This window comes from Mesorhizobium sp. M1312 (assembly GCF_040318115.1).
In the GTDB taxonomy this organism is placed as follows: domain Bacteria; phylum Pseudomonadota; class Alphaproteobacteria; order Rhizobiales; family Rhizobiaceae; genus Mesorhizobium.
The window spans coordinates 1-56,539 of sequence record NZ_JAMYLQ010000019.1 but is presented as its reverse complement, the minus strand read 5'-3'; the positions used below and the strand labels follow the sequence as shown (position 1 = coordinate 56,539).

The following is a 56,539-nucleotide window of genomic DNA, read 5'->3' as shown; positions in this document are numbered from 1 at the left end:
TTCCGAAAAGCCGCCGACCACCGTCACGATCTCCCGTTTCAACCCTAACGGCTCAAGGGCATCGTCGATCGGTCCCCTGTCAAACCCGCGACGGGAGATGAGGATGTGCCGGCCGGCTGCATAGCGGGCAGGGGTGATCGTCAGCTCGCACAATGGATGCCCCATCCGCACGACACCGACGAAACGATCACGGAACAGCGCTTGCGCGCGTACCTCCGGTCCTGCGGCCTTTCCGACGACGCCTGTTTCCAGGTCTACACTGCCGTCACGCAGGGGCGTGCTGTCCTTGTCCGGCTTCAGCACAAAACGCAGCCGCACGCCCGGTGCCTGTTGGCCGACGCGCGCAATGAGATCCGGTCCGAAATTCTCGACAAAGCCATCCTGGTTTCTGAGCGTGAAGGTTCGCACGAGCCGTTTCAGGTCGAGCGTTTCAACAGGACGCAGAACGGATTCGGCGTCCTGCACAAGCTGACCGACGCGTTCGCGGAGCTCGATGGCTCGGGGTGTGGGAACGAGGCGGCGTCCAGCCCTGACCAGCAGCGGATCGCCCGTCGTCTCGCGCAATCGCGCCAGCGCCCGGCTCATCGCCGAAGGGCTCAACCGCAACCTTGTGGCGGCGCGTGCCACGCTGCCTTCCGTCAGCAGCACATCAAGGGTCACAAGCAGATTGAGATCGGGACGCGCCATATGCTGATCGTAGCATGGTCGGCACGATCTGACATAGCGCCAAACGCAATGATTAAGTGCAAATTATGCGTCTTCCGCCATATCAAGCAAAGGACTACCTGTCTGCCAGCTCCGTTTCGGGAGTCGCCAGAAAACGGAGTTCACGTTGAAGCCGATCGATGCAGGGCGGGCAGTCGCTGGAAATCCAGAACGAGCAACTTCGGTTCGGTGGGCGCTCGCCAGCCTTTCGTTGTCGATGTTGCTGTCCTCGCTCGGTATCAGCATCGCCAACGTCGCCTTGCCGACCTTGGCGCAGGCGTTCGACGCCTCGTTCCAGGAGGTCCAGTGGATCGTGCTGGCTTATCTCCTCGCCATCACCACCCTGATCGTCAGCGTCGGACGGGTCGGGGACTTCATCGGTCGCCGGCGGCTGCTGCTGGCCGGCCTCTTCCTGTTCACGGTTGCCTCGGTCCTATCTGGTGTCGCGCCGACGCTGTGGCTGCTGATTGCCGCCCGGGCGGCCCAGGGCTTGGGGGCGGCCATCATGATGGCCGTCACCATGGCGTTTGTCGGTGAGACGGTGCCGAAGGCAAGGACCGGCAGCGCCATGGGGCTGCTCGGAACGATGTCGGCGATCGGCACTGCTCTCGGTCCATCGCTCGGCGGGCTTCTGATTGCCGGAGCCGGTTGGCGGGCGATCTTCCTCGTCAACGTGCCGCTGGGTTTGCTGGCCCTTGTTCTCGCCTATCGCTATTTGCCGGCTGATCACCGGGGGCTGAAGACGGATCGGGCCGGCTTCGACGTTGTCGGCACGCTGCTGCTTGCCTTGGCACTTGGCGCCTATGCACTCGCGATGACGATCGGGCGTGGCAGTTTTGGTCCGCTCAACATGGCTCTGTTGGTGGCAGCCGTTTTCGGAGCCGGCTCGTTTGTGCTTTTGGAGGCGAGAGTGGCGTCGCCTTTGATCCGATTGGCCGCGTTTCGCAACGCGATGCTGAGTGCCAGCCTCGCCATGAGCGGGCTCGTTGCGACGGTGATGATGGCGACACTGGTGGTCGGGCCGTTCTATCTGTCTCGTGCGCTCGGGCTCGACGCGGCTCTTGTTGGCATCGTCATGTCGGTCGGTCCGCTTGTCGCCGCGCTGACCGGTGTGCCGGCTGGTCGCATAGCCGACCGTTTTGGCGCTGGACGCATGACCATCATTGGGCTCATCGCGATAGCCGCCGGTTGCTTCACTTTATCCGTGATGCCGGCAATATCGGGCATCCCCGGCTACATCGCCCCGATCGCCGTCATCACATCAGGCTATGCGCTGTTCCAAACCGCCAACAACACCGCCGTCATGTCGGATATCCGCCCGGACCAGCGGGGCGTCATTTCCGGCTTGCTCAATTTGTCGCGCAATCTCGGGCTCATCACTGGCGCATCCGTTATGGGTGCAGTGTTCGCATTCGCCTCAGAGGCGATCGACATCACAACGGCGCGCCCCGAGGCCGTTGTCGCCGGTATGCGGATCACGTTTGCGGTCGCGGCTATACTGATCGTCGTCGCGCTCGCCATCGCGGTTGGAAGTCGTGCGCTTGCAACGCGCCCTTCGCTGCCTGGAGGCGTGTCATGACACGAAACCGGACTCTTTCGGCGAGATGCCGGTGCATGTTCAAAACAAGCTTTAGATCAGCAGCAAGCCCTTCATGCTGGCATGACCCTTCTTGCCGATGATGATGTGATCGTGGACAGCGATGCCGAGCGGCCGGGCCGTCTCGATGACCAGCTTGGTCATCTCGATGTCGGCGCGCGACGGCGTGGGATCCCCTGACGGATGATTATGCGCCAGAATGATTGCCGTGGCGGAGAGTTCGAGCGCGCGTTTGACCACTTCACGCGGATAGACCGGCGTGTGGTCGACGGTACCGACCTGCTGCACCTCGTCGGCGATCAGCGCGTTCTTCTTGTCGAGAAACAGGATTCGGAACTGCGGTCTTATGTAGCAACAGCACCAAACCCCGACGACCGGAGGAGACCGTGAGCTAGGCGGCGCGCCGTGTGGGCGCGAGCGGCGTGGGCCGCGATACTAACTGCTTTCGTTTGGTCCGGATCGGCTAATGCGCAGCTGGGTATCATCCTCTTCGCCCCTTATCCAATATCGGACGTCCAAGACCTTTTCTTCTGCACTCACGACCGGTCGATACGAAACCCGGCAGGCCAGACCACAGTTGAGCACTCCGTGCTGAAGCACGCTTTCAAAAAAGAGATAAGGGATTCTCTGAGAGACGACCGTCAATTCGTCGCCCGGAGCAAGGTCTTGGAGGCGATGCCGGGTCGCATCCATCATGATTACAGCGCGGTTCCCAATACGCGGACCACGGTTATCTCCACGATTTTCTGTGATGGAAAAATCATGGGCGATCTTGATGGCTGGGGTTGCCCCGCCATTTTTGATGACAAGCGTAAATTGAACCAAGTCAATTTGGTCGGCTTGGTCGCTGCCCTCAATGAGTTCTGCCGAAACTTCTTTCACGATGAGGTAGGCGCGAAGCTGCGCTTCGGTAGCTTGCTTCGCGATGTCATTGGCGGCTTTCGCTTGGGCAACGGCATCGGTGTTGGCATCAAGAGTGCGCCAAACAAAATAGATACCGATGCCTGTGACGGCAATGGATGCGACCGTGGCCCAGAGCATACCAAGCGCCCAGAGCGCCATGCTTCTCTGGGCGGAAAGATCACGCTCGGCGGTTTTGGCCTCTTCGGTGGCCTTTACTATTTCCTCTATGCATTTCGCGAAGGCCGGAACATCTCTGTCGCGGCAGGTGCTGGCTATGCTCTCTTGGGTGCGGTCGGCATACTCTTTGGTGGCTTGCTCTGCCTCACGGCTATATTCGGCATTTAAAGCGGCAATATCCCAAGTCGCCTTCAGAACCAATACAACGAGGATTATGGCAAAAGCCGCCGTTACAATCGTATGGAATCGGCCCCGATGGCTGAAAAACATTGAAGCAAGAACGCTGCTGTAAACTTGCCCCTCGCAAGTTTGTTGCGAATGTTTACCTCTTTTTCCTCGACTCCAATAGCGTCCAATTTTTCGACCAATTGGGCGTAGGTCACACCTTTCCGCTTCAATTCGGCTTTCAGGAGGTTCGCCGCTAGGGCTTCATAGTCTGTCTTTTCTGCCATACGTATCGCCTTTGCACAAAAAGGTATCGTTTTCGATACATATGCCCTTGTATGGGATACGTCAACGTACTACATTCGTTACATTGGTAACGGAAACAGTACGTCATGGCCCAACACTTCCTCCTTTCCGCCGAAAGCCGCACCCTCTCCCTCAAGGAGATTTACAAGGGCGGCGAGGAAAAGGCTTACGACACGTTCAAGCGCCTTCGCTGGGCTTCGACGCAAGGCGAGCCTGTTTGCCCGAAATGCGGATGCCTGGATCATTACGACATTCCGACCCGTCGCAAGTTCAAGTGCGCCGCGTGCGGTGCGCAGTTCTCGGTTACGAGCGGCACGATCTTCGCCTCGCGCAAGCTGTCGTTTGTCGATCTGCTCGCCGCGATCTGCCTGTTCGTCAATGGCGCGAAGGGCATGTCGGCGGTCCAGTTCTCTCGCGATCTGGACGTTCAATACAAGACTGCCTTCGTGCTGGCTCACAAGATCCGCGAAGCCCTCTCGGCTGAAACCAAGAACGAAACCCTTGAAGGCGAGGTCGAGATTGACGGCGCTTACTTCGGCGGCGTGGTGCGCCCTGAGAACCGCATAGAGGACCGCAAGGACCGCCGCATGAAGCAGAACCAGTCAGACCGTCGCCGCGTTGTCATCGCCCTGCGCGAGCGCGCTGGCCGCACCCTGACGTTCGTCCGCAATCGCGAAGCCGAAGGCGTCGACATTGCCCGGGCTCGTATGCTGGCCGGCTCGAAGCTGTTTGCTGATGAGGCAAGCCATTGGGACGTGCTGGAAGCCGATTACGCTTCGACCCGCATCAACCACTCGGAAAGCTACAGCGACGGCCACGGCAAGCACACCAACATGGTGGAGAGCTATTTCAGCCGCCTGCGTCGCATGGTCGCCGGGCAGCACCACCACGTCTCGCACCGCTACCTCTACCAGTACGCCAATCACGCCGCTTGGCTGGAGGATCACCGTCGCCGGTCGAATGGCGGCAACGCCTATGCCCTGCTTGGCGGCGCGCTCAATCATTCGGTGAGCCGGGTTTGGGCTGGCTATTGGCAGCGAGCGGCATAAGGCTCATTCGGCTAGGTTTTCACCGTCCACGTTAACGTGATATGATTCGTTAGATGCTTAGTATCCCTTGGGGCAGGGGTGGAGAACGCTATGACCAGACAAGATTTGCTGCTTGCGATGTTGGCGTGCGCCAATGGACAGCCATTCACGCCTGTTCAAATTCAAAAAGCAATGTTTCTGGTGTCCAGAAATATTCCAGGAGCCGTGAATGAAGGCCCGGGGTTTAATTTTGTGCCCTATGACTATGGTCCATTCGACACTGCGGTGTACAACGAAGCCAACGCTTTGAGCAGTTCCGGGTTCGCAATCATCACTCCCTCTGGTTCTGGGCGCTGGAGCAATTATTCGGTTTCAGGCACCGGGCAAGCAAGGGGCCAAGAACTCTTGCAGCAGCTAGCGCCACCAATTCGTGACTATATTCAGCAGGTAGCTGTTTGGGTTCGCTCGCAGTCTTTCGGCAGCCTTGTTAAGTCAATTTACAACGCTTATCCTGATACCAAGGTAAATAGCATATTTAGAGACTAATATGACCGTTTTGGTGGGCGTGCTTTGTTCTGACGGCGTGGTAATCGGGGCGGATAGCATAGCTACATCAGCCAATGGAATGAATCCCCTCGTTCAATTGCAAACTAACGGCAAAATTCAGATATTATCCGATCAAGTTATTGTAGCCGCGACTGGAGCGATAGGCTTTTCTCAACGCTTAAGTTTTCACGTTGAACAGGCTATTAGAGGGGACGTATTCAAGAACTTAAAAATAAACGAATGTACGACTAACATTTCGAAACGATTCTTGACCGACTGCGCCAATAGCATGGTTCAAAATAGCTCGCGAGGATTAGGATTTGGCGCACTGGTGGCCGCCTTCATTCAAGGTGAACCGCGCTTAATCGAATATGGCACCCAAGATTTTCAGCCTGAGATAAAAAAGGACGCGCTGTTTTTTGTTTCAATGGGGTCAGGGCAAATGCTTGCAGACCCTTTCTTGGCATTTATTAGCCGCGTTCTCTGGAAGGACGCCCCTCCTACAGTCGAGCAAGGCAAGTTCGGAGTTTACTGGGCTCTCGACCACGCGATTAAGCTAGCACCCGGTGGGGTAGGCGCTCCCATCAAGCTCTCTGTGTTGTCTCAGATAAACGGCGCATGGGTGGCAAGTCTCCTACCCGATACCCAAGAGCAAGCTCAATACATAGTCGAGTTGGAGGGTCACATTGGCAGTTTTGCAAGGGCCACAATCGAAGACGCTGAGGCTTCGCCCCCGCCCGTAGCGCCAGCGATGCCTGCCTAGCAGCTAAAGGCCGGAAGTACGCCGCCTAGCCAATTTCTTCGCGCCCTTGACGCTCTCCGCTGTCTTTGGCCTTCCGCCTTCGCCGGACCTTCGCGGTATTGACGCACTGCCTGATCCGCTCGACAAGCGACGGTTCCCAGCCTTTCATTTTGACAATGCGCTGGGCCGTCTCTTTGTTGGCCTTGCTGCCTTCCGCCTCGCACTTCAGGATCAGTCGATAAAGCTCGCCCTTGCGGAATCGGTTGGGCTTGCGCCGTAGCGGCACGATCTGCGACGGGTCGCCCTTGTAGCCGAGGATCAACAGCACCGCGTCTATGTGGTGAAGCTGGTGAGCCAGGTCGGCCCCGTTGTACAGAATCGCGCCGGATATCTCCGACCGCTTCGCCACCAGCGTATTGATGGCGTGTTCGTATCTGGTGGAGCGGACAATGGGAGCGACTCTTGGCATCCCCGGATTTTATGGGAACCCACCCTTTAGGTCGTGCGGGAAGTTGGTGCTTTTGCTACATAAGGCCGCGGAACTGCTCGCGCTCCTCGAAGGCCATGACCGACCGGCAGTATCCGAGAACCTGCGTCCAGGACGACAAGACCTCGCGGCCTTTGATCTCGCTACGTGCCGCGCGTTGAGCGGTCGCAGCAACGATCTTCAGATCGAGCGCCACCGCCGGACCGATGCCGTTGACCTCTTCAAGTCGCGCGACCGGCGCGCCAAGCACCTCGGCCAGCGTGCCGAAGCGCGCAAGCAGCGCCTTGGCGACGGGCTTGGTGTCGGCGCGGGGGATCAGGCGAAAGAGCAAGAGCTCCAGCAACTCGTAGTCGGGAAGGGCGTCGGAACCCGCGGCCGCGAACCGTTGGCGCAAGCGGTCGCGATGACCGAGATAATGCGGCTTTTCGACTGACGTGTGGACCGACGTGGCTTTCGCGAGCGATTTTATCGGTCTCTCGGGAAAGAAGATCCGTTCGTCTTCGTCGCTGGTTTTCCCCATAGGCCGCCCGCATTTTCTTGACCCGGAAAGATCCGGCCCTCGCACAAACACTAGGCCGGCAGGCCGGGGCGGTCGAGGTTTTTTGGCGACAGCGTGAAAATCTCGCAGCCGGTCTCGGTGACGCCGATCGTGTGCTCGTACTGCGCCGATAGCGAGCGGTCGCGTGTCACCGCCGTCCAGCCGTCCGACAGCACTTTTACGTGCGGCCGGCCGAGATTGATCATCGGCTCGACGGTGAAGATCATGCCCGGCCGCATCTCGACCCCCTCGCTGGCGCTGCCATAGTGCAGGATGTTCGGCGCATCGTGAAAGAGCTGGCCGACGCCGTGGCCGCAGAAATCGCGGACCACCGAGCAGCGCTCGCCTTCGGCATAGGTCTGGATGGCGGCGCCGATGGCGCCGGTGCGGGCGCCGGGCTTGATCGCGGCGATGCCGCGCATCAGGCATTCATGCGTGACCTCGAGCAGGCGCTCGGCGGCGCGCTTGATCGTGCCAACCGGATACATGCGCGACGAATCGCCATGCCAGCCATCGAGAATGTAGGTGACGTCGATGTTGACGATGTCGCCATCCTTCAACGGCTTGCTGTCGGGAATGCCATGGCAGACGACGTGGTTGATCGAGGTGCAGGATGACTTCGTGTAGCCGCGATAGTTGAGCGTCGCCGGCAATGCGCCGTGATCCATGCCGAATTCGAAGACGAAGCGGTCGATGGTTTCGGTGGTCACGCCCGGCGCGACGATCGACGCCAGTTCGTCGAGGCAGCGCGCGGTGAGGTCGCAGGCCCTGCGCATGCCGGCAAAGCCTTCTTCGCCATAGAGGCGGATCTGGCCGGTGTTTCTGAGTGGTGCCGTGGCGGCGTCGAGATAGGTGACCATTGTGCCCGTCTTGCCGGAAAAAAAGGGCTTCTGATGAGCCCGCGCGAAAAGTCTCTCAGATTTGGCACCGTACGGCGCCAGGTTCAAGGACGAACTGCCGGCGATGGGCTCAAGCCGGCGATATTCATGTCTTGCGGCTTCATCTTGTGCCTGTCCGGCCGTGCCGAGGTGTTCGTCCGCACTGACGACATATTTCTGAGAAAGAAGTGGGGAACGCATTCTGGAGAGACACGAATGGACAGATTGCAATTCGAGGTGCCGGTGCGCATCACGACCGCGCCTGGCCTGCCGGTCGAGGAGATCTACAGCGTCGAACAGGCGCTGGATTTCCTGCAAGGCTGGCCGGTTCGCCGGCAGGGCCCGGTCTATCAGGCCGCGTTCAATGCCTGCTTTGGCGCCACGGTCGACCTGGTCGAGACCGAGGATGCTTGCCGGGCGTTCATGGCGTTCTGCCGGGTAAGCCGCCTCCTGGCCAGGGACATGCTGGTTCCGCGCAAGCGGAGGCGAGGCGAGGGGACTGCGGGCTTAGCGGCCGAGCAGGCAGTGCCAGCGAACTGCTTAATGCATCCCACACTTCCATGCGTTCGACGAGCGGCAAATCTGCCCCAAAGCGGCATGCCCTTCGGTGATGCTGTGCCAGCCAGTTACGAATCGGCTATGGCTCCGGCATGCAGGAAACGTCTCTCTACATCCCGGTGAAGCAGTTTCTTGAAAGCCTGGAATTCACCGTCAAAGGCGAAGTTGGCGGCTGCGATGTCGTGGGACTGCGTGACGGCGAGCCGCCCGTGGTCGTCATCTGCGAACTGAAATTGCAGTTCAACCTCGAGCTCATACTTCAAGGTGTCGATCGTGCTGCGTCATGCGACGAGGTCTGGCTCGCGGCGCGGATGTCGGCCCGCGGCAAAGGCCGCGAGCATGATCGCCGGTTCCGCGCGCTCTGCCGGCGGCTCGGTTTCGGCCTTCTGGGGGTTGGTTCCGCCGGCAACATCGAATTGCTGCTCAGCCCGGCCGCCTTGCCGCCCCGGCGCGACCCGAGACGAAGATCGCGCCTGGTGGACGAGCATCGTCGCCGGCGCGGCGACCCTGTCGTCGGCGGCGGCTCGCGTACGCCGATAATGACCGCTTACCGGCAGGATGCGCTGGCCTGCGCCGCTGCGATGGTCGACGGGCCGAAGCGCCCGCGCGACTTGAAAACCATTTCACCACGCGCCGCCAAGATCCTGCTTCACAACGTCTATGGCTGGTTCGCCAGGGCCGAGCGCGGCGTCTATGCGCTTACGGAGGTTGGCCGTGCTGCGTTGCAGCGCTGGCCCCAACCGGCTCCATGACGAGGCGGCGCCGAGTCGTTTGAGCGACTTGCCGCGGGCAGGGGAGACAACGAACCTCTCCCGGACTTGGCGACGATCAGAGTCGGCGTGGGCTGTATTGGTTTTCGGTTTGTCGCTGGCCGTGGAAGGCATTGTTGCCAACGCGAAACATGACAGCCTCTTCCGAGTTGCGCATCGCCCTTGTGCACACCCGTTGATGCCGCGAAATACGACAAGATGAGTTTGCGTCGAACTCAAACGCGCAATGGGCACCGTCGCCAGCGAGATATCGCAAACTGCGATCGTCCGGGGCAAGATTGTTCAAACAAATAGTCCAAACTGGTTATGAGGCGGCCAGCGCGTCGCCTCCTTTGTCTCCGCCCGCCAGAGCACAAAAATCGAGCAGATGCGACAGCAGGAGACAGTTATTGCAGCAGCTAGAAACAACAAATGTTGATATTTTCGTTACCAAGCGCGTCGAACGGATTGGTGCGCCTAGGAACAAAAAAGGAATATTTTGGTAGTTCATCAAGACTGTCTACGGATTTTTTCCACGAATTCGACATTGGCAGGAGCGCGCACTTTGTGCGGTCAAATCCGGCCTGCGGCACTCGATGCAATACCAGAAATCTCAAAAATTCTATCAGAGGGGTGTGGGTATGTGATTTGAAGCTAATATACGCCGTCGAGTAGGCAGGCACCGCGGGGCGCTAAGAAAAAAAGGATTATTAATGGCACTTCATTTCGCAGCAGGTGGGTCCGCCACCGAAGTCGCAAGCGCCGGCTTCAATCTGATCGACGTCCAATACATTGATCAGGTCAACGAGCTGCCCGATGGCACGAAGGCTATGGTCTGGCTCAACGAGGGCGAGGGCGTGACCCAGTCCTTTATCGACAAAGTCACCCCCTTCCTTGGCAATCCGAAGGTGTATGGGTTTTTTCTCGTCGACGAGCCGGATCCCACCGGCCAATACCATACCCAGGTAGACGCTGAGGATCTGAAAGCCGAATCCGACTGGATCCACGCTCGGATGCCAGACGCCAAGACCTTCATCACCGCGATGGACATGGGGTCAGCCGAAAACTCGGATTTTTCCAACACCTACAACTATGACAACACGCATATCGATCTGTTTGGAATAAGCGCTTATCCGGTGCGCACCGGCACAGACACGGTCGACTACGACATGATCGACAGAACCGTGGCTGCGGCGGTGGAGTCGGGCATCCCGACCAGCCAGATCGTTCCGATCCATCAGACCTTTGGCGGCGGCAATTGGACGACCAACACGGGCGGCAAATACGTCATGCCAACGGCGGATCAGCTGCAGACGATGATGGACCGATGGGACGCACTGGTTCCGTCGCCCGAATTCGACTTTGCCTATGCCTGGGGTTCGCAGGAAGGCGACGTCGCACTTGAAAGCTCGCCGGAACTGCAGGCCGTCTTCCGCGAGCACAATCTCAGCACCGCTGGGACCGCCGCTTCCGACGTCACCGATGACAGCTCTACCGTAACTCTCCCTGCCGACGCCACCATCAGCGACGACAGCTCTACTGCGGCCGCCGCTTCCGACACCACCAGCGACGACAGCTCTACTGCGACCGCCGCTTCCGACGCCACCACCAGCGACGACAGCGCTACTGCGGCCGCCGCTTCCGACACCACCACGAGCGACGACAGCGCTACTGCGGCCGCCGCTTCCGACACCACCACCAGCGACGACAGCGTTACTGCGACCGCCGCTTCCGACACCACCACGAGCGACGACAGCTCTATTGCGGCCGCCGCTTCCGACATCACCACCAGCGACGGCAGTTCCACTGAGGCCGCCGCTTCCCGCCCCACGACCAGCAATGGCGGTGTTCATGCTGTCCGTGGTGCCGATGCAACCCATGCAGCCACCGGCGCCGACTGGGCGGCGGACCACGACGACACCGACACCTCCCCAGTCGATAATGCCGGCGAAAAGGCAGACAGCAGTGTCGACCGGGTGCTGGCCGCCCTTTCTGGGGGCTCTGAGTCTCTCGCCGGTTCACACGACAAGACGGCCGGCAACGGGTTCGCCCATACCGTCGAGGATAATGAAAATGTCGGCGCCAATGCCAGCAGGGGCGGCGCCGCCGAGATCATGTCCGGCCGCGGAGGCCACGACGCCTTCGACTTCAGCTGGCTCCAGGAAAAGCTGCAGGACAAGCCTCACTTCGACCAGGCCTTCTTTGACGGGCTCAAGTCGGGAGGGCTTTCCGACGCTCCGTCTGCCGGTACGGCTGCGCATGATCGTTCCGACCATGTCAGTTACGACAGTTCAACGGGGTCGCTCTCCGTGGACAGCGACGGAACGGGAGATGCAGCTCAAACGCAGCTCGCCAGCCATTTCCCATGGCAGCACCATTCGCTGTGACCTGAAGGAGCTACGGGCGGGAAACTAGATCAGGCCCGGCCTTTGTTCACCTCGAAGAACATTGGCCGGGTCGTTCCCGTGCCGGCCATCAATCAACTTCCCAGAAATCCCGCGGCGAAATACTGGCGTCGCGGGATCGGGCAAAGTCCGACAGGCCCGTCTGATCGAGGACGACGGCTTCGCCGTAGATGATGGTGTTTCGTCCATCCAGCCCTTTGGCTGTCCCACCCGGCGCGGTCGCGATGATGAAGGAATCAGTTCGGTAGACCACATCCATGGAACCGGGGACGACGCCCAGGTCATCTTACAGACCTGCTGCGAGATCGGATTGCACCCTCCGATCGGCCCGCGTCCTCTCCCGGTGGCGCGGGCTTTCATTTTTCGGCCTAGCCCTAAGTACGACTGCGGCTAGGTCCTGGTACCTCGTCGAGGAGATCTGGACCATTGCTCACAGGCATCTGGCCGTCGGGAGTAAGCTTGTCCACCGCGTCGGGCAGTTCTCTTATGAGCCGGTCGAGAAGTTCGTCGCGGGACAATCCGGTTTGCTCGGCGAGATCGCTCAACGTTTGCGGGTCGATCGCCTTCTCGACTTGGTCGGGCTGAACGGGGCGATTGGATCCTTTGCCGACCCAAGAATCTACTTGATCACCCGCCCCCGCATTCCGGAGGCGGTCCAGGATATCGCCGAGCCCGCCGGGGGAGCCAGCGCTTTTGGGATCTGTCGAGTTCCTACCGGCGATTAACTCGCCGATCTTGTCCCTGTTCTTGTAGGCAAGCAGGCCAAGCAAGGCTATGGCGACTTTTCCTATGTCAAGGCTCATTTCGCATCTCCTTCCATGAAGAACAGACAAGGCATGCGGCTTTGAAAGGTTCCACGGAATGCTGCCGGGCTGGTTTTCCGTTCGGTTAGGGCGATTGGGCGCCCCGGTCGGCTCTTGGCGAGACTTCAGCACGCGCGCGTCGCGCAGGAATGACGCGCGATCGTCCCATTTGGGGCGCCCCAACAGAAAGGAACGTGACGGGCTTCTGACCGTTGCCTGCTTTTGATCGAGCCGCCACGATGCCATCCACCTCGATACGCAAAACGGAATACGATCCGGTGCGAAAAGTCCTTTCGGTGTGGTTCGTCGCCAGCGGCAAACGGTATGAGTTTGAGGACGTGCCGCCGGAGACCTTCGCCGAGTTCCGAGCCGCCTTCGCCAAGGGCCGCTTCTTCAACGACCACATCCGCAATCACTTCCGCTACCGTCTGGTTGGACCCGCGGTCGACTGAGCAGCATCAGCGGACGATCTCTCTTTTGGCAGGGATGCGGCTCTTTCGTCGCGGCCCTCCGGCCGGCGCTTTGCGAGGGCAAGGTCGGACATCGGAACGAAAGGCGGATTCGCGAATTCTATTGCCAGATAATCGGAATCGTCGCCTATGAGGCTCGCGACCCTTCACCTTGAAACTGCGAAATACGGCGACGTATATCGCGCCGCAAGGCTCGCTCGGCTGAGGCAACAAATGATCCGGCACATCAAGCGCACTGACACCTCGGCTCAAAAAGTCGAGCAAGCGCTGGCCGAAGCAAACGCACCCATGGACCGGCTCGCGCGGCATCAGTAGGGCCGCGCTCATGCGCAGGGTGCCGCACACTCTATTCACAGGCTCGAACGGTGGGTGCTCCGGCTCCGCATGATGAAGCACCTGGCCGAGATCGCGCATGTCGAAATCTTGCCCGCACCCTGGACAATGCTCGAAATGCTCCGCTCGGCTTGATGGGCCGGTCGTGATCTTTCCCTAGAAAACCCGTGCGTTCGTTGTTGGTCCGATATCGCAGCCGGTCTGGAAGGGATGGTATCAAAGCGCCCCCGCAAGGGCGTTCTTGACGCCGATTGAGAAGGCAGTCGTGAATTTATAAGTTTCTCGGCAGAGCGCCACAGTGGACACGGTCGCGGGCCTTTTTTGTTGATGAGGAACCTTTACGCTGCGGCGGCCGTTGAGCCCACCCAAAAGGGAGATCACAATGGCCGACGACCCAAACGAAGACGCAACGCCGACGGAGACGCAGCGCGAAGCTCAGGAAGCCTTGGAGAAGCAGGTTGCGCAACTGAAACGCGAGATCAACAAGATCAATCGGACGCTCGCGGAGCGCGCTGAAGAGGTGGTCGAGGAAGCCACTGGTTGGTATGACGGCGCGGCCGACAGCGTGTCTCGGACAACGCAAGCACTTCGCAAAAGGGCGTCGACTGCTTCCGGTGTCGTTCAAGAAAATCCTGGCACGACGTCGGCCGCCTTCATGCTGGGCGCGGCTGTAGGCTTGCTGTTGGGCCTTGTTCTTGTGGCTGGCGACCAGCGCGGGGACCGCTGGATCTAACACGCCCAAATGAGGGCCAGAGCCCGCTGCCTAACGGTAGGCGGGCTCGTTTGCTTGATGGCCTGTTGTTGCTTGCGCAAAGCAAGATCGAGGCAGAGCGCGAGAAGCACGATGCGGGATGAGGGCGGTGGGAGCGTAGGGAGATTTGCCATAGCCCGTATAACATATGTTAAGCCCGAATGTTCCTCGTTCCGGTCCGCTGCCTCACCGTGGCGGGCTTTTCAGTGGGCGATCCACTCGGCTGCGCGTCCGACCTCAATGCAGGCAATAACAAAGGTGGCGATCGTCACGACTAGCGCCATGCCTCGCTCAAAATTGGCAAGACGCTTTTCAATCGCAAGCTCCTGTCCATCCCAGTGAAGTGTGTTGGTCTTCGGGTTTATCCCCAAGAGCGCGAGACCTTGCTGACTGATGCCGCTTATGCCCTCAGGCCACTCCGCCGGTGGCGCGTCTTCCATATAGCGAAATTTTCGGATGTGATCCCAGTCTGTCATTTTCGCCCTCCGGTGCTGACGAGAGGAGTGTGACAGGAATCGCCTGACTCGACAAAGCCAAGAGGAATTGGCCAAACGTTGGACAGGGTAGGGAAAGATTCAGCTAAGCGCCTGAAAATCTCTGGTACGCCCAAGGGGAATCGAACCCCTGTTACCGCCGTGAAAGGGCGGTGTCCTGACCGCTAGACGATGGGCGCGCTCAGATGTGAGCGCTTATAGTTGCGTTGCACCAAACCGGCAACCCGTCTGTCGCCGCCTGCGACAACTTTTTTCAGTGGCCGCAAAACCGCGCATTTCCGGTGATTTAGCCCGGTTCGACGCGGCACCGCATGCCGTCGTGAGACGGCGCGTTGCGGACGTTGCATGAACGAGGGAAGAACCAGCCGTTACCGCCGCCGGCGGCAGCGCCAGTTCCAGTCGCGCTCGGGACCGACGTCGATGTGAACGGATTCGGTATGGCAGTAGGTGCCGACGCCGCCTCGCCCGGGCATGCTGCGGATGTAGCTTGCCAGTTGCGCTTTCGAGACGCCTGGAACCTGGATGTCGGCAGCGGCGCAATACATGTGCAGCGAATTCTTGGCGCCGTTGGCGCGGCGGTTGCGGGCCGGGTCACGATAGCCGGAGGTGACGATCATCTTCTTGCCGTAGTGGCCCTCGATCGTCTTCAGCACGCGGACCAGCGACGGCTTCAGGCAGGCAACGTCGACATTCTCGGTCTGCTTCAAAAGACCGTTGGGCGCCAGCCGGGCAAGCCCGGCAGCGGATGCCACCTGATAGGCGCCACCTTCATCCTCGTTGAGATCGACGTCGCTGTCGTCATCGAGGCCGGATTTGCGCTTGATCTCGAAGAGTGCGGTCTTGCGTACGCCAGGCAGCGCGTCATCGGTGAAATGGCTGGTATCGCCGATCGAAGCCAGTTGCACCGGCTTTTCAGCTGATTTGGCCGAGGCCAAGGTGATGGTCGGCTTTGCCGCCGTCTTGGGCTGCGCCGTCGTCGGTTGCTCGCCCGACCTGTTGTTGGCCTGCGGGGCAGGGGCGGCCGAGGCCGGCGTGGCGCTGAATAAAGAGGCGAGGAACCCCTTCTTCTTCGGCGCATAGGCCTGCGGCTGCGGCTCTCCGGCGGTCACATAGACGGGGTTGTTCATCGCCGGCGCGGCGGCCTCGGCCTTGGATTTCGGTGCGGCTGTGCCGGCATCGGCGGTTTCAGTCTTCTGCGTAGCAGCGTCGGCCTGTTCAACCGTCTGCGCGGACTGTTCCTGTGGCTGCGGCGTCTGGCCCGCAGTCGCGTCTGCGCGCGCAGGAGCCGTGACGGGGAAGCCGGCATCGGACCTGGCGCCTTCCTGGGGGGCTCCTGGCTTGGCCATTGGCACATAAGCGACCTGCGCGGGAAGGCTTGCGTCGCCCTCGGCGGTCATCGTCATCTGTGAAGTCGTGATCTGCGACGACGAATCAACGGCGACCTGCTGGGTATCCGAGGCCGTGCTGATATCCGTAGCAGAGGCGTTATAACCGGGCATGCCGACTGACAGGGACGGGTCGCCGGCCGAGGTGCAGGAAGCCAGGAGCACGGAGAAAAGCGCGGCCGCAATGGCGCGGCTTTCTCCCTTCGCGAGTCGCGATCCTGCTGATTTCAAAACCAAATTCCCCCTCGATGTCCGGCCGGTAAATCATTGGCGCGGCGTCGCAACGTCTCGCCGAAATAAATCCTTGTCCCCGAACGGAAACGAGACCTGTGTCAAATCCGCAAGCCCCAGAGTAATTCGACGGCTAGAGAGGAATCGAGGCTGCTTAAGGGTTGACGACACCATTTCCTCCTCTTTTGGCGGCGCGTCAACTCACCACACATTACAGAAGGTTACACACGCACCTTGACATAGGTGCCCGGCGCGTCGCCCAGGGTTTTCATGTGCTTGCCGGGTTTGCGGGCTGGCACGCGGGTGTTGTCCTTGGCCTCGATCCAGCGTTGCCAGTGCGGCCACCAGGAGCCGGGATGGTTGGTGGCCTCGGCGACCCACTGGTCGAAGTCGCCCGCCGGCTTGCCGCCGGTCCAGTAGTGATACTTCTGCGCCGCCGGCGGATTGACGACGCCGGCGATGTGGCCGGAGCCGGCCATGACGTATTCGACCTCGCCGCCGAAATATTTGGAGCCGAGGAAAACCGAAAGCGCCGGTGCGATATGGTCTTCCTTCGAGGCGAGGTTGTAGACCGGGATGGTGATATCCTTCAGCGATACCACGCGGCCCGCTAGCTCCATCATGCCTTGCGAAAGTCTGTTCTCGAGATAGCAATTGCGCAGGTAGAAGGAATGATTGGCCGCGCCCATGCGGGTCGAATCGGCATTCCAGTAGAGCAGGTCGAAGGGCAGGGGATCCTTGCCGCGCATGTAGTTGTTGACGACATAGGGCCAGATCAGGTCGCCGGAGCGCAGCATGTTGAAGGCGGTCGCCATCTTGGTGCCGTCGAGATAGCCTTTCTCGTTCATCGCCTTTTCGACGGCCGCGACCTGCTCCTCGTCGACGAACACTTTCAGGTCGCCGGCATAGGTGAAATCGACCTGCGTGGTGAAGAAGGTGGCCGATTTGATGCGGTGGTCGCCTTCCTGCGCCATCAGCGCCAGGGCCGCGGCCAGAAGCGTGCCGCCGACGCAATAGCCGACGGCGTTGACGTCCTTTTCGCCGGTGGCCCTTTCGATCGTGTCCAGGCCGTATTGCAGGCCCTCTCTGATATAGGCCTCCCAGCTCTTGGTGCCGTGGCGCTCGTCCGGGTTGATCCAGGAGATAACGAAGACCGTGTGACCCTGCTCGACCGCCCAGCGGATGAAGGATTTTTGCGGGTTAAGATCGAGAATGTAAAATTTGTTGATCCATGGCGGGCAGATCAGCAGCGGCCGCTTGAGCACGGTCTCGGTCGTCGGATCGTATTGCAAGATCTCGGCGACATCGCTGCGGCCCACCACCTTGCCGGGTGTCGTGGCCAGGTTCTTGCCGATCTCGAAGGACGAGTAATCTGCCTGCCTCAGTTTCAGGTCACCCTTGCCGGCGGCGATGTCCTCGGCCAGCATCTTCATGCCGCGCACCAGGTTTTCACCATTCGAGGCTATGGTCTCGCGAAACAGTTCCGGGTTCGTCAGGATGAAATTCGACGGCGAGATGGCGTTGGACACCTGCTTGACGTAGAAACTGGCCTTGTGGCGGGTGTGCTCGTCCAGGCCATCGGCGTGCTCGACCAGTTCGGCCGCCCAGCGCGAGGTGACGAGATAGGCCTGCTTGAGGAAATCGAAGAAAGCGTTGCGGCCCCATTCCGGGTCCTGGAAACGCTTATCGCCGCGCTCGGGCTTGACCGCGTCTTCGGCGTCTTCGCCGCCGGCGCTGAGCCGCTGGATCGAGTTGGCCCAGACGGTCATGTAGCCGGAGAACAGCCGCGTCTGCGCCTCCAGCGCGCGCTGCGGATCGGAAAGCCAGTATTCGCTGAGCTTGGAGAAGGTTTTCACCATGTCGACGACCGGCTCGGCGACGTGATCGCGCACCTCGCCTTTTTCCCGCGGCTCGGCCCATGCGGAGGCCGCCTTGCCAGCCTGCTCGATCATGCGCGCCATGTTCAAGGCGAAGCGTTCCGGGTCCTTCACCAGATATTGCTCGACGGTCGAAGGCTGCTCACCTTCCGTTTTGCCCGAATCGGGTGTCTTGGACATGGTTCGCGGGGTTCCTCCCGAAGCGTTTTCTTGACATATTATCATGGGACATCCGACAGGGTCCAACGCGCTCTACCTCGGCTGCCTAAGGAAACAATATGACGATTAATATTGGCGAAACTGTTTTTTCTGGCACTGGTCGTTTTTGCCGCATGGGAGCGGCGATGGTCCTGCTGGCGATCGCCGGCTGTTCGAGCACCAACATCGAGGGCGCCACGCCTGTCGCGGCTGCCGACGGGCCAAAGAACACCGGCACCTATCCGAACCTGAATATCCCTCCGCAGGCGGCGGCCGAGCAATTCACCGAGGCGGAAAAGAGCGCCAAGCTCGCCCAGTTGAAGGCGGAAGCGCAGGCGCAGGGCTCAAAAGGCGGCGCGGTAAAGGTCGCGAACCCGGCGGCGCTGAACACATTGGCAAAGAAGCACGGCACCGATGCGCTGAAACAGATCAAAGCCAAATGCGATCCCGCCCTCGACCCTACCTGCAAATAGGGTTATATCGCGCGACCGACAAGCACCTTTGCCAAAAACCACTTTGACCGTCTGGAATTGACCCACCACTGGAAATGATATGGAAGAATTTCACAAGGTCCGCCGGCTTCCGCCCTACGTCTTCGAGCAGGTCAACCGGCTGAAGGCCAGTGCCCGCTCGCGCGGCGCCGACATTATTGACCTTGGCATGGGCAATCCGGACCTGCCGACGTCCAAGGCCATCGTCGACAAATTGTGCGAGGTCGTGCGCGATCCGCGCACGCACCGCTATTCGTCGTCGCGCGGCATTCCGGGCCTGCGCCGCGCCCAAGCCAATTACTATGCCCGCCGTTTCGGCGTGAAACTCGACCCGGACACGCAAGTGGTGGCGACGCTGGGCTCGAAGGAAGGCTTTGCCAATATGGCGCAGGCGATCACCGCGCCCGGCGACGTGATCCTGTGCCCCAACCCGACCTATCCGATCCACGCTTTCGGCTTCATCATGTCGGGCGGAGTCATCCGCTCGTTGCAAGTGGAGCCGGACGACGGCTTCATTCCGGCGCTGGAGCGCGGCATCCGCCATTCGATCCCGAAGCCGCTGGCGTTGATCCTCAATTACCCGTCGAACCCGACGGCGCAGGTCGCCTCGCTCGATTTCTACAAGGACGTGGTTGCCTTCGCCAAGAAGAACGATGTCATCATCCTGTCGGACCTTGCCTATTCGGAAATCTATTTCGACGGCAATCCGCCGCCTTCGGTGCTGCAGGTGCCGGGCGCGATCGACGTTGCGGTCGAGTTCACCTCGATGTCGAAGACGTTTTCCATGCCCGGCTGGCGCATGGGTTTTGCCGTCGGCAACGAGCGGCTGATCTCTGCGCTGACCAGGGTGAAATCCTATCTCGACTACGGAGCCTTCACGCCGATCCAGGTGGCGGCCGCGCACGCGCTTAACGGCGACGGCGCCGATATCGCTGAAGTGCGCGACATCTACCACAAGCGCCGCGACGTCATGGTCGACGCCTTCAGCCGCGCCGGCTGGACTGTTCCCGCACCGGCGGCGTCGATGTTCGCCTGGGCGCCGATCCCGGAGCCGTTCAAGCATCTCGGTTCGCTCGAATTCTCCAAGCTTCTGATCGAGCACGCCGATGTGGCGGTGGCGCCGGGCGTCGGCTTCGGCGAGCATGGCGACGACCATGTGCGCATCGCGCTGGTCGAGAACGAGCACCGGATCCGGCAGGCGGCGCGAAACATCAAGCGCTTCCTGGCGTCCAGCGCCAAACAGCCCAACAATGTGGTGCCGCTCGCCGCGCATCGTTGAGTGGCCACAGATCACATCGACCAAATCCTTGAGGGGCGTCGCCGGACATGGCTGAAGCGTTGCGTGTTGGAATCGCCGGTCTCGGCACCGTCGGCGCGTCGGTGGCGCGCGTGCTGCGCGACAAGGCGGCGGAACTGACGCGGCAATGCGGCCGCGAGGTCGTCGTGGCAGCCGTTTCGGCCCGCGATCGCAAACGCGACCGCGGCGTCGACCTCGGCGCGGCCAAGTGGTTCGACGATCCGGTAGGAATGGCGCAGACCGCCGAGATCGACGTCTTCGTCGAGTTGATCGGCGGCGACGAGGGGCCGTCGCGATCATCCGTGAAAGCAGCGCTTGAAACCGGCCGCCACGTCGTCACCGCCAACAAGGCGCTGCTCGCCAAGCACGGCGTGGCGCTGGCCGAGATCGCCGAGAGGAAGGGCGTGCTGCTCAATTACGAGGCGGCGGTGGCGGGCGGCATTCCGGTCATCAAGACGATGCGCGAGGCGATGGCCGGCAATTCGGTGACCCGTGTCTTCGGCATTCTCAACGGTACCTGCAACTATATCCTGACCCGCATGGAAGCCGAGGGCCTGTCGTTCGACGCCTGCCTGAAAGACGCGCAGCGGCTGGGCTATGCCGAGGCTGACCCGACCTTCGACATCGAGGGTCACGACACCGCGCATAAGCTGTCGATCCTGACCAGCCTTGCCTTCGGCACGAGGATCGCCGCCAACGACATCTACATGGAAGGGATTTCCAACATCAGCCAGGCAGACATCCGCGCGGCCGGCGATCTCGGCTACCGGATAAAGCTGCTCGGCGTCGCCCAACGCACGGAAAGCGGTATCGAACAGCGCGTGCACCCGACCATGGTGCCGACGGCCTCGGTCATCGCGCAGGTGCACGGCGTCACCAATGCGGTGGCCATCGAAACCGATATTCTGGGCGAACTCCTGTTATCCGGCCCGGGTGCCGGCGGCAACGCCACCGCATCGGCGGTGGTCGGCGACATTGCCGACATCGCCAAGAGCCGGCCCGGTTTCCAGCATGGTCCGGTCTTCGGCCTGCCGGCGAAGGAATTGCGGCCGTACAAGAAGGCGCAGATGCGCAGCCATGCCGGCGGCTATTTCATCCGGCTGACCGTGCATGACCGCATCGGCGTCTTTGCCGCCATCGCCAAGCGCATGGCCGACAACGACATTTCGCTGGAATCGATCGTGCAGCACGCCGCCGGGCCGGATACCGCCCTGCAGAAGACGGTGATCCTCGTCACCCACGAGACGACAGAAGCGGCGGTCCGCAAGGCCGTCGACGGCATCACCAAGGACGACCATCTGACCGACAAGCCACAGGTCATCCGCATCGAGCGGGCGGAATAGGAATTTCTCTTTCTCCTTCAATCTATTGATACCGTTGTGTTTTCAAAAAAGGCCCGCCCAGGTCTTGCTGTTGTCATGGAGCTTTGACACAACCGGCGCGCCTCTGGTGCGTGTCACCGAACGCGCCGCCCTCGCGGCGGCAAGGTTGCGCGGCCGCGGCGACGAAAAGGCCGCCGACCAGGTTGCTGTCGACGCATGCGCGAGGAGCTCAACCGCCTCGCCATCAACGGCACGGTGGTGATCGGCGAGGGCGAGCGCGACGAGGCGCCGATGCTCTATATCGGTGAGGAGGTCGGTTCCGGCAAAGGCCCTGCAGTCGACATCGCGCTCGATCCGCTCGAAGGCACGACGATCTGCGCCAAGAACCTGCCCAATGCGCTGGCGGTCATCGCCATTGCGGAAAAGAGCAGCCTCCTGTTTGCGCCCGACGTTTATATGGACAAGATCGCCGTCGGCCCAGGCTATGCAGACGGCGTTATCGACATCGATGCCTCACCGGCCGAAAACATCGCCAGCCTAGCCAGGGCCAAGGGCGTGACGGTATCGGAGATCACCGCCTGCATCCTCGATCGGCCGCGCCATGGCGCGCTGATCGAGGCGGTGCGCGCCACGGGCGCTGCGATCCGGCTGATCGGCGATGGTGACGTCGCCGGCGTCATACACACCACCGATCCGGACGAAACCGGCATCGACATCTATCTCGGCACCGGCGGCGCCCCGGAGGGTGTGCTGGCGGCGGCAGCGTTGCGCTGCACCGGCGGCCAGATGCAGGGAAGGCTGATCCTCGACACGCCGCAAAAGCTGGCGCGCGCGGCGAAGATGGGCATCTTGGACCGAAGCGGGTCTACCGCGCGCAAGACATGGCGCGCGGCGACGTGCTGTTCGCGGCAACCGGCGTGACCGACGGCGACATGCTGGCCGGCGTCAAGTTCGGCCGCAATTCCATCACCACGCATACGATCGTGCTGCGCTCGTCCTCGCGCACCGTTCGCGAGATCAAGGCAAGTCACCAGGATCTGGAAAAGTTTTGATTCCCGACTCGGCTAGCCGTCGCATATTGTGAGAAATGACAATCCGCAGACGGCGCGTCGCATGACGGGCGAAAACCGTATCTTCCTCGATGTCAGGCAGTCGGCATCAGGTGTTTCCTGGGAACACCGGCTGACCGAGCGGCAGGACATGACTGCGCTTGCGATAGCGCAAGGCTTTGGCGTGCCGGACATCGTCGCGCGCGTCCTTGCCGGGCGCGGCGTGACCGCCGAGCAGACTGAGCGGTTCCTTGAGCCGACCATCCGCGATCTTTTGCCGGACCCGGCTTCGCTGACCGACATGGACAAGGCCGCCGCCCGCATCGCTGAAGCGATCGTGACCGGGGAAAGAGTGGCGATCTTCGGCGACTACGACGTCGACGGCGCGGCCTCATCGGCGCTGCTCAAGCGGTTTCTCACGCATTTCTCCGTGCCAGCGGAGATCTACATACCGGACCGCATCTTCGAGGGGTACGGACCCAATCCGGAAGCCATGCGCGAACTTGTCTCGCGTGGCGCGACGCTGATCGTCACCGTCGACTGCGGCACCAACAGCGCTGTCTCCATCGACGCGGCGAAGGCTGCCGGCGCCGATGTCGTGGTGCTCGATCACCACCAGCTCGGCGGTCCGTTGCCGGCGGCGGAGGCGGTCGTCAATCCCAATCGCGAGGACGACCTTTCGGGGCAGGGCCATCTTTGTGCAGCCGGCGTCGTCTTCCTGGCTCTGGTGCAGACGGCGAAGGTCCTGCGCGGCCGGTTGCCGGATGCCGCACCGCCGGACCTGCTTGGTCTGCTGGACCTCGTGGCCCTAGCGACCGTTTGCGACGTTGTGCCGCTGACCGGCGTCAACCGCGCCTTCGTGGTCAAGGGGCTGCAGATAGCGCGCCAACAGAGGAACGAGGGGTTGGCGGCGTTGGCACGGGTCTCGCGCATCGGCGAGCCGGTCAGCACCTTCCATCTGGCCTATCTGATCGGCCCGCGCATCAATGCCGGGGGGCGCATCGGCGACGCAGCACTCGGCAGCCGCCTGCTCGCCACCGACGATCCCGTCGAGGCCCGCACCATCGCCGAGACGCTGGACCGGCTCAATCAGGAGCGGCAGCAGATGGAATTGGAAATGCTGGCCGCGGCACGAGTCGAGGCCGATGCCGAGCTTGCCGGCGGCAATGGGCCGGCCATCGTCGTCACCGCCAGCTCCAATTGGCATCCGGGCATCGTCGGCCTGCTGGCCTCGCGGCTCAAGGACCATGCGCGCCGGCCCGCCTTTGCCATTGCCTTCAACGCCAATGGCATCGGCACGGGTTCAGGCCGTTCGGTGTCGGGCTTCGATCTCGGCCGGCTGGTGCGCGAGGCGGCCATTGCCGGGCTGATCGTCAAGGGCGGCGGCCATGGCATGGCGGCCGGCATTACGGTGGAGCGGGCGAAACTTGGCGCGCTCCGCGCCTTCTTCGAGGAACGGGCGGCGGCCGACGTGTTCCGGCTGCAGGGCGAGGAAAGCCTGGCCATCGACGGTGCGCTGGCCGCCGAGGGTGCGACGCTCGGCCTGCTCGATGCACTGGAGAAAGCCGGCCCGTTCGGCGCCGGGCATGTCGCGCCAGTCTTTGCGCTGCCGCGCCATCGTCTTGCCGATGCGAGGCCGGTCGGCACCAATCACATCCGCGCCGAGTTGCAGTCGGAAAGCGGCGGCCGGATCCAGGCGATCGCCTTTCGCGCGGTCGATACGGCGCTCGGCGAATTCCTGTTCACGAACAGGGGCAAGCCGGTGCATGTCGCCGGTTCGCTGTCGGGCAATCACTGGAATGGCAGCCGCACGGTGCAGTTCCGCATCGTCGATGCCGCACGCGCCTGAGAGCCGGGTTTTCGCTTCTGCGCGAGCTTCGATGATTTAAGCCAGAACCGTCTGCAGTCGGGTCAATTCGCCGATCTGGGCCATCGTCGCCTGATAGCCGAGGCGGATCGCTTCGTCGGCGCGGTGGAATTCGGTCAGACCGATATGGCTGAGTTTCGGCTGCAGCGACATGTCGGGCGGATCGCCAGCAAGTCGCGCACGCGAAATGCGGTCCTGGATGATGTTGAAGGCTTCGACCATAACCCCGGTGATGCCGAGCCGTGTTTGGTACTGGTGCCCTGCATCGATCTGGCCGGACCTTAGTGCATCCTTTTCAATGACCAGTTCGCCGGCGCTGTGCTTGATGACGGCGGCGCGGCCGAACAGATCGTAGTGAAGGTTCACCGCGACCACCAGCGGCTGCTCGTAGGCACGGCAGACCGAGACCGGCACCGGATTGACCAGCGCGCCGTCGACCAGTACGCGTCCGTTGCAAGTGACCGGTTCGAACACGCCGGGCAGCGCATAAGAGGCGCGCATGGCGGTGGTCAGCGAGCCGCTCGACAGCCAGATTTCATGGCCAGTGTGGATTTCCGCAGCAACGCAAACGAACGGTTTCGAGAGATCCTCGAAGCGAATGCCGGCCATATGCTCGCGCAGCCGGGCGTCGAGCTTCATGCCGCCGAACAACCCGCTGCCGCGCAGATTGAGGTCCAGAAGGCCGAAAATGCGCCGTTTGGTCAGGCTTCTGGCAAATTCTTCTAGCTCATCCAGCTTGCCGGCGAGATAACAGCCGCCAACCAGCGCGCCGATCGAGGTGCCAGCAATCATCGATACTTCGATGCCGGCTTCGTCGAGTGCGCGCAGCACGCCTATATGGCCCCAGCCGCGAGCGCAACCGCCCCCCAACGCCAGTGAAATGGCTGTTTTTTTGGGAGCTTCTGCGCCTGCGGGTGAAGAGAGGCCGTTCGCCTCCCGAACGTCAGGTCTGTTGCGCAATGACGCCCACTCGAGCATCACAATCTCCCTTGTCCCGCGGCTAATGTATAGGCAGGCCGTATCGAAATCATGAATATACGTGATTGCAGTCCGGTGAATGGTTCAAATGGATGGTTCATGGGGCTTTCGATACGTTTCTTCCGCATCGAACAGCGGCCCGCTGCCATCGCTGGCAAGCATCCTCTTGCCATCGATCAGCCCCACCGTCCGATAAAAGCAGGAACGCCGGCCGGTGTGGCAGGTTGCGTCGTGGCCCATCACTTTGACGCGCAACCATATTGCGTCCTGGTCACAATCCGTGAGCATCTCGACGACATTCTGCACATTTCCGGACGTTTCGCCCTTCTTCCACAGAGCGCTGCGCGAGCGCGACCAGTAGTGGGCGATGCCGGTTTCCAGCGTCAGCGACAGCGCTTCGGCGTTCATATGCGCGACCATCAGCAACATGCCGTCTTCGGCATCGGTGACGACGACGGTGACGAGGCCGCTGGCATCGAAGCGCGGCGAAAAGGCCGTGCCTTCTTCCAGTGCTTTCTTGTCTGATGGAGCTTTCGGAAATTCCACTGCCGACATCGCCGGTCCTTGTTCAGAGCCTCACCCAATTCTCGGGATCATTGGCTAGCGACCGGCGACGATCGTTCAGCCCCTGCCGCCGCGCACCATGGTGACGAAACGGACCTGTTCCTCGGGCGTGTCCTTGAAGACACCGGTGAAGGTCGAGGTCAGCGTGGTGGAGCCTTCCTTGCGGATGCCGCGCATGGCCATGCACATATGCTCGGCTTCGACCATGACGGCGACGCCGCGCGGATTGAGCACGTCCTGGATGACGCCGGCGATCTGCGCGGTCATGGCTTCCTGGGTCTGCAGGCGCTGGGCGAAGATATCGACGACGCGCGCGATCTTGGACAGGCCGACAACCTTGCCGTCCGGCAGATAGCCGACATGCGCCTTGCCGATGATCGGCACCATGTGGTGCTCGCAATGCGAATGGAACGTTATATCCTTGACGAGGACAAGGTCGTCATAGCCGGCGACTTCCTCGAAGGTGCGGCCGAGTTCCTCGGCCGGGCACTTGTCGTAGCCGCCGAACATTTCGCGATAGGCCTTCACCACACGCTTTGGCGTATCGACCAGGCCCTCCCGGTCCGGATTGTCGCCGGCCCAGCGCAACAGCGTGCGAACCGCGGCCTCGGCTTCGGCTTCGCTCGGCCGGTCGGTGATCGGCTTTTCCAGATAGGCGGACGGGGGCATGAATTTCTTGATGACGGCATCCATAAAGGCGTCTCCCGTAGTTCCCCTCTCAGGAGGAACGAGTTGAACGGACCACGACCTTTCGGGTGTTAGAAACGTGCCCTGTTTCCAGCCCGTAAGCGGCGTGAACTAATTCGAGCAACGACGAGGCTGTTGGTTACCTTGTCCATACCCGACTACCAGCATTATATATGATCGTGCCGAGCGAAAGGAAGACCGTCAGCGGCAATCGCTGTTCGCTCGGCGGCGACGGATTGGAAAAATATGATAGACGATGTCTACAATGCGAAAATTCTGGGATTTGCCGGGAATATTGCGCGGATCGGCCGGCTCGACCATCCCGACGCAACCGCGCGCGCGCATTCCAAGCTGTGCGGCTCGACCGTGACCGTCGATCTGAAGATGGATGACGGCGTCGTCACCGATTTCGCCCATGACGTCAAAGCCTGCGCGCTTGGCCAGGCGTCGTCCTCGATCATGGCGCAGCATGTCGTCGGCGCCAGCGCGGCCGAACTGCGCAGCGTTCGCGAGACGATGCTGAAGATGCTGAAGGAAAACGGCGCGCCGCCCGAGGGCCGCTTCGCCGACCTCAGATATCTCGAGCCGGTGCGCGACTATAAGGCGCGCCATGCCTCGACCATGCTGACCTTCGATGCGGTGGTCGACGCGATCAGCCAGATCGAGAAGAAGCGCGCCGAACAGGCGGCGTAGCCGTCAAATGGCGACGGATCACACGCCGCGATACACACGCAACTGGCCGGGCCCGTGGCGGAAGACACCCGGCCGAATTCTCGGTACGTCGCTCGTGCGCTTTTACCAACTGACGCTGTCCGGCTTTGTCGGCAATTCCTGCCGGCATCTGCCGACCTGCTCCGAATACGCGCACGAAGCGATCGCCCGCCATGGGCTATGGGCCGGCGGCTGGATGGGGTTTTTCCGCGTGCTGCGCTGCGGGCCGGGCGGAACGCATGGCATCGACCGTGTGCCGGAGGCGCTGACTGAGCGCTATATCTGGTTTACACCCTGGCGGTACTGGCGGATTGGGAAAAAGCGCAGCGACCCGGAAAGCTGACGCGGGCAGAGGAGCCTGCAATCGGGCAGATCTTTCCGATTTGCTAGGGTTAACCGCACGTTGCACATTTAAGACAAAATCGAGACAAGACGCCTCGCTAAGCCGCTCCTGAACACCCTTCAGGAGATTGCCAATGCGCCAGCTAGACCGCCGTCCATTCGTTTTCGCCTTGGTTCTCTACCTTCTGGCGTGGCTGTTGGGTTTTCCGATCCGTGCTCAATCCGCGCCGCTGAAGGACGCCGAATGCACGCTGATCCTGGATGCTGCAAGCGGCGAAACGCTATATCGGCAAGGGGTCTGTGACCAGCGCTTCAGTCCCGCCTCGACATTCAAGGTTCCCTTGTCGCTGATCGGCTATGACGCGGGAATCCTGAGCGACGAGCACACGCCGAGCTGGGAGTACAAGCCGGAATTCAATGCGGCGAAGCGGGACCAGAAAACCGTCGACCCGACGATCTGGGAAAAGGACTCGGTGCTGTGGTTTTCGCGGGAAATCACCCGCCGGCTCGGCAACGAGCGGTTCGCCGGCTACGTCTTGAAATTCGACTACGGCAACTCCGATGTTTCCGGCAACGCCGGCAAGAATGATGGCCTCACCCGGTCTTGGGTGAACTCTTCCCTCAAGATATCGCCGGTGGAACAGGTCGATTTCCTGCGCCGGCTGCTTGACCGCAAACTGCCGGTTTCGGACAAGGCCTACGCCATGACCGAAGCGATCTTGCCGACCTTCCAGGCAGGTGGCTGGACCGTGCAGGGCAAGACCGGGACCACCAGGCTTGGCAACGACGCCGACAAGGTCAAACGCTCGCTTGGCTGGTTTGTCGGCTGGGCGCAAAAGGATGGTCGCAAGATCGTTTTTGCCCGCCTCGTGGTCGACACGAAACGATCCGACACGCCCAAGGGCCCTAAGATGCGGGCGATGTTCCTGAAAGAGCTGCCGAATCTCATCAAACAAGACTAAGTGATCTGCTGTCCGCCTTTACGGCACGCGAATCTGCCCATAAAAGACTGCCGCCGGACGCATCCGGCTTTTTACTTTATGCATGTCGTTGCCCCAAAACCGCTGCACACTTTTGGGCGACGTGCATTTCACCACCCGCGCTCGTTTGCGGGACTGGATAGGAGAACTCTATGCTGAATTCCGTTTCCCTGGTATTTCCCGATGGCTCCGTCCGCGAGTATGAGGCGGCGATGACCGGCGCCGGCCTGGCGGAGTCGATCTCGAAGTCGTTGGCCAAGAAGGCCGTCGCGTACAGCATCGACGGCGTGGTGCGCGATCTTTCCGACCCGCTCGGTAAGTCCGGCAAGGTCGAGATCATCATCCGTGAAGACCCGCGCGCGCTAGAGCTCATACGCCACGACGCAGCACACGTGCTGGCCGAAGCCGTGCAGGAATTGTGGCCGGGTACGCAGGTGACCATCGGCCCGGTGATCGAGAACGGGTTCTACTATGATTTTGCCCGCAACGAGCCGTTCACGCCCGACGATTTCCCGGTGATCGAGAAGAAGATGCGCGAGATCATCGCGCGCAACAAGCCGTTCACCAAAGAGGTGTGGTCCCGCGAGAAGGCGAAAAAAATCTTCGCCGACAAGGGCGAGCGCTACAAGCTCGAACTGATCGACGCCATTCCCGAGGATCAGGATCTTAAGATCTATGCGCAGGGCGATTGGTTCGATCTGTGCCGCGGCCCGCATATGGCCTCGACCGGCCAGATCGGCAACGCCTTCAAGCTGATGAAGGTGGCCGGCGCTTACTGGCGCGGCGATAGCAACAACCCGATGCTGACGCGCATCTACGGCACGGCCTGGGCCGACCAGGCGCAACTCGACGCCTATCAGACCATGCTGGAGGAAACCGAAAAGCGCGATCACAGGAAGCTCGGCCGCGAGATGGACCTGTTCCATTTCCAGGAGGAGGGGCCGGGCGTCGTCTTTTGGCATGCCAAGGGCTGGAGAATGTTCCAGAACCTGGTCAACTACATGCGCCGCCGCCTCGACGAGCAGGGCTATCAGGAGGTCAACGCGCCGCAGGTGCTCGACAAGAGCCTGTGGGAGACGTCGGGCCACTGGGGCTGGTACCGGGACAATATGTTCAAGGTGACGGTCGCCGGCGACGACACCGACGACGACCGGATGTTTGCGCTGAAGCCGATGAACTGCCCCGGCCACGTCCAAATCTTCAAGCACGGGCTGAAGTCCTACCGCGATCTGCCGGTAAAACTTGCGGAATTCGGCAATGTGCATCGCTACGAGCCGTCCGGCGCGCTGCACGGGCTGATGCGCGTGCGCGGCTTTACCCAGGACGATGCCCACATCTTCTGCACCGAGGAACAGCTCGCCGACGAGTGCATCAAGATCAACGACCTGATCCTGTCGACCTATGCCGATTTCGGCTTCGACGAAATCACCGTCAAGCTGGCGACCCGCCCCGAAAAACGGGTCGGCACCGACGCGATGTGGGATCATGCCGAGGGCGTGCTGCAGGACGTGCTCGACAAGATCGCGGCGCGGTCGGGCAATCGGATCAAGACGGGCGTCAATCCGGGCGAGGGCACGTTCTACGGGCCGAAGTTCGAATATGTGCTGAAGGACGCCATCGGCCGCGACTGGCAATGCGGCACCACGCAAGTTGATTTCAACCTGCCGGAACGGTTCGGCGCCTTCTACATCGGCTCCGATTCGGAAAAGAAGCAGCCGGTGATGGTGCATCGCGCCATCTGCGGTTCGATGGAGCGCTTCCTCGGCATCCTGATCGAGAACTATTCCGGCCATTTCCCGCTGTGGTTCGCACCGCTGCAGGTGGTGGTGGCGACGATTACCTCCGATGCCGATGATTACGCGCAAAAGGTCGTGGCGCAGCTGAAGGCGGCCGGACTGTTGGCGGAAGCCGATCTTCGCAACGAGAAGATCAACTACAAGGTCCGCGAGCACAGCCTAGCCAAGGTTCCGGTTATCCTCGTCTGCGGCAAGCGCGAGGCGGAAGAGGAGACGGTCAACATCCGCCGGCTCGGGTCACGCGACCAGGAATCGCTTGGCCTTGGCCAAGCGGTGGCAATGCTTGCCGAAGAGGCGGTGACGCCCGACCGCAAGCGCAAACGAGCGGCCTGAGTTCAGTCAGATCATCGACGAAACGGCGGTGGAGCGATCCACCGCCGTTTTCGCATGCCCGCCGTTTTCACATGCCCGCCGTTTCACATGCTTGTCACGCCAGCCTTGTAACGAGCCCTCATGCTCAAGCTGAAGATGCGCGAAAGACCGTTTCCCGAGCTTTCCTATGCCAGTCCGCATCAGCCGGCTTTGACGCGCTGGTTCATCCATTCCATCGAAGGTCTGTCCGGCCGCGATCGTTTCGCGGCGCTCTACGATTTTTGGCGCCGCCAGGTGGTGCCGACCGGCGAGCGCGTGTTCAGCCGCATGCTGGAACTGATCGACGTCGGGGTGCGGACCACCGGCCAATGGCCGCCGGCAAACCTGCCTGACACGCCGCTGGTGATCGTCGCCAATCATCCGTTCGGCATCGGCGATGGCATTGCGGTGCTCTCGCTGGCTGAGCAGCTTCAGCGCCCGTTCCGCGTCATGATCCACAAGGATCTGCTCAAGATCCGCGAAATGGAGCCCTATTCGCTGCCGATCGACTTTTCCGAGACCAAGGACGCGCTGAGGAACAACATGGCGGTGCGCCATGAGGCGGGTGCGGCTGCTGAAGGAGGGCGTCATCATCGTCGTCTTCCCCGCGGGCGGCGTCGCCACCGCGCCGAAAGGTTTTGGCCGCGCGCGCGATCTGCCATGGAAGATGTTTCCGGCCCGTCTCGTCCAGGATGCCAAGGCCTCGGTCATTCCGATGCATTTTTCCGGTCAGAACGGCCGGCTGTTCCATCTGGTTAGTGGACCGATGAACATGGCCGAGCGCGACGGGCGTGTGGCGAAGTTCGTCGGCAGGGCTTCGCTGACGCTGCGTATTTCCCTACTCATCCACGAATTCGCGCGGCTGTCCGGCAAATCGATCGACGTGCGCGCCGGCGACGTGCTGGGATGGGACGAACCGGCGCCGCTGCGCGACCGCAAGGCTTTGCTCGACCGCCTCCACCGTGGCGTTTTCGATCTGGCGCCGGCCGAACCGCGCGGCCACGGCCAGTTCCTGCCGCGACGCATGCGCAAGGCGGCCTGATCGGTAAATCATACGCTGCTGGACCGGAATCCGGTACCGCGGTGTCCGGATGTCTAGTCCGCGCCTTCCTGGGGGTCGATCGCCGAGGCCTCCGTGGCCAAAACCTCGATTTCCTTGTTCTGCCCGGCCACGACCGTAAAATCTTTCTGATAGATGCGGTCGCGGTTCTTGGCGATGATGGTGTAGTCGCCCTCGGCCAGCACCATCGAAGCAAAGGCGCCGACGGTTTCCTTGATGGGATCGCCGGATTCGTTGAGCAACGACCAGGAGGTGTCGGCGATCGCCTCTCCACCCGACTCGCGTACCAGCTTCATAGTCATCTCCGCCGCACGATGCTCGACGGCCGCTTCGGTCAGCTTGCCGGCCTCGACGCGGATGTCGGAGCGGATGACCGCGTTCACCGAGCCATAGGTCGAGACGACGTGGTAGACGCCCGCGTTCAGCCGCACGACGCTGTTCGGCTCGACGTCTGGTATGATCAGGGCGCGATCGTGATTGGCTTCGGCTTGACCTTCATAGATCGAAAAGCGCAGTTTCTTCGGCGGTATGCGCACCCCGCCCGACAGCACGGCATCGAGCTTCAGGCCGCCGGCATCGAGCACGAGGCTTTCGCGCCTGGCGTCCTTGCCGACGGTGATGCGCTTGGTGGCACCGGCCCGGCCGTAAGAGGCATGTACCAGATAGCTGCCGGGCTCGAGCTGGAACACCGCACTGCCGCCATGGGCGGAAGCGACCATCGGCAGCTTGCCGTCGCCGGTGGGTTCAGGCTTGAAGACGCGCCAGACGATGCCGCGCGTGATGTCGGTGCCCTTGTCGGTCAATTGCGCGGATAGCGTGATCGCCCCGCTGCTGCCCGATGCCAGCGATGTGTCGCTTTTAGGAGGCGCATAGCTCGAAATTCCGGGAAGCTTCAGATCACCGAGGCCGTCCACATCCTGCGCGACGGCAAGCGAAACCGGCACCATCAACAGTGCGGCAGCGAGCCAGATCGGGAAAAGACGCAATGTCCCTTCAAACATGCCTTGCGTTGAAGCCCAAGGCGGTGGCAATTTCAAGGCTTAAGAGTCCGATCAGCTTCTGCTCGAGGGCTCTTTATCGGCGCGCCGCGCCAATGCCCGAGCCGCCCGATGTCCGATGGTGCGCTTCAGCTCAAATTCCAAGGAGACTTGCGCCATGGCGTCGCCGATCATCGACTTTCTGCTGACCCGAAATTCCGCGCCGATCCCGGAGTTGAAGGAACCGGCACCTAGCGACGCTGACATCGCGACGATGATTGCCGCCGCCTCGCGGGTGCCGGACCACGGCCGGCTCGAGCCCTGGCGCTTCATCCTGTACCGGGGCGAGGCACGCGTCGAGATCGGCAAGAAGCTGGCGGCACTTGCCGCACAGCGCGAAGGGCCGCTGCCAGAAGGCCGCCATAACCAGGAACTGGCGCGCTTTTCACGCGCGCCGCTGGTGATCGGCGTGGTGTCGAGCCCGAAGGAAAACCCAAAAATCCCGCAATGGGAAATGTTCCTGTCCGGCGGCATGGCGGCGATGAACCTCATAATATCGGCCAATGCACTGGGCTATGGCACCAACATGATCAGCAACTGGTATTCCGATGTGCCGGAGGGGAGGGCGATCCTGGGGCTGGCGCCGCATGAGCGGGTCGTCGGCTTCGTCCATATCGGCACCTATCAGGGGCCGGCGCCGGAGCGGCCACGGCCTGATCCAGCAAAGCTCTATGCCGACTATGCTGGGCCATGGGTGAGCTGAATGTTCTACGAGCCGGCAAAGGGGCATGGGCTGCCGCACGACCCGTCCAAAGCTATCGTGGCGCCACGGCCGATCGGCTGGATCTCGACGGTGAACAAGGCCGGCGAGATCAACCTCGCTCCCTATTCCTTCTTCAATGCTTTTTCGACGCGACCCTTCATCGTCTGGTTTTCCTCCGAAGGCGAGAAGGACAGCGCCACCTTCGCCGCAGAAACAGGCGAGTTCGTCGCCAACCTCGTCAGCCGCGATCTTGCTGAAAAAATGGTCCGCACGGCGGTCGATGCGCCGCGCGGCGTGACCGAATTCGACTATGCCGATCTCACCATGGCGCCGTCGCGTCTGGTAGCGCCGCCCCGCGTTGCGGCGGCGCCCGCGGCGCTTGAATGCCGGGTGACGGAGATCTTGCGGCCAAAGGCGCTGGACGGGACACCGACCGGTGCCATCGTGGTTGCCGGCGAAGTCGTCGGTGTGCATATCGATGATGCATTTCTGAAAGACGGCATCTTCGACATCGCCAGGGCGGGCAATGTCGGCCGTCTCGGCTATATGGACTATGCCAGCGTCAGCGAGATATTTTCGATGCGTCGGCCTCGCTGGGGAAAGGATTAGGGCTGGGATAGAATTAAGCACTTGGTTCTTGACAAGGCCGGCTCGCTTACCTTCTGGCAGTTGGTAATCCGGTGGCTAAACGGCAGTGCTGGCTATCGCGTTCGCCAATTCGTATTCGGTGAACGGCTTGCTGAGGGTTTTCATCTCCCGAGCGCCCGGCAGTTCAGCGTAGCCCGTGGCTATTATGACGGGGATATTTGGCCATTTATCCTTGATTGCGCAGTATAACTGCAGGCCAGTCATCTTCGGCATCGCGTGATCCGTTATGACGAGGTCGAACGGCTGCTCCTTCAGCAGATCAAGCGCTGCCGCTGCCGAATGCGCCTCCGCGACGGTATGGCCGAGGTCCTCCAGCATTGCAGCGGTGTTCAACAACACCAGGGGATCGTCGTCCATCGCCAGAATCCGCAACATTTGTTCCAGGCGACTTTCACCAAGGTGAAAGGATCGCAACGGCGTACGCGTTGTGGGGCCTGCTGGCGATGCGAAGGCCCAATACGGCATTTACTGGTAAATCGAGCTGATTACTTGCCTCGCACGGGCGTGGCGATTACCGAACGAGATCGGGAGAAATCGACGCGCCTCAGCCCAGCGGCCCAACAGGTCTGCAGGCTGTCATCTTTCGAACGCATTTGATACCCGACGATGGCTTACGATTCCCAAACTGTTGGACACGAGGCGGACATGGCAGAGCGAAAGAGACAGCCCGTTGTAAGTTCCGGTATTGCCGGCTTGGACGAAATTCTTCGCGGTGGACTGCCCGCTTCGAACTTTTACATAATGCAGGGCGATCCAGGGGCAGGCAAGAGAACCGCTGCCCTGCAATTTTTGCGCGCTGGGGTGGCGGCCGGTGAACGCTGCATCTATGTCAGTCTTTCGCAAACCGCCTCCGAACTCCAGGCGATTGCGTCTTCACACGGCTGGACGCTCGACGGAATTCGTGTCGAAGAGCTTTCAGCTTCTGAGACCGTGAGTGGCGCGGCCGATCAAAGCATTTTCCAGACCGCCGACCTTCGGTTGGATGAGACGCGCAAGGCGATCGAACGCGCGATCGAAGAACACAAACCACACAGGCTGGTTTACGACTCCCTGCTTGAAATCCGGCTGATCACCGGCGACACGCCGAGGTTTCGCCGCGAACTGATTGGCTTCAAGGCCTTTCTGGCCAAGCGCGGCATTGTGGCGGTTTTGCTCGATACTCAAACGAGTGGCGGTGATCACAACGGCGAAGAGATCGAGGGTATTGCTCATGGCGTCATCCGGCTTGATAAATCGCTCGAGGATTATGGAGCCGTGCGCCGGCGTATTGAGGTCAGCAAGATGCGGGGCGTGCCGTATGCCGACGGGTATCACGACATGGCCATTCGCGAGGGCGAAGGCGTCGTCGTGTTTCCGCGGATTGTACCCGGGTCGCCTCCTGAAGTCGTCAAGCCGCAACTGATCAAATCTGGGGTCGACGCTCTCGACGAGATGTTTGGCGGGGGCCAGGAATCGGGAACGATAACGCTGGTGATCGGTCAGTCTGGGACTGGCAAGTCAACGATGTCGTCGCTTTACGCCACAGCGGCTCTCCAGCGAGGCGAGAATGTTGCCCTGTTCCTGTTTGAAGAGCGGCTGGAACCTTTTTCGCCGGTCCGAGGGCTTGGGGATGGACCTGCGGCAGTTCTACAAGGACGGTCAACTCGTCATCTACGATTTCAGCCCGAACGAAATCTCGCCGGGCGAATTCGGCCAGATCGTGCAGCAAGTGGTCAGCCGCAATAATACTCGGGTTGTGGTGATTGATAGCTTCACCGGCTATCTGAATTCGCTGCCTCATCGCGAAAAAGCGGTGCTCGATATCCAGTCTCTCTTGAAGCATCTCGCACGTGCGGACGTGCTGACCATGCTCATTGTCGCTCAGCACGGGTTGCTCGGACAGAATGTCGGGATCGACGTGGATGTCAGTTTTCTCGGCGACACGGTGCTTCTTCTTCGCATGGCCGAGCATGAGGGTCGGCTAAGGCGCAACATCACGGTCGTCAAGAAGCGCCACGGCCCGCACGACCTCGATGTCCGGGAGCTCTTCATCGCGAGTTCCGGTGTTTCGGTTGTTGCCTATAATCCTTTGCCTGAGACGTGAGTGACACGGAGCACAACGGCCTGGGAACACTCGATTGGGTGCTCATTTTGGCGCCCTATCGCAAGGATGCCTCGTACATGGCCTCCCTGCTGCAAGAGCGCGGCGTTCATGCCAAAACGGCCGACACCGCAAATTTGGAGAATCTGCTTAAAGAATCCCCCGGAGTGCTTGTCGTTACGCATGAAGCCCTAGATCCAGCGGCAACCGCTACAATCGCCAGATTCCTTCAGCGCCAGCCGAACTGGTCGGAAATCCCAATCGTAGTCCTTCTCGACCGTGCGGCGTCCCAGTCGCGCATCCAGACGGCCCTGAGTGCTGCTTGGCCACATTCACGCCAGATATTCTATCAACGTCCCGTTGCGGCGCTGGAACTGATAAGCGGCATCCAGTCCGCACTCCTCACCAGAGCCCGTCAGCGCGACGTGCGCGATTACCTCGAGCGGGAGACGGAGCTGCGGCGCGAGCTCAATCATCGGGTGAAAAACATCCTGGCAAGCGTCGTATCCATCTTCGAAATGACGCGGCGCGGCGCAACCTCGGCAGACGGCCTCGCGGAAGACTTCAAAGGACGATTGAGAGCGTTGTCGAACGTTCATTCTGCGGTCTTTGACGCAGGAGGTGAGACGGTGCCTTTGATGGATGTCGCCAATTCGATCCTTGCGCCGTACAGCTCGGACGGACAAAGCGGCATCAGCATTGAGGGACCTGAGGTGCTGCTTTCGCGCGAGGCCGCCACAACCCTCGCCCTCTGCCTTCATGAACTCGCGACAAAGGCCATCAAATATGGTGGCTTATCCCAGCCCGAAGGCAAGGTTCGTTTGGAATGGAAGATCGCCTCGAGCCCGGAACCAACGCTGACCCTGAGGTGGACCGAATCGGGTGGGCCGTCGGTCGTCGAACCCTCGCGAGTAGGATATGGAACACGGTATATGCGCGCCGCTTTGACAAGCCTGTTTGGAGAGCATCCTGATCTTATCTTCGCGCCGGACGGCCTGCATTTGTCGATCCGCGGTCTACTTTCCCGCCTCTCTCCAGAACCAACCGACTAGTCTGGCGGCACCGTTGGCTCGTTGCGGCGGGCAACGCCATGATCAGTGCTGCGCATGGTGAGCGGCAGGCCTATCGGGCTGTTCCTGGTATCTGGTCGCCTGGTCAATTTCGCGGAACTGATGAGCCGCCTCCCGGCAGGAACGCGAGCCACCGTCGGAAGGGCCCGGCGTCGCGCGATCAGACTAAATCAGGCCAAAACTCCGGTCGCCCTAGCGCGTGCCAGAAGCCGTTCTGCGAGCCGGAGATGCGGTCGGTCGTACATTTTGCCGCCGATGCCGACGACGCCGGGATTTCCAGCCGCTTCGAATGCCTGGACGATCGCCAGGCAGTGTTTCACCGCCTCGGTCGACGGCGTGAAGGCAGCGTTGATGACCGGCACTTGCGACGGATGGATCGCCATCTTGCCGGTGAAGCCGTCGCGCTCTGCCTCGGCGCATTCCGCCTCGAAGCCAGCCATGTCGCGAAAACTGGGGAAAACCGTGTCGATCGCCGCGACTTCCGCAGCAGCCGCGGCGAGGATGGTCATGGTACGGGCGAAGCGGAACACATCGGTATAGCGGCCGTTCCCGTCGCGCGCCGCACGCGCACCGATCGCCGCCGAGAGGTCTTCCGCACCCCAGGTGACGCCGACAAGCCGCGCGCTTGCCTTGGCATAGGTGGCGGCCGCCAGCACGCCGGCGGCTGTTTCGGTGATGATTGGCAGGATTTTGATGACGCCGTCCGGCAGCCCGCTTTCGGCCTCGTGCACCCTGAGCTTGGCCGAGAGATGCTGGACATCCTGTCCGCTATTCGACTTCGGCAGCATGATGCCGTCGGGTTTCACGGGCACGAGTGCCACCAGATCGTCATCCGTCAGGCGGGTCGAGAGATCGTTGATGCGGACATAGATTGCGGATCTGGTTTGATGCCTGTGTTCGGTGATGGAGCGTGCGGCGACGCCGCGAGCCAAAGCCTTGTTTTGTGGCGCGACCGAATCCTCGAGGTCGACGATGACCACGTCGGCGCCGGCGCCAAACGCCTTTTCCAGCTTCTTTTCGGAATCGCCGGGAACGAAAAGCAACGAGCGCATCGGTCAGGCTGCCTTCTTCATCATCATCGCCTGTCTTGTGCATTTGGCGACGAGCACGTCGTTCTGGTTATAGGCGCGGTGCTCGAACTCGACGATGCCGCGGTCCGGCTTCGACTTGGAGTCGCGCACCGATACCACCGTGGTCTCGACGCGGATGGTGTCGCCGTGGAAGACCGGATGCGGAAACACCGTCTCCTTCATGCCGAGATTGGCGATGGTGGTGCCGACGGTGATGTCGTTCACCGAAATGCCGATCATCAAGCCCAGCGTGAACAGTGAATTGACCAGCGGCTTGCCCCATTCACTTTTGGCGGCGAAATCGAAATCGATGTGCAGCGGCTGCGGGTTCAGCGTCATTACCGAAAACAGCATGTTGTCGCTTTCGGTGACGGTTTTCCGCAGCGTATGCCGGAAGACATGGCCGACGACGAACTCTTCCAGATGAAGCCCGGCCATGGTCGATGCCCTCCGCTGCCGCATCGGCCCGAAAATCGGAATCGATTTTTCGGAAAGCACGATGCGAAGATTCAAAGTATTAGAGCGTACTTCCGTGCGTCCGAAAGGACGCAGGTCGCTCTAAGGGTTGATAGGCGCTGCATACCGCGCTCGCAAGCTAGTTAACAAAGAGGGGCCAGTTAACAAACATGGTGAACCGTTCGTAAACCATTTCTGCCTACGGTCTTCACTGGGGCGGGAACAGACTCGGGTTAGGGGCATAGCGGACGGCATGGTTGTTTCGCATTTCCTGAAATGGATCTACACGGCCAAGGTTTCGGAGCGCGCCGCTGCGGCAAGCGCTCTGGCTCGCGCCTACATCAATGCCGATCTGCCTTTCGAGGACCGCTGCGCGGCGGAGGCCGCGCTGACGCTGCTGCTAGACGATGCCTCGTCGAAAGTGCGGCTGGCGATTGCAGAGGCGCTGTCGATGAGCCATCACGCGCCGCTGCAGATCGTCAGCGCGCTGGCATCCGATCAACCGGAAGTCGCAAGCTTGGTGCTGGCACGTTCGCCGCTGCTCACCGATGCCGATCTGATCGACCGGGTTGCCGGCGGCCAGAAGGCGACGCAGAAACTGATCGCCGACCGTCCGCGCGTCTCCATGGCGGTCGCCGCGGCGATCGCCGAAATCGGCGAGCCGGAAGCCTGCGCCACGCTTCTCGCCAACAGCGGCGCCGATATCGCTTCGCTCAGCTTCCGCCGTATCGCCGAACGCCATGGCCATCTGCCTTCGGTGCGCGAAGCGCTGATATCAGATGCGCGTCTGCCCGCCGACTGCCGGCATATGCTGCTGATAAAACTTGGTGAAACGCTTAAAGGCTCGTCGCTGGTGGTGGCGCTGATGGGCCATGCCAGAGCCGAGCGCGTCATGCGCGACGCCTGCGTCAAGGCTTCCGTGACGCTGATCGAAGGCACGCGCCAGCAGGAACATGCGGCGCTCATCGAGCATCTGCGCCTGCGCGGCGACCTGACCGCAAGCTTCATCATTCGCACCATCGCGCATGGCAAGGTCGATTTCTTCGGCTCGGCGCTGGTCGCGCTCAGCCAGCAATCCGAACAGCGGGTAAGAGCGCTGCTGGCCGGCGGGCATGACGTGGCGCTGCAGGCGCTGTTCCGCAGCGCCGGCTTGGCCGCGGCCACGCACGCGATCATCCTGCGCGCGCTGAAGATCTGGCGCGAGGTCGCCAATGGCAAGCGCCTTGCAGGCGTCCAGGAAGTCAGCTGGCTGATGCTGAAGGAATTGGGCGGGCAGTCCGCCGAAGGCGATCTCGCCGGATTGGTAAAATCAATCCATCTCGATGCGCTGCGCGAAAACGCGCGCGGCCATGCGCTGGCGATCGCGGCGGCCTGACACTCAAACGGACCGTCTGCAGTTTGCCGGCAAACCAGAAGCTCGGGCATTTTACAACACCCGAGCGAGAAATCAGGACCGGCCGATAATCAGAACCGATAATTGACACCAAACTTCACGGTGGAGAACTCTGCCGTGGCGCTGAAGTCGGAGCCGTCGCTGTCGTACCGCCAATCTCCGAGATCAGTGTAGAGATACTCGACCTTGGCAGTCCATTGCTGCGTGATGCCGTATTCAATACCTGCACCCACCGTCCAGCCGACCTGAGTCTCCTCGCCGTCTTGCAACGTGGGAGCATTTTCGATGCGTGCATCCACGCCTCCGATCGCCACACCACCGGTTACGTATGGCAGAATATTGTCGAAAGCATAGCCCGCCCTGCCGCGAATTGTGGCAAGCCAGTTGACTTCCGTCTCGCACGCGCCCGACCCGCAATTGAACGAGTTGAACAAAGCTGGCCCGTGGGAACCTTCTATGCCCGACCAGGCAATGTCTGCCTCGACGCCAAGAACGTATTGGTCCATCTGGTAGTTGTAGCCCAGGGCGACGCCGCCAATGACCCCGTCGATGTCCAGATCTCCCGTCTCAGCGGGCGGATTGAGATGTTCGGTGTCACCAAAACCGTAGCCGATAAATCCGCCCAAATAGGCGCCGCTCCAGTTGTAGGCTGACTCAACGGGTAGTGTATCGATCACAGCGTCGGCCGAGATCGCAACCTCGGATGAGCCTATAACGAGAATCGATGCGAGAAGAATCTTGCGCATAATTTGCCCCCTAATATTGGTACCAAGCTACCTTAGAACAGCTGGCTTGATCCATTTGCGCGGTCCCTCTTAGCGGCGGTTGGACAACGGTTCCTCTGTTTTGTTGCAAATAGGACACGAAATTGCAGAAGTCGCCGGACTTCAAGGCAGCAGACTCAACGATTTCGGCGCTTTCAGCGCTGCTTGACACGACAAAGCGGCACCGGCGGTGCCTCGCTTCGCACGGTGATGCCAGCCACATACTGCCTTGCAACAGTGACGGTCGCCGTTTGCGGTTCGCCGAGCAGAAGACGCTCAGATATCCAGCACTTCCGTCTCGGCGAATTCCGCACGTTCCTGGATGAAGCGGAAGCGGGCTTCCGGCTTGGTGCCCATCAGCGCGTCGACCGCATCCTTGGTCGCCGCCTCGGCGTCGATCACATCGACCCTGAGCAGCGTGCGCTTTCTCGGGTCCATGGTGGTTTCCTTGAGCTGGGCGGCCATCATTTCGCCCAACCCCTTGAAGCGGCCGATTTCGACTTTGCCGCGCCCGGTGAACTCGGTACGCAGAAGTTCGTCCTTGTGCGCATCGTTGCGGGCATAGGCGATCTTGCCGCCTTGCCGGATCGAGTAGAGCGGCGGCACCGCCAGATAGAGATGGCCGCCGCGGACCAGGCTCGGCATCTCCTGATAGAAGAAGGTGATCAGCAACGAGGCGATGTGGGCGCCGTCGACGTCGGCGTCGGTCATGATGATGACCCGGTCGTAGCGCAGATCCTGATCGCGGTATTTCGAGCGTGTGCCGCAGCCAAGCGCCTGGATCAGGTCGGAAATCTGCTGGTTGCCGGCCAGCTTGTCGTTGCCGGCGCTGGCGACGTTGAGGATCTTGCCGCGCAGCGGCAGCACTGCCTGGCTGGCGCGGTCGCGCGCCTGTTTTGCCGAGCCGCCGGCCGAATCGCCCTCGACGATGAAGAGCTCGGCGCCGGCCGCGGCATTCTGCGTGCAGTCGGCGAGCTTGCCGGGCAGGCGCAGCTTGCGCACCGCGCTCTTGCGCGACACTTCCTTCTCCTGGCGGCGACGCACCCGTTCGTCGGCACGCGCGATCACCCATTCGAGCAGCTTCGAAGCTTCCTGCGGGTTGTCGGCCAGCCAGTGATCGAAGGGGTCGCGGATAGCGGTCTCGACGATCCTGATCGCCTCGATCGTCGCCAGCCTGTCCTTGGTCTGGCCGACGAATTCCGGTTCGCGGATGAACACCGACAGCATACCCGCCGCCGAGATCATGACGTCTTCCGACGTGACGATCGAAGCACGCTTGTTGCCGACCAGGTCGGCATAGGCGCGCAAACCACGTGTCAGTACGTTGCGGAAGCCGGCCTCGTGCGTGCCGCCTTCGCCGGTCGGGATGGTGTTGCAGTAGGAATTGAGGAACCCGTCGCCGCCGAACCAGGTCACTGCCCATTCGAGCGAACCGTGGCCGCCTTGCCTGTCGCTTTTGCCGGCAAAGATTTCGCGGGTGACCTGGAATTCGTCGCCGAGCGAGGCTTTCAGATAGTCCTTGAGGCCACCGGGAAAATGGAACTCGGCCTTGGCCGGCGTCGTGTCCTTCTCCTTGATCAGCGACGCATCGCAGGTCCAGCGGATCTCGACGCCGCCGAACAGATAGGCCTTCGAGCGCGTCATGCGGTAGAGCCGCGCCGGCTCGAATGCCGCACCCTTGCCGAAGATCTGCTCGTCGGGATGGAAGCGTATCTTGGTGCCGCGCCGGTTATGCACCTCGCCGAGTTGCTCCAGGCCAGTCACCGGAACGCCGCGCGAAAAACGCTGGCGATAGAGCTGGCGCCCGCGCGCGACCTCGACCTCAAGATGGTCTGACAGCGCGTTAACGACGGAGACGCCGACCCCGTGCAGGCCGCCCGAGGTCTCGTAGACCTTGCTGTCGAACTTGCCGCCCGAATGCAGCGTCGTCATGATGACTTCGAGTGCCGGCTTCTTGAATTTCGGATGCGGGTCGACCGGAATGCCGCGGCCATTATCGGTGACTGCCAGATATCCGTCGGCCGAAAGCTCGACATCTATGAAGGTCGCGTGGCCGGCGACCGCCTCGTCCATCGAATTGTCGATGACCTCGGCGAACAGATGGTGCATCGCCTTGTCGTCGGTGCCGCCGATATACATGCCGGGTCGCCGCCGCACCGGCTCCAGCCCTTCCAGTACCTCGATGTCGGCGGCACTGTAGCTCTCGCTGCCGTCGCGGGATCCCGGGCGCTTCGCCGCCTGTACCAGCGGGTCAGCCGGGCGAGCGGTGGCGCGAACCGGTTGCGGCTGCTTGTCCATAGTGCCGAAAAGATCGTTATTTTCGTCCATGCTGGTCCTGGATTCCGATGCTGCGAATCACCACCCGATACTGCCACGCTTTTTGCGGGCAGGCGACGGAGGTTCCTGTTACGTTCGAGGATAGAGCCTCTTACTGCAAAACCATCCGACAACCAAGCGGCGGAAATGGGTTGAGGGATCGACGCTTTGTAAACCTTGTCCGAAGGTTACATTGAAGGTTGGTCGAAAAACGGTATCCGTCCACTGCCGCTGGCCTAGAATGCGGCAGAACCCGTGAAAAGGCTGCTGCTGGCGCATGTTGGATTACAGTTCGCTCCTGCTCGCGGCGGCGCTGTCGGGCACGTGCCTCAGCATCACCATGTTTGCGATCTGGTTCTCCGCGCCACAGGCAGGCTTTGTCCTGACTGTTGCGTGCGGCATTCTCGTGCTCGTCGCGCATGTGGTCTTGTTCTGGCATTATGCCAGGCATCCCAGCCCCTGGCTTTGCCAGATTGTGCTTGCGCTTCTCAGCCTGGGCTTCCTGACCCTCTGCCTCTCGGCCATGCAGTATCTCGGCATGCGCGACTACAGGCGCGCCATCTTGCCGACCTTGGCTGCGATGGCGGTTTGCGCAGGCGCGACGTCCCTCGGCTTTGATGGCGTCGGCTTCATCGTCAGCTACGCGACGGTTACGGCGCTGCTCACGCTTATCGGGGTGATGTTCTGGATCAAAGGTGGTCATGATCGCCGGATATTGCTGGTCGTTTCGTTCCTGAGCGGCGTCTGTGCGCTGTCCTTCGTGCTTTGCGGCGCGGTCCTGCTGGTCGAGGGCCAATGGGTGCTCGGCGTTGCACCCGACAACTGGGCCGAACGGTTGAATTCCGTCGTGGCGGTCGCCTGCATGACCGGGCTCGGCGCACTGACGCTCTCCCTGCACCATTTGCAGGCGCAGATCGAATTGAAGGCCGAGACCATGACCGACCCATTGACCGGGTTGATGAACCGGCGGGCGTTGACGGCATTCTACGGCGAGCGGGTTTTCGGCCCGTTCATGTCCGTCGCCATGTTCGATCTCGACCATTTCAAGAAAACGAACGACGTATTCGGTCATCCGGTCGGTGATCAGGTTCTGCGCCGCTTTGCCGCTGTCATCAGGAAATATGCCAGGACCGGCGTCGACGCCTTCCGGCTGGGCGGCGAGGAATTCGTCCTCGTCATGTCGCGGATGACAGAGGAGAAGGCTTACGATATTGCGAGTAAGATCAGCGTCGCCTTCGGCACGGAAGTCGTGGCCACCCAGCTTGGTCCTTTGCGCAGCACAGTCAGTGGCGGCATCGGCTTTGGCGGGACGGGTGGCACCAGTCTCGACCACGTGCTGGCCGAAGCCGACGCAGCACTCTATGCGGCAAAGCGCGCCGGGCGAAATCGCGTCGTCGCCCAGAAGACGAGCAAGGCCGGCGCGCCGGCCTTGCGTTCTGCCTGATTGAGGCTTCTATCTTCTTGTTAGACCATGATCTTGTCCGAAAACCGGATTCCACTTTTCGGGATCATTGTCTACTCCGCCGCGCCCAGATATTCCGACAGCGGCGGGCAGGAGCAGACGAGGTTGCGATCGCCGGCGACATTGTCGATGCGCGACACCGGCGGCCAGTATTTGGCTGATGAGTCTGCATCACCGGCCGGGTAGGCCGCCTCCAGGCGCGAATAGGGATGGCTCCACTGGCCGGCCAGCGCCTCGGCCGCGGTATGCGGCGCATTGACCAGCGGATTGTCGGCCAGGGGCCATTCGCCTTTCGCCACCTTGGCTGCCTCGCCCGCTATCGCGATCATCGCCTCACAGAAGCGATCCAGTTCGCTCTTGGGCTCGGACTCGGTCGGCTCGACCATTAGCGTGCCGGCCACTGGAAACGACATGGTCGGCGCATGGAAACCATAATCGATCAGCCGCTTGGCGATATCGTCGACGCTGATGCCGGAGCTCTCCTTGAGCACGCGGGTGTCGAGGATGCACTCATGGGCGATGCGAGCGTGCCTGCCCTTGTAGAGGAGCGGGAAGTGCGGCGCGAGCCGCGTCGCCACGTAGTTGGCGGAAACGATCGCCGTCTCGGTCGCCTGCTTCAGGCCGGAAGCGCCCATCATGCGGATATACATCCAGGTGATCGGCAGGATCGAAGCGCTGCCGAACGGCGCGGCCGACACGGCATGGCCAGAGCCTTCGGTGACGTGGCCGGGCAGATACGGTCTCAGATGCGCCTTGACGCCGATCGGGCCGACGCCGGGACCGCCGCCGCCATGCGGGATGCAGAACGTCTTGTGCAGGTTCATGTGGCAGACATCGGCGCCGATGTCGCCGGGGCGAGCGAGGCCGACCAAGGCGTTGAGGTTGGCGCCGTCGAAATAGACCTGGGCGCCATGCTCGTGAATGAGGGCGCAGAGATGGCGCGCGCCTTCCTCGTATACGCCATGCGTCGAGGGATAGGTGAACATAAGCGCGGCGAGATTCTTGGAATGCTCATTGGCTTTGGCACTCATATCGTCCATATCGATATTACCATCCTCGGTGCAGCGCACGACGACGACGCTCATGCCGGCCATCGCCGCACTCGCCGGATTGGTTCCATGCGCGGATGACGGAATCAGGCAGACGGTGCGGTGGCCTTCGCCGCGCGAGCGGTGATAGCTGCGAATGGCGAGCAGCCCGGCATACTCGCCCTGGCTGCCGGCATTGGGCTGCAGGCTGACCGCATCGAAGCCGGTGATCTCCGACAGCCAGCCTTCCAGTTCGCCGACCATCGCGCGATAGCCTGCCGAATGCTCGGCCGGCGCGAATGGATGCAGATTAGCGACGCTTGGCCAGCTCACCGGCATCATCTCGGCGGCGGCGTTGAGCTTCATCGTGCAGGAGCCGAGCGGGATCATGGCGCGGTCGAGGGCCAGGTCCTTGTCGGCCAGCCGGCGCAGGAAGCGCATCATCTCCGTTTCCGAGTGGTTTTCGTGGAAGACCGGCTGGCTGAGAAACGCCTTGCCGCGCGGCTTTCCGGGCATGGTGCTGCCGGTAGCGGCGCCTGCCTTGGCGCCGAACAGCGCCGCGATCGCGTCCAGATCGGCATCGGTCGAGGTCTCGTCGAAGCTGATGCCGATGTGGTCGGCGTCGATGACGCGCAGCAATCGGCCGGTCTTTTCAGCGGCAGCGGCGATTGCGCCGGCTCTGCCTTTCACTTCCACCGTCACCGTGTCGAAGCGGCTGGGGCCAAGCACCGAAATTCCTGCTGCCTTGAGGCCGGCGGCCAGGCGGTTGGCCAATGAATGGATTCGGCCGGCAATCGCCTGCAGCCCGGCAGGGCCATGCCAGATCGCATAGGCCGTCGCCATGTTGGCGAGCAGCGCCTGCGCGGTGCAGATGTTGGAGGTCGCCTTGTCGCGGCGGATATGCTGTTCGCGCGTCTGGAGCGCAAGGCGATAGCCGGGGCGGCCCTTGCTGTCGGTGGACTGACCGACAAGGCGGCCGGGCATCAGCCGCGTCAGCCTGTCGGAGACGGCGCAATAGGCGGCGTGCGGCCCGCCAAAGCCCATCGGCACGCCGAAGCGCTGCATCGGGCCGACGGCGATGTCGGCGCCAAGCCTTGCCGGCGCTTCGGTCAGCGTCAGCCCGAGCGGATCGGCAATGAAGACGACCAGCGCGCCGGTGGCGCGGGCTTTCTCGATTGCCGCCTTGTGGTCGCCATAGACGCCAAAAGTGTCGGGCCAGGAGACCAGCAGAGCGGCGGTATTGTCGTCGATGGTTTCGCCGTCGACCTCGATGCCGAGCGGTTCGGCGCGGGTGCGCACGACGTCGAGCGTCTGCGGATGCGGCGTGCCGGCCAGCGCCACCTTGGTCCGCTTGTCGCGATGATGGCGTAACGCGATGCCGACAGCCTCGGCCACCGCCGTCGCCTCGTCGAGCAGCGAGGCCGACGCCACCGGCAGGCCGGTCAGTTCGGTGACCAGCGTCTGGAAATTGAACAGCATTTCGAGCCGGCCCTGGCTGATCTCGGCCTGGTAGGGCGTGTAAGCCGTATACCAGGCCGGGTTCTCGAACAGATTGCGCTGGATGACCGGTGGCACGTGGACGCCGTGGTAGCCGGCGCCGATGAAGCTCTTCAGAACTGTATTTTTCGCCATTGTCGCTGAAAGCTCGGCCAGCGCCTCCGCTTCGCTCGCCGGGGCCGGCAAGGCCAGCGGCCGGTCGAGCCGGATCGATTTCGGCACAGCCTGGCTGATCAGCGTCTCGACTGAGGGAACGCCGATCGTCGCCAGCATGGCTCTGACGTCATTGAGGCCGGGGCCGATATGGCGGGCCGAGAAGGCGTAGGGTGCTGCGGTCATCTTCCTGGTCCTGCTATCAACCAATATGGGCTTTGTAGGCGACCTCATCCAGGAGGCCTTCGAGTTGGCTTTCATCGGCCAGCTTCATCTTCCACAGCCAGCCGTCGCTGGTCGCCGCCGAATTGACCAAAGACGGGTCCGACGAAAGCGAGGTGTTGGCCTCGGTGATCTCGCCGTCGACCGGTGCATAGACGTCCGATGCCGCCTTGACGGATTCGACCACGACGGCCGTATCGCCCTTGGCCAGCTTTTTCCCAAGCTCCGGCAATTCGACGAAGACGAGATCGCCGAGCTGCTCCTGCGCGTAGTCGGTGATGCCGACGGTGGCGACACCGCCTTCGACGCGGAGCCATTCGTGATCTTCGGTGAAATAGGTTTTTGCCATGAGAAGGTTCATCCTTTGCGGTAGCGATGCGGCGTGAAGGGCAGGGGATTGATATCGACCGGGATTTTGGTCCCGCGAACGTCGGCGAAGAGTTTTGCGCCAGGTTTAGCCAGCGACGTCTGGACATATCCCATGGCGACCGGATGGGCGGCCGACGGGCCGAAGCCGCCGGAGGTGACGTGGCCGGCGGGATCGCCGTCGGCGTCGAAAAGGGCAGCGCCAGTGCGCACCGGCTGGCGGCCTTCCGGCTTCAGGCCGACGCGTTTCTGCGCCGGGCCGCGCTCCAGGATTGAACGCAATGCGTCGGCGCCGATGAAAGCGCCAGAGGCGCGAACCTCCTTCGGGATCGCCCACATCAGCCCGGCGCTGGCCGGGTCGATCTCAGGCGTGATGTCCAGTCCGTGCAGGCACAGCCCTGCTTCGAGCCGCAGGCTGTCACGGGCGGCCAGCCCAACCCACATCACGCGCTCGTCCTCGAGCAGTTTGGCGACGAGATTTCGCGCATCCGCTTCCGGCAGGCCGATCTCGAAACCGTCTTCGCCGGTATAGCCCGACCGGCTCATGAACCAGTTCTCGCGGGGTTCAAAGCCGTGCATGAACAGCAGCGATCCGGTCTCGATGCCGGCGCGGGACAAGGCGGCCCAGGCCTCGGGCCCCTGGACCGCCAAGAAGACGCGGTCGAGTGCATCGATCTTGGCCTCAAAATCACCCTTTGCCTCAAAATCTAGGGCAAGGGCGCGCAAGTGCTTTTCGTCGGCTTCGGCATTGCCGGCATTGGCGACGACCATGAAGCGTTGCTGGCCGAGCCTGGTGACGATCAGATCGTCGATGATGCCGGCCGCTTCATTGAGAAAGAACGTGTATTTGGACTGGGAAATCTCAAGCGCGCCGGCGTCGAGCGGGCAGGCACGATTGAGCAGCGCCTCAGCGCCCGGGCCACGGATCTCGAACAGCTTCATGTGCGAGATGTCGAACAGGCCGGCATGTTCGCGGGTATGAAGGTGCTCCTTCATCACGCCGGCCGGATAGGTCAGCGGCATCGACCAGCCGGCGAACGCGCCAAAGCGCGCACCGGCGGCCGCGTGCAGGTCTTCGAGGGGAAGGTGTTTGGTGTCGTCGCCCGTCATGTCATCTCCAGAGTCGCACGCAATCGGCCGCGAATGGCGACCAGTCCGTGCCCCTCTGTCTGAAGCCTGAGAGACTCGCGCCCCGTAACTCTGTCGGCAGCGCTTACACCTTCGGCGCGGGGGCAAGCCCCGACTTTCCAGAGTGTCTTTCCCGTCTACGGTTCTTTTGCCTGAGAGATTTCGGGCGATTTCCCCTTCGGCGGCAGCTCTCGCTGCTCTCTCCCGCAAACAGGTAGGACTCAATTGAGCCCTCGACTCGTCATCCATAGCCTGTGGGCGACACCTTGTCACCTGCCAGCGACACCTTACCGACAAGTCTTCGCTAACCACGCAGTTTGCCGGTTTCTCAAGACGTTGCTGATGTTGGGGACCGATACATCCATGCGCAGCCCCGGCGCTGACAGCGACGATGGCTACTGAGCGTCGTTCCGGGGTTGGTCAAATGCCGCCGTACCAGTCGTAGCCATTGTCCTCCCAATAGCCGCCCCTGCCGCCGCCGATAGTGGCGAAATCGTCGACCAGTTCGATCTTGCGGAGATATTTCGGCATCTTGTAGCCGATCTGGCGCTCGACGCGGACGCGCAGCGGCGCGCCGTTCTCGACTGGCAGCGGCTTGCCGTTCAAGCCATAGGCAAGGATCGTCTGCGGGTGACGGGCATCGACCAGATCGACCGAGCCGTAATATTTGATGTCGCCGGACAGGCTGCGGTCGATCGTGTCGAAGCAATGGAACATCACGTAGCGCGCCTGCGGCTTGACCACCGCCTGATCAAGCACCAACGACAGCGGCGTGCCGGTCCATTTGGCGATGCAACTCCAGCCTTCGACGCAGTCGTGGCGGGTGATCTGGGTGCGGCTTGGCATGTTCATCAGCTGCTCGCGGGTCAGCGACAGCGGCTTTTCGACAAGGCCGGAAACCTCAAGCCGCCAGTCGGCGAAATTGTTGGCGAGCAGGCCCTTGTAGACATCGTCGTCCGGCGCTGTGACGCCATTCGGCCGTTGCGGCTGGCGAATGTCGGCTTCGGTGAATTCCGGCGCCAGCGAATCGCCGGCGAGCAGGCGTTGCGCGCGCCAGGTCAGGCCGTTGGCGCCTTCGAGGAAGCTGCGCAGGTCGTCGCCGACGCGAATCTGGTTGTCGAAGGCATCGCAACCCGACAGCATGATACCGGAGACGCCGAGGCTGGCCGAGGTCAGGAATTTTCTGCGGCTGATCACAAACTTCGCCATCTCACGCACTCCTCTCGGGCGTCTTGCTGCCAGGCGCCGGCGGGTCGGTTCGGTACCAGCCGGTGATGATGGAACGCAGCTCGTTGATCGGGCCGGCGGCGAAGATCATCAGGATATGGATGATGAAGAAGGCGACGAGCAGCAGCATCACGATGAAATGAATCGTCCGCGCCGTCTGCCGGCCGCCGAGCAGATCGTTTAGGAATGGCAGCACCGCATTCATGCTCGGCGACATGGCGAGGCCGGTGATGATCATTAGCGGCAGCAGCACGAACATCACGCTGCCATAGGCCATCTTCTGCAGCGTGTTGTATTCGCGCGTGTGGTGGAACTTGAATTTGGCATGATCGACGATGTCTCGCGGCAAGCGCCTGAGATCGCCGATGCGCGGGACAAGATCACGGCGCAGATGACCGTTGCTCAGGCTGGCGACCAGCCACACGACCAGTGTCGTGGTCAGTATCCAGGCGAAGAAGAAATGGAAGACGCGGGCGGTGCCGAGGTCGTAATAGGAGGGGATCGTCGCCCAGGACGGGAAGGCGCGGGACGTCTCCCGACCCGCCGGCCCCGACCAGCCGAGCACACCGGTTGTGTCGAAGCGTTTGCCGAAGATTTCGGTGTAGCCGCGCGGACCGTTTGCGGTGTTCTCGGCGCCAATGGCGAAGACGGTGTTGTTGTATGCAAATCCCGACTCCTTGCCGATATAGAGCTGGGGGCGGGCATTGAAGATCTGCAGGCCGGAAAGCAGCATGAAGAACAGCGAGATGGCCCAGAGCCAGTGCGTCAGTCGCGTCCAGCGCGATTGCCGGTAGATCAGCGTCGCATCCTTCCGCGCGGCACTATCTGGCCCGACGGTGGATTGGCTCCTGGCAACCGGTTTCATTGTTTCGCGTCCTCCCGGCCGCTCACTCGGCCTTTCCGGTCGTTCTCCTCCCACTACGTTGCCAGCCAAAGCGATGTTTCATCCGATCACGGAAATATTACGGCCTGCCTTGGTACTACCGGCTTCCGAGACTGACGGCGAGGTTGACCGCAGCGGCGACGATCACTGTATTGAAAAAGAAGGACACGATCGAATGCAAAAGCACGATACGACGCATTTGCGTGGTCGAGACCGCGGTATCGGAGGTCTGCGAGGTCATGCCAACGGTGGTCGAGAAGTAGAGGAAATCCCAGCCGTCCGGCTGCTCCTTACCGGGAAATAAAAAGGCCGCCGACGGGCTTTTTCTGCTTCGCTTTGCTGCCGTGATCGGTCTCTTCATCGTTCAGCCAGTAAACATGTGCGTAGTGCAGCGCCGTCATGGCGTGGATGGTGAACCAGCCGAGGGGGATCGACAGCAGCGCGAAGGTGAGTTCGATAGGATGCGCGCTGCCCTCGCGATTGATCAACTGGAACAACGAGATGATGGCGACGGCGACGACAATCAGCGTCACCGCAAAGATGACCAGCACCGGCTGGTCGGTGGCGCGGGCATGCTTGCTCAGATAGCGGTCGGTGAGCTGCGGCATCTGGGCAATGACGATGACGGTGTAAGCGGCGAAAAACGCATTGGCGCCGATCGAAAAGGCGAGTGGAGTGCGTAAGACCAGCGCAAGCGCCAGCGCTACTACACCTATGCAGGCCGACACCGCGAACTGCATATGGCGGTGCAGTGTTTTCTTCAGGGGCATCTCGGTCGTCATCGCCCGGCCTCTGATGGCGGTCCGTCGTACCGCCGCTCGTCTTTTAGGACTCGCACATTATAGCACTTTTGACCGCGCATGATGCCGAACATCGATTCCCGGTTTTGCTGCGCTGACCTCCGGTCCGGGGTCGAAGCGCTAGCCCAGCGCGGCGGATTTCAGCGCACGCCGCAAGATGCGGTCGAGCTCGCCGAGAAATCGCGAGCGGTCCTGCGGCGCGAAACTGGCATTGTACCCCTTGCTTTCGCCGGTCTCGCGCAGATGCTGCTTGAGGTCGCGCATCGCCACCGCCATCCCGATCGTTTCCGGCGTGAACGGGCGCCCGGTCGGGCCAAGCACGTGGGCGCCAAGAGCCACCGTGCGGGCGGCAAGCGGGATATCGGCCGTGACAACGATGTCGTTGGGCTTGGCATTGTCGACGATCCAGTCGTCGGCCGCGTCGGCGCCTTTGGACACGACGACGTTGCGGATCATCGGATCGCGCGACGGGCGCAGGCCGCCATTGGAGACAAAGGTGACGACGACGCCATGGCGCTCGGCAACTTTCTCGACCTCGGCCTTCACCGGACAAGCGTCGGCATCGACGTAAATGGCAGGTACGGGCATCGTTCGTTCCAACGCGTACGAAGCCTGGCGGCTTCGCCGGGCTTCATCGATGATATTCGGGCGGTCGCTATCCCTGCAACGCTTCGGACCTCTTCGTGGTCCATGCCGCGATGTAGCCCATCAGAGCCAATTTCACTTAATAAACCACCACGCTCCTGATGCTCTTGCCCTCATGCATCAGGTCGAAACCCTTGTTGATGTCTTCCAGCTTCAGTGTGTGGGTGATCATCGGGTCGATCTCGATCTTGCCGTCCATGTACCAGTCGACGATCTTCGGCACGTCGGTACGGCCGCGCGCGCCGCCAAAGGCGGTGCCCATCCAGGTGCGTCCGGTGACGAGCTGGAACGGCCGCGTCGAGATCTCTTGGCCGGCGCCGGCAACGCCGATGACCACCGACTTGCCCCAGCCGCGGTGCGATGCCTCAAGCGCCTGCCGCATCACCTTGGTGCTGCCGGTGCAGTCGAACGTGTAGTCGGCGCCGCCGATCTGGTCGGCGCCGCGCTTTGTCATGTTGACGAGATAGGGCACGATATCGCCTTCGATCTCCTTCGGATTGACGAAATGCGTCATGCCGAATCTCTCGCCCCATTCCTTCTTGTCGTTGTTCAGGTCGACCCCGATGATCATGTCAGCGCCGGCAAGGCGCAGCCCCTGGATGACATTGAGGCCGATGCCACCGAGGCCGAAGACGGCGGCCGTGGCGCCGATCTCGACCTTGGCGGTGTTGATCACTGCGCCGATGCCGGTGGTGACGCCGCAGCCGATGTAGCAGATCTTGTCGAAGGGGGCGTCGGGATTGACCTTGGCCACCGCGATCTCGGGCAGCACGGTGAAGTTGGAGAAGGTCGAGCAGCCCATATAGTGGAAGATCTTGTCCTTGCCGATCGAGAAGCGCGACGAGCCGTCCGGCATCAAGCCCTGGCCCTGGGTGGCGCGGATCGCGGTGCACAGATTGGTCTTTCTGGACAGGCAGGATGGGCATTGCCGGCATTCCGGCGTGTAGAGCGGGATGACGTGGTCACCCTTCTTGACCGAGGTGACGCCCTTACCGACATCGACGACGATTCCCGCACCCTCATGGCCGAGGATCGCCGGAAAGATGCCTTCGGGATCGGCGCCCGACAGCGTGAATTCGTCGGTGTGGCAGATGCCGGTCGCCTTGATCTCGACCAGCACCTCGCCCGCGCGCGGGCCGTCGAGGTCGACCTCCAGGATTTCCAGCGGCTTTCCGGCGGCGACAGCGACAGCGGCACGGGTTTTCATCAGCATCTCCTCTCAATCTGCAATCGAGGCGAGCTTTAGCGTATCTGCAGGTTCTGGACTATGGGACGAATTGACAGTTGGTAGCCGGGTTTTGGTGGGCGTCAGCCGACTTGCGCCCGGGATATACGCCAACTTGCCTTGACCGCCCGGGTGAAGCCCATAAAAGAAAGGCAGCCGAGGGAACGCGACCCGCATGTTCACAAAAATCCTGATCGCCAATCGTGGCGAGATCGCCTGCCGCGTCATCAAGACGGCGCGCAAGATGGGCATCGCCACCGTCGCGGTCTATTCGGACGCCGATCGCGACGCCGTGCATGTCGAGATGGCCGACGAGGCTGTACATATCGGGCCTTCGCCGGCCGCGCAAAGCTATCTGGTCCCGGAAAAGATCATCGCTGCCTGCAAGACGACGGGTGCTGAAGCCGTGCATCCCGGCTACGGGTTTTTGTCCGAACGCGCATCCTTCTGCGAGGCGCTGGAGAAAGAAGGCATCGTCTTCATCGGCCCGAAACCCAAAGCGATCAGGGCGATGGGTGATAAGATCGAATCGAAGAAATTCGCCAATGCTGCAAATGTGTCGACCGTACCCGGCTGGCTTGGCGTCATCGAGAATGCCGGTCATGCCGAGAAAATAGCTGGCGAGATCGGCTATCCCGTGATGATCAAGGCCTCGGCCGGTGGCGGCGGCAAGGGCATGCGCATCGCCTGGAGCAAGGCCGAGGTGCGCGACGGGTTCGACCGGGCGCGGTCGGAGGCCAAAAGCTCGTTCGGCGACGACCGCGTCTTCATCGAAAAGTTCGTGGTCGATCCGCGCCACATCGAGATCCAGGTGCTGGCCGACGCGCATGGCAACGCGCTTTACCTCGGCGAGCGCGAATGCTCGATCCAACGCCGCAACCAGAAGGTCGTCGAGGAGGCGCCTTCGCCTTTCCTCGACGCCAAGACCCGGAAAGCCATGGGCGAGCAGTCGGTGGCGTTGGCCAGGGCGGTCGACTATGAGAGCGCCGGCACGGTCGAGTTCATCGTCGATAGCCAAAAGAACTTCTATTTCCTTGAAATGAATACGCGATTGCAGGTCGAGCACCCGGTGACCGAGCTCGTCACCGGCATCGATCTGGTCGAGCAGATGATCCGCATAGCTGCCGGCGAAAAGCTCGCTATCAAGCAAAGCGACGTCAAGCTGAACGGCTGGGCGGTGGAAAGCCGCCTCTACGCCGAGGACCCGTATCGCAATTTCCTGCCGTCGATCGGTCGGCTGACGAGATACCGGCCGCCGGAAGAGGGACGGTTGGGCGAAATCGTCGTCCGAAACGATACCGGCGTCACCGAGGGGTCGGAAATCTCGATGTTCTACGACCCGATGGTCGCCAAGCTGTGCACCTGGGCGCCGACGCGGCTCGCGGCAATAGACGCCATGTCGGACGCGCTCGACAGCTTCGTCGTCGACGGCATCGAGCACAACATGCCGTTCCTGGCGGCGCTGATGCAGCATCCGCGCTGGCGGGAAGGGCTGATATCGACCGCCTTCATATCAGAGGAATATCCTGATGGCTTCGCGCCGATCGTGCCTGATAGCGAGGAGAAGGCGGTGCTGGCAGCGATCGCCACCGCGGTCGAACTGCTGCGCCGCGACCGGCTCGACCGGCTCGGCGGGCGGCTGGCGCCGCATTCGGGTGTCCTAAAACGCGACTGGGTGATCAAGATCGGCAAGGTCTACCTTTCGGCCTCCGTTATCGAAGGCATGATCTCCATTCCGATGGCGATCGATCTGTCGATTGACGGCGGCAGGGCGCTGACGGTCACGTCCGACTGGCATCCGGGCGATCTCATCTGGCGCGGCAGGGTAGGCAATAGCAGGGTTGCAGCGCAGATCAGGCCGGTGCCGAACGGGCTTCGCATGGCCTGGAAAGGCATGTCGGTGACGGCACGCGTCATGCTGCCACGCACCGCCGAGCTCGAAAGGCTGATGCCGGACAAAGTGGCGCCGGACACGTCGAAGATGCTGCTCTGCCCGATGCCCGGCCTCGTCGTATCGATCGCCGTTGCCGAGGGGCAGGAGGTCAAGGCCGGCGAGACGCTGGCCGTGGTCGAGGCTATGAAGATGGAAAACGTGCTGCGCGCCGAGCGCGATCTCACCGTGTCGAAACTCAAGGCGAAGCCAGGCGACAGTCTCGCCGTCGATGCGGTGATCATGGAATTCGCGTGAGGCTGAAACAAAAACCCGCCTCGGCGGCGGGTCACTGGCATATCAGCACCATGCATATATTCCTAGCATAACTGCCGTCATAAAGCAATGTATCGCGAGCTCGCAGACTCGAATCACTACCGCTGGACTCGCATCGTCCGGTGCCGGACAATACATCTTCATCGACTGAGTCCTTGTGAGGCGGCGCTGAAAAATCATGGCGAATGAGACACTTCCACGCGATCCCTTGCGCCGCCCCCCCGTTTTTTATGGCGCGGGGGCCGGAGGTGCCGGGCGGGGGGGGCAACAAATGGGCCGGGAGTAGGGCGATTTGGGGCGGGCTCGGCGGGTTTCGCGGCGGCCCCGTGTGGGGGGTGG

General features: G+C 61.6%; 48 protein-coding genes, 1 tRNA gene, 7 pseudogenes and 1 riboswitch (1 of these 57 cut by a window edge). Of the genes and pseudogenes, 26 read left to right on the top strand and 30 right to left on the bottom strand.

The genetic code is table 11. From position 1 onward, the window contains the following. Positions 1-687, bottom strand: partial view of a LysR family transcriptional regulator gene (locus NKH36_RS21145; protein ID WP_352964316.1) — the 5' portion only. It extends 222 nt beyond the left edge of the window; 687 of the gene's 909 nt are visible here — the first part of the coding sequence; its start codon is at positions 685-687; its stop codon lies beyond the left edge, outside the window. Positions 688-832: 145 nt separating this feature from the next. Here NKH36_RS21145 and NKH36_RS21140 point away from each other — a divergent pair, with 145 nt between their 5' ends. Next, positions 833-2,284 (top strand): MFS transporter, encoded by a 1,452-nt coding sequence (locus NKH36_RS21140; protein ID WP_502912080.1) that lies wholly within the window; start codon positions 833-835, stop codon positions 2,282-2,284. Positions 2,285-2,335: 51 nt separating this feature from the next. On the opposite strand, the pseudogene NKH36_RS21135 reads toward NKH36_RS21140, so the two are convergent. From NKH36_RS21135 to NKH36_RS21125, 3 genes and pseudogenes are all read right to left on the bottom strand, one after another. Beyond that, positions 2,336-2,647, bottom strand: a pseudogene (locus NKH36_RS21135) (JAB domain-containing protein); the annotation flags it as partial. 90 nt (positions 2,648-2,737) lie between these two features. Beyond that, positions 2,738-3,652: a DUF8453 domain-containing protein gene (locus tag NKH36_RS21130; RefSeq protein WP_352964313.1), complete on the bottom strand. Its 915-nt coding sequence runs from the start codon at positions 3,650-3,652 to the stop codon at positions 2,738-2,740. Then, entirely contained in the window at positions 3,613-3,834 is a 222-nt protein-coding gene (locus tag NKH36_RS21125; RefSeq protein ID WP_352964310.1) for a DUF6471 domain-containing protein, read from the bottom strand. Before NKH36_RS21125 ends, NKH36_RS21130 begins: the two co-directional genes overlap by 40 nt. A gap of 105 nt (positions 3,835-3,939) precedes the next feature. Between NKH36_RS21125 and NKH36_RS21120 the strand changes: the two genes are divergently transcribed. The 3 genes from NKH36_RS21120 to NKH36_RS21110 all read left to right on the top strand — a co-directional run bounded on the left by NKH36_RS21120 (position 3,940) and on the right by NKH36_RS21110 (position 6,190). Continuing rightward, a complete protein-coding gene (locus NKH36_RS21120) occupies positions 3,940-4,902 on the top strand; it encodes an IS1595 family transposase (RefSeq protein ID WP_352964308.1) in 963 nt (320 codons plus the stop codon). 90 nt (positions 4,903-4,992) lie between these two features. Continuing rightward, positions 4,993-5,427, top strand: coding sequence for a hypothetical protein (locus NKH36_RS21115; RefSeq protein ID WP_352964305.1), 435 nt, complete (start codon positions 4,993-4,995; stop codon positions 5,425-5,427). 1 nt (position 5,428) lies between these two features. Beyond that, on the top strand, positions 5,429-6,190 hold the full coding sequence (locus NKH36_RS21110; protein WP_352964302.1) for an Ntn hydrolase family protein: 762 nt from the start codon (positions 5,429-5,431) through the stop codon (positions 6,188-6,190). A gap of 25 nt (positions 6,191-6,215) precedes the next feature. On the opposite strand, the gene NKH36_RS21105 is transcribed toward NKH36_RS21110, so the two are convergent. The 3 genes and pseudogenes from NKH36_RS21105 to map all read right to left on the bottom strand — a co-directional run bounded on the left by NKH36_RS21105 (position 6,216) and on the right by map (position 8,054). Further along, entirely contained in the window at positions 6,216-6,578 is a 363-nt protein-coding gene (locus tag NKH36_RS21105) for a hypothetical protein (RefSeq protein ID WP_352964300.1), read from the bottom strand. Between the two features lie 127 nt (positions 6,579-6,705). Beyond that, positions 6,706-7,176, bottom strand: a pseudogene (locus NKH36_RS21100) (UPF0758 domain-containing protein); the annotation flags it as partial. A gap of 50 nt (positions 7,177-7,226) precedes the next feature. Next, a complete protein-coding gene (gene map / locus NKH36_RS21095; RefSeq protein ID WP_352964297.1) occupies positions 7,227-8,054 on the bottom strand; it encodes a type I methionyl aminopeptidase in 828 nt (275 codons plus the stop codon). Positions 8,055-8,288: 234 nt separating this feature from the next. Here map and NKH36_RS34870 point away from each other — a divergent pair. From NKH36_RS34870 to NKH36_RS21080, 3 genes and pseudogenes are all read left to right on the top strand, one after another. Then, a pseudogene (locus NKH36_RS34870) lies at positions 8,289-8,583 on the top strand (DUF982 domain-containing protein). Between the two features lie 139 nt (positions 8,584-8,722). Then, on the top strand, positions 8,723-9,382 hold the full coding sequence (locus tag NKH36_RS21085; RefSeq protein WP_352964292.1) for a DUF2161 domain-containing phosphodiesterase: 660 nt from the start codon (positions 8,723-8,725) through the stop codon (positions 9,380-9,382). 710 nt (positions 9,383-10,092) lie between these two features. Next, on the top strand, positions 10,093-11,766 hold the full coding sequence (locus tag NKH36_RS21080; RefSeq protein ID WP_352964290.1) for a calcium-binding protein: 1,674 nt from the start codon (positions 10,093-10,095) through the stop codon (positions 11,764-11,766). 88 nt (positions 11,767-11,854) lie between these two features. Here the strand turns inward: NKH36_RS21080 and NKH36_RS21075 are convergent, their stop codons facing one another. Together NKH36_RS21075 and NKH36_RS21070 are read right to left on the bottom strand one after the other, a co-directional pair. Further along, the gene (locus NKH36_RS21075; protein ID WP_352964288.1) at positions 11,855-12,043 is read right to left on the bottom strand and encodes a hypothetical protein; all 189 of its coding nucleotides are present in this window, start codon (positions 12,041-12,043) and stop codon (positions 11,855-11,857) included. 115 nt (positions 12,044-12,158) lie between these two features. Further along, positions 12,159-12,587 carry a YidB family protein gene (locus tag NKH36_RS21070; RefSeq protein WP_352964284.1) on the bottom strand — a complete coding sequence of 143 codons (429 nt, stop codon included), beginning with the start codon at positions 12,585-12,587 and terminating at the stop codon, positions 12,159-12,161. A 239-nt stretch (positions 12,588-12,826) separates the two neighbouring features. Here NKH36_RS21070 and NKH36_RS21065 point away from each other — a divergent pair, with 239 nt between their 5' ends. Then, complete coding sequence (locus NKH36_RS21065) at positions 12,827-13,039, top strand: KTSC domain-containing protein (RefSeq protein WP_352964281.1); 213 nt, start codon at positions 12,827-12,829, stop codon at positions 13,037-13,039. A 733-nt stretch (positions 13,040-13,772) separates the two neighbouring features. Beyond that, positions 13,773-14,123: a hypothetical protein gene (locus NKH36_RS21060; protein WP_352964063.1), complete on the top strand. Its 351-nt coding sequence runs from the start codon at positions 13,773-13,775 to the stop codon at positions 14,121-14,123. 221 nt (positions 14,124-14,344) lie between these two features. Here NKH36_RS21060 and NKH36_RS21055 read toward each other — a convergent pair whose 3' ends face one another. The 4 genes from NKH36_RS21055 to NKH36_RS21040 all read right to left on the bottom strand — a co-directional run bounded on the left by NKH36_RS21055 (position 14,345) and on the right by NKH36_RS21040 (position 18,308). Beyond that, entirely contained in the window at positions 14,345-14,617 is a 273-nt protein-coding gene (locus NKH36_RS21055; protein ID WP_352964065.1) for a hypothetical protein, read from the bottom strand. 122 nt (positions 14,618-14,739) lie between these two features. Next, positions 14,740-14,814: transfer RNA gene (locus NKH36_RS21050), tRNA-Glu, on the bottom strand. Positions 14,815-15,003: 189 nt separating this feature from the next. After that, on the bottom strand, positions 15,004-16,257 hold the full coding sequence (locus tag NKH36_RS21045; RefSeq protein WP_352964068.1) for a YcbK family protein: 1,254 nt from the start codon (positions 16,255-16,257) through the stop codon (positions 15,004-15,006). 215 nt (positions 16,258-16,472) lie between these two features. Beyond that, positions 16,473-18,308: a PHA/PHB synthase family protein gene (locus NKH36_RS21040; RefSeq protein ID WP_352964071.1), complete on the bottom strand. Its 1,836-nt coding sequence runs from the start codon at positions 18,306-18,308 to the stop codon at positions 16,473-16,475. Positions 18,309-18,472: 164 nt separating this feature from the next. Between NKH36_RS21040 and NKH36_RS21035 the strand changes: the two genes are divergently transcribed. From NKH36_RS21035 to recJ, 5 genes and pseudogenes are all read left to right on the top strand, one after another. Then, on the top strand, positions 18,473-18,799 hold the full coding sequence (locus NKH36_RS21035) for a hypothetical protein (RefSeq protein WP_352964072.1): 327 nt from the start codon (positions 18,473-18,475) through the stop codon (positions 18,797-18,799). Between the two features lie 79 nt (positions 18,800-18,878). Next, on the top strand, positions 18,879-20,096 hold the full coding sequence (locus NKH36_RS21030) for an LL-diaminopimelate aminotransferase (protein ID WP_352964276.1): 1,218 nt from the start codon (positions 18,879-18,881) through the stop codon (positions 20,094-20,096). A gap of 47 nt (positions 20,097-20,143) precedes the next feature. Beyond that, positions 20,144-21,457 (top strand): homoserine dehydrogenase, encoded by a 1,314-nt coding sequence (locus NKH36_RS21025; protein WP_352964078.1) that lies wholly within the window; start codon positions 20,144-20,146, stop codon positions 21,455-21,457. 64 nt (positions 21,458-21,521) lie between these two features. Continuing rightward, positions 21,522-22,488 (top strand): annotated as a pseudogene (gene glpX, locus NKH36_RS21020) (class II fructose-bisphosphatase). Positions 22,489-22,549: 61 nt separating this feature from the next. Further along, a complete protein-coding gene (gene recJ / locus NKH36_RS21015; protein ID WP_352964080.1) occupies positions 22,550-24,334 on the top strand; it encodes a single-stranded-DNA-specific exonuclease RecJ in 1,785 nt (594 codons plus the stop codon). A gap of 36 nt (positions 24,335-24,370) precedes the next feature. Here recJ and NKH36_RS21010 read toward each other — a convergent pair whose 3' ends face one another. The 3 genes from NKH36_RS21010 to folE all read right to left on the bottom strand — a co-directional run bounded on the left by NKH36_RS21010 (position 24,371) and on the right by folE (position 26,587). Further along, the gene (locus NKH36_RS21010; RefSeq protein ID WP_352964083.1) at positions 24,371-25,330 is read right to left on the bottom strand and encodes a patatin family protein; all 960 of its coding nucleotides are present in this window, start codon (positions 25,328-25,330) and stop codon (positions 24,371-24,373) included. A gap of 84 nt (positions 25,331-25,414) precedes the next feature. Further along, a complete protein-coding gene (gene hisI / locus NKH36_RS21005) occupies positions 25,415-25,885 on the bottom strand; it encodes a phosphoribosyl-AMP cyclohydrolase (RefSeq protein ID WP_352964086.1) in 471 nt (156 codons plus the stop codon). A gap of 66 nt (positions 25,886-25,951) precedes the next feature. Further along, positions 25,952-26,587 (bottom strand): GTP cyclohydrolase I FolE, encoded by a 636-nt coding sequence (gene folE, locus NKH36_RS21000; RefSeq protein ID WP_352964089.1) that lies wholly within the window; start codon positions 26,585-26,587, stop codon positions 25,952-25,954. Between the two features lie 240 nt (positions 26,588-26,827). On the opposite strand from folE, the gene NKH36_RS20995 reads away from it, so the two are divergent. The 5 genes and pseudogenes from NKH36_RS20995 to NKH36_RS20975 all read left to right on the top strand — a co-directional run bounded on the left by NKH36_RS20995 (position 26,828) and on the right by NKH36_RS20975 (position 31,803). Continuing rightward, the gene (locus NKH36_RS20995; RefSeq protein ID WP_352964092.1) at positions 26,828-27,274 is read left to right on the top strand and encodes an iron-sulfur cluster assembly scaffold protein; all 447 of its coding nucleotides are present in this window, start codon (positions 26,828-26,830) and stop codon (positions 27,272-27,274) included. 7 nt (positions 27,275-27,281) lie between these two features. Then, positions 27,282-27,635 (top strand): membrane protein insertion efficiency factor YidD, encoded by a 354-nt coding sequence (gene yidD, locus NKH36_RS20990; RefSeq protein ID WP_352964095.1) that lies wholly within the window; start codon positions 27,282-27,284, stop codon positions 27,633-27,635. A 133-nt stretch (positions 27,636-27,768) separates the two neighbouring features. Next, positions 27,769-28,596: a class D beta-lactamase gene (gene blaOXA, locus NKH36_RS20985; protein ID WP_352964098.1), complete on the top strand. Its 828-nt coding sequence runs from the start codon at positions 27,769-27,771 to the stop codon at positions 28,594-28,596. Positions 28,597-28,766: 170 nt separating this feature from the next. Continuing rightward, positions 28,767-30,743, top strand: coding sequence for a threonine--tRNA ligase (thrS, locus tag NKH36_RS20980; RefSeq protein ID WP_352964101.1), 1,977 nt, complete (start codon positions 28,767-28,769; stop codon positions 30,741-30,743). A 120-nt stretch (positions 30,744-30,863) separates the two neighbouring features. Then, positions 30,864-31,803, top strand: a pseudogene (locus NKH36_RS20975) (lysophospholipid acyltransferase family protein). A gap of 53 nt (positions 31,804-31,856) precedes the next feature. Here the strand turns inward: NKH36_RS20975 and NKH36_RS20970 are convergent. Continuing rightward, positions 31,857-32,822: an RgsD C-terminal domain-containing protein gene (locus NKH36_RS20970; protein WP_352964104.1), complete on the bottom strand. Its 966-nt coding sequence runs from the start codon at positions 32,820-32,822 to the stop codon at positions 31,857-31,859. Positions 32,823-32,976: 154 nt separating this feature from the next. On the opposite strand from NKH36_RS20970, the gene NKH36_RS20965 reads away from it, so the two are divergent. Continuing rightward, positions 32,977-33,561, top strand: a complete 585-nt coding sequence (locus NKH36_RS20965) for a nitroreductase family protein (RefSeq protein ID WP_352964106.1) — start codon at positions 32,977-32,979, stop codon at positions 33,559-33,561. Continuing rightward, on the top strand, positions 33,562-34,170 hold the full coding sequence (locus NKH36_RS20960) for a flavin reductase family protein (protein WP_352964109.1): 609 nt from the start codon (positions 33,562-33,564) through the stop codon (positions 34,168-34,170). It abuts the gene before it with no gap. Between the two features lie 75 nt (positions 34,171-34,245). Here the strand turns inward: NKH36_RS20960 and NKH36_RS20955 are convergent, their stop codons facing one another. Then, positions 34,246-34,566 carry a response regulator gene (locus NKH36_RS20955; protein WP_352964112.1) on the bottom strand — a complete coding sequence of 107 codons (321 nt, stop codon included), beginning with the start codon at positions 34,564-34,566 and terminating at the stop codon, positions 34,246-34,248. Between the two features lie 288 nt (positions 34,567-34,854). On the opposite strand from NKH36_RS20955, the pseudogene NKH36_RS20950 reads away from it, so the two are divergent. Next, a pseudogene (locus NKH36_RS20950) lies at positions 34,855-36,292 on the top strand (DUF7125 family protein). A 77-nt stretch (positions 36,293-36,369) separates the two neighbouring features. Then, positions 36,370-37,341, top strand: a complete 972-nt coding sequence (locus NKH36_RS20945; protein ID WP_352964115.1) for a sensor histidine kinase — start codon at positions 36,370-36,372, stop codon at positions 37,339-37,341. 188 nt (positions 37,342-37,529) lie between these two features. On the opposite strand, the gene NKH36_RS20940 is transcribed toward NKH36_RS20945, so the two are convergent. Next, positions 37,530-38,411 (bottom strand): HpcH/HpaI aldolase/citrate lyase family protein, encoded by an 882-nt coding sequence (locus tag NKH36_RS20940; protein ID WP_352964118.1) that lies wholly within the window; start codon positions 38,409-38,411, stop codon positions 37,530-37,532. A 3-nt stretch (positions 38,412-38,414) separates the two neighbouring features. Beyond that, on the bottom strand, positions 38,415-38,891 hold the full coding sequence (locus NKH36_RS20935; protein ID WP_502912082.1) for a MaoC family dehydratase: 477 nt from the start codon (positions 38,889-38,891) through the stop codon (positions 38,415-38,417). Positions 38,892-39,138: 247 nt separating this feature from the next. Here NKH36_RS20935 and NKH36_RS20930 point away from each other — a divergent pair, with 247 nt between their 5' ends. Further along, complete coding sequence (locus NKH36_RS20930; protein ID WP_352964124.1) at positions 39,139-40,260, top strand: DUF2336 domain-containing protein; 1,122 nt, start codon at positions 39,139-39,141, stop codon at positions 40,258-40,260. A gap of 89 nt (positions 40,261-40,349) precedes the next feature. On the opposite strand, the gene NKH36_RS20925 is transcribed toward NKH36_RS20930, so the two are convergent. Both NKH36_RS20925 and parE read right to left on the bottom strand, forming a co-directional pair. Further along, a complete protein-coding gene (locus tag NKH36_RS20925; RefSeq protein ID WP_352964127.1) occupies positions 40,350-41,024 on the bottom strand; it encodes an outer membrane protein in 675 nt (224 codons plus the stop codon). Positions 41,025-41,318: 294 nt separating this feature from the next. Further along, positions 41,319-43,370 carry a DNA topoisomerase IV subunit B gene (gene parE / locus NKH36_RS20920; protein WP_352964129.1) on the bottom strand — a complete coding sequence of 684 codons (2,052 nt, stop codon included), beginning with the start codon at positions 43,368-43,370 and terminating at the stop codon, positions 41,319-41,321. Between the two features lie 265 nt (positions 43,371-43,635). Here parE and NKH36_RS20915 point away from each other — a divergent pair, with 265 nt between their 5' ends. Further along, positions 43,636-44,802 carry a GGDEF domain-containing protein gene (locus tag NKH36_RS20915; protein WP_352964132.1) on the top strand — a complete coding sequence of 389 codons (1,167 nt, stop codon included), beginning with the start codon at positions 43,636-43,638 and terminating at the stop codon, positions 44,800-44,802. A gap of 71 nt (positions 44,803-44,873) precedes the next feature. Here the strand turns inward: NKH36_RS20915 and gcvP are convergent, their stop codons facing one another. The 8 genes and pseudogenes from gcvP to NKH36_RS20875 all read right to left on the bottom strand — a co-directional run bounded on the left by gcvP (position 44,874) and on the right by NKH36_RS20875 (position 53,976). Beyond that, positions 44,874-47,684, bottom strand: a complete 2,811-nt coding sequence (gene gcvP, locus NKH36_RS20910) for an aminomethyl-transferring glycine dehydrogenase (protein ID WP_352964135.1) — start codon at positions 47,682-47,684, stop codon at positions 44,874-44,876. A 16-nt stretch (positions 47,685-47,700) separates the two neighbouring features. Continuing rightward, positions 47,701-48,069, bottom strand: coding sequence for a glycine cleavage system protein GcvH (gene gcvH, locus NKH36_RS20905; protein WP_352964138.1), 369 nt, complete (start codon positions 48,067-48,069; stop codon positions 47,701-47,703). Positions 48,070-48,077: 8 nt separating this feature from the next. Then, a complete protein-coding gene (gene gcvT / locus NKH36_RS20900) occupies positions 48,078-49,196 on the bottom strand; it encodes a glycine cleavage system aminomethyltransferase GcvT (RefSeq protein WP_352964141.1) in 1,119 nt (372 codons plus the stop codon). A gap of 148 nt (positions 49,197-49,344) precedes the next feature. After that, a riboswitch (glycine riboswitch) is annotated at positions 49,345-49,431 on the bottom strand. Positions 49,432-49,634: 203 nt separating this feature from the next. Next, a complete protein-coding gene (locus NKH36_RS20895) occupies positions 49,635-50,423 on the bottom strand; it encodes a molybdopterin-binding protein (RefSeq protein WP_352964144.1) in 789 nt (262 codons plus the stop codon). Position 50,424: 1 nt separating this feature from the next. Continuing rightward, entirely contained in the window at positions 50,425-51,306 is an 882-nt protein-coding gene (locus NKH36_RS20890; protein WP_352964147.1) for a cytochrome b/b6 domain-containing protein, read from the bottom strand. 115 nt (positions 51,307-51,421) lie between these two features. Next, positions 51,422-52,106 (bottom strand): annotated as a pseudogene (locus NKH36_RS20885) (DUF1345 domain-containing protein). Between the two features lie 138 nt (positions 52,107-52,244). Then, positions 52,245-52,712 (bottom strand): YaiI/YqxD family protein, encoded by a 468-nt coding sequence (locus tag NKH36_RS20880; protein WP_352964149.1) that lies wholly within the window; start codon positions 52,710-52,712, stop codon positions 52,245-52,247. A gap of 136 nt (positions 52,713-52,848) precedes the next feature. Then, the gene (locus NKH36_RS20875; protein WP_352964260.1) at positions 52,849-53,976 is read right to left on the bottom strand and encodes an S-(hydroxymethyl)glutathione dehydrogenase/class III alcohol dehydrogenase; all 1,128 of its coding nucleotides are present in this window, start codon (positions 53,974-53,976) and stop codon (positions 52,849-52,851) included. Between the two features lie 193 nt (positions 53,977-54,169). Here NKH36_RS20875 and NKH36_RS20870 point away from each other — a divergent pair, with 193 nt between their 5' ends. Further along, positions 54,170-56,182: an acetyl-CoA carboxylase biotin carboxylase subunit gene (locus NKH36_RS20870; RefSeq protein WP_352964257.1), complete on the top strand. Its 2,013-nt coding sequence runs from the start codon at positions 54,170-54,172 to the stop codon at positions 56,180-56,182. Positions 56,183-56,539 lie beyond the last annotated feature (357 nt).

Excerpts from the sequence above, each read along its gene's own strand:
- NKH36_RS21130 (WP_352964313.1), bottom strand. The coding sequence starts at position 3,652 with ATGTTTTTCAGCCATCGGGGCCGATTCCATACGATTGTAACGGCGGCT.
- NKH36_RS21125 (WP_352964310.1), bottom strand. The coding sequence starts at position 3,834 with ATGGCAGAAAAGACAGACTATGAAGCCCTAGCGGCGAACCTCCTGAAA.
- NKH36_RS21120 (WP_352964308.1), top strand. The coding sequence starts at position 3,940 with ATGGCCCAACACTTCCTCCTTTCCGCCGAAAGCCGCACCCTCTCCCTC.
- NKH36_RS21115 (WP_352964305.1), top strand. The coding sequence starts at position 4,993 with ATGACCAGACAAGATTTGCTGCTTGCGATGTTGGCGTGCGCCAATGGA.
- NKH36_RS21110 (WP_352964302.1), top strand. The coding sequence starts at position 5,429 with ATGACCGTTTTGGTGGGCGTGCTTTGTTCTGACGGCGTGGTAATCGGG.
- map (WP_352964297.1), bottom strand. The coding sequence starts at position 8,054 with ATGGTCACCTATCTCGACGCCGCCACGGCACCACTCAGAAACACCGGC.
- NKH36_RS21085 (WP_352964292.1), top strand. The coding sequence starts at position 8,723 with ATGCAGGAAACGTCTCTCTACATCCCGGTGAAGCAGTTTCTTGAAAGC.
- NKH36_RS21080 (WP_352964290.1), top strand. The coding sequence starts at position 10,093 with ATGGCACTTCATTTCGCAGCAGGTGGGTCCGCCACCGAAGTCGCAAGC.
- NKH36_RS21075 (WP_352964288.1), bottom strand. The coding sequence starts at position 12,043 with ATGGATGTGGTCTACCGAACTGATTCCTTCATCATCGCGACCGCGCCG.
- NKH36_RS21070 (WP_352964284.1), bottom strand. The coding sequence starts at position 12,587 with ATGAGCCTTGACATAGGAAAAGTCGCCATAGCCTTGCTTGGCCTGCTT.
- NKH36_RS21065 (WP_352964281.1), top strand. The coding sequence starts at position 12,827 with ATGCCATCCACCTCGATACGCAAAACGGAATACGATCCGGTGCGAAAA.
- NKH36_RS21060 (WP_352964063.1), top strand. The coding sequence starts at position 13,773 with ATGGCCGACGACCCAAACGAAGACGCAACGCCGACGGAGACGCAGCGC.
- NKH36_RS21055 (WP_352964065.1), bottom strand. The coding sequence starts at position 14,617 with ATGACAGACTGGGATCACATCCGAAAATTTCGCTATATGGAAGACGCG.
- NKH36_RS21040 (WP_352964071.1), bottom strand. The coding sequence starts at position 18,308 with ATGTCCAAGACACCCGATTCGGGCAAAACGGAAGGTGAGCAGCCTTCG.
- NKH36_RS21035 (WP_352964072.1), top strand. The coding sequence starts at position 18,473 with ATGGTCCTGCTGGCGATCGCCGGCTGTTCGAGCACCAACATCGAGGGC.
- NKH36_RS21030 (WP_352964276.1), top strand. The coding sequence starts at position 18,879 with ATGGAAGAATTTCACAAGGTCCGCCGGCTTCCGCCCTACGTCTTCGAG.
- NKH36_RS21025 (WP_352964078.1), top strand. The coding sequence starts at position 20,144 with ATGGCTGAAGCGTTGCGTGTTGGAATCGCCGGTCTCGGCACCGTCGGC.
- recJ (WP_352964080.1), top strand. The coding sequence starts at position 22,550 with ATGACGGGCGAAAACCGTATCTTCCTCGATGTCAGGCAGTCGGCATCA.
- NKH36_RS21010 (WP_352964083.1), bottom strand. The coding sequence starts at position 25,330 with ATGCTCGAGTGGGCGTCATTGCGCAACAGACCTGACGTTCGGGAGGCG.
- hisI (WP_352964086.1), bottom strand. The coding sequence starts at position 25,885 with ATGTCGGCAGTGGAATTTCCGAAAGCTCCATCAGACAAGAAAGCACTG.
- folE (WP_352964089.1), bottom strand. The coding sequence starts at position 26,587 with ATGGATGCCGTCATCAAGAAATTCATGCCCCCGTCCGCCTATCTGGAA.
- NKH36_RS20995 (WP_352964092.1), top strand. The coding sequence starts at position 26,828 with ATGATAGACGATGTCTACAATGCGAAAATTCTGGGATTTGCCGGGAAT.
- yidD (WP_352964095.1), top strand. The coding sequence starts at position 27,282 with ATGGCGACGGATCACACGCCGCGATACACACGCAACTGGCCGGGCCCG.
- blaOXA (WP_352964098.1), top strand. The coding sequence starts at position 27,769 with ATGCGCCAGCTAGACCGCCGTCCATTCGTTTTCGCCTTGGTTCTCTAC.
- thrS (WP_352964101.1), top strand. The coding sequence starts at position 28,767 with ATGCTGAATTCCGTTTCCCTGGTATTTCCCGATGGCTCCGTCCGCGAG.
- NKH36_RS20970 (WP_352964104.1), bottom strand. The coding sequence starts at position 32,822 with ATGTTTGAAGGGACATTGCGTCTTTTCCCGATCTGGCTCGCTGCCGCA.
- NKH36_RS20965 (WP_352964106.1), top strand. The coding sequence starts at position 32,977 with ATGGCGTCGCCGATCATCGACTTTCTGCTGACCCGAAATTCCGCGCCG.
- NKH36_RS20960 (WP_352964109.1), top strand. The coding sequence starts at position 33,562 with ATGTTCTACGAGCCGGCAAAGGGGCATGGGCTGCCGCACGACCCGTCC.
- NKH36_RS20955 (WP_352964112.1), bottom strand. The coding sequence starts at position 34,566 with ATGGACGACGATCCCCTGGTGTTGTTGAACACCGCTGCAATGCTGGAG.
- NKH36_RS20945 (WP_352964115.1), top strand. The coding sequence starts at position 36,370 with ATGGCCTCCCTGCTGCAAGAGCGCGGCGTTCATGCCAAAACGGCCGAC.
- NKH36_RS20940 (WP_352964118.1), bottom strand. The coding sequence starts at position 38,411 with ATGCGCTCGTTGCTTTTCGTTCCCGGCGATTCCGAAAAGAAGCTGGAA.
- NKH36_RS20935 (WP_502912082.1), bottom strand. The coding sequence starts at position 38,891 with ATGCGGCAGCGGAGGGCATCGACCATGGCCGGGCTTCATCTGGAAGAG.
- NKH36_RS20930 (WP_352964124.1), top strand. The coding sequence starts at position 39,139 with ATGGTTGTTTCGCATTTCCTGAAATGGATCTACACGGCCAAGGTTTCG.
- NKH36_RS20925 (WP_352964127.1), bottom strand. The coding sequence starts at position 41,024 with ATGCGCAAGATTCTTCTCGCATCGATTCTCGTTATAGGCTCATCCGAG.
- parE (WP_352964129.1), bottom strand. The coding sequence starts at position 43,370 with ATGGACGAAAATAACGATCTTTTCGGCACTATGGACAAGCAGCCGCAA.
- NKH36_RS20915 (WP_352964132.1), top strand. The coding sequence starts at position 43,636 with ATGTTGGATTACAGTTCGCTCCTGCTCGCGGCGGCGCTGTCGGGCACG.
- gcvP (WP_352964135.1), bottom strand. The coding sequence starts at position 47,684 with ATGACCGCAGCACCCTACGCCTTCTCGGCCCGCCATATCGGCCCCGGC.
- gcvH (WP_352964138.1), bottom strand. The coding sequence starts at position 48,069 with ATGGCAAAAACCTATTTCACCGAAGATCACGAATGGCTCCGCGTCGAA.
- gcvT (WP_352964141.1), bottom strand. The coding sequence starts at position 49,196 with ATGACGGGCGACGACACCAAACACCTTCCCCTCGAAGACCTGCACGCG.
- NKH36_RS20895 (WP_352964144.1), bottom strand. The coding sequence starts at position 50,423 with ATGGCGAAGTTTGTGATCAGCCGCAGAAAATTCCTGACCTCGGCCAGC.
- NKH36_RS20890 (WP_352964147.1), bottom strand. The coding sequence starts at position 51,306 with ATGAAACCGGTTGCCAGGAGCCAATCCACCGTCGGGCCAGATAGTGCC.
- NKH36_RS20880 (WP_352964149.1), bottom strand. The coding sequence starts at position 52,712 with ATGCCCGTACCTGCCATTTACGTCGATGCCGACGCTTGTCCGGTGAAG.
- NKH36_RS20875 (WP_352964260.1), bottom strand. The coding sequence starts at position 53,976 with ATGAAAACCCGTGCCGCTGTCGCTGTCGCCGCCGGAAAGCCGCTGGAA.
- NKH36_RS20870 (WP_352964257.1), top strand. The coding sequence starts at position 54,170 with ATGTTCACAAAAATCCTGATCGCCAATCGTGGCGAGATCGCCTGCCGC.